General features: G+C 46.4%; 73 protein-coding genes and 1 other annotated feature (2 of these 74 only partly in view). Of the genes, 3 read left to right on the plus strand and 70 right to left on the minus strand.

The window, feature by feature from the left end; translation table 11 throughout:
• Positions 1-75, plus strand: the 3' portion of a protein-coding gene (pdaB, locus tag MNQ98_RS26490; protein WP_241930868.1) for a polysaccharide deacetylase family sporulation protein PdaB. 729 nt of this gene lie to the left of the window's left edge; the window shows 75 of its 804 coding nt (coding positions 730-804); its start codon lies beyond the left edge, outside the window; the stop codon is at positions 73-75.
• A gap of 146 nt (positions 76-221) precedes the next feature.
• Here the strand turns inward: pdaB and MNQ98_RS26495 are convergent, their stop codons facing one another.
• A complete protein-coding gene (locus MNQ98_RS26495; RefSeq protein ID WP_241930869.1) occupies positions 222-815 on the minus strand; it encodes a KinB-signaling pathway activation protein in 594 nt (197 codons plus the stop codon).
• Between the two features lie 126 nt (positions 816-941).
• Here MNQ98_RS26495 and gerD point away from each other — a divergent pair, with 126 nt between their 5' ends.
• Positions 942-1,652: a spore germination lipoprotein GerD gene (gene gerD, locus MNQ98_RS26500; protein WP_241930870.1), complete on the plus strand. Its 711-nt coding sequence runs from the start codon at positions 942-944 to the stop codon at positions 1,650-1,652.
• A 175-nt stretch (positions 1,653-1,827) separates the two neighbouring features.
• Here gerD and MNQ98_RS26505 read toward each other — a convergent pair whose 3' ends face one another.
• The 65 genes from MNQ98_RS26505 to MNQ98_RS26825 form a co-directional block, all read right to left on the minus strand.
• Positions 1,828-2,919: an Mrp/NBP35 family ATP-binding protein gene (locus MNQ98_RS26505; protein WP_241934048.1), complete on the minus strand. Its 1,092-nt coding sequence runs from the start codon at positions 2,917-2,919 to the stop codon at positions 1,828-1,830.
• A gap of 70 nt (positions 2,920-2,989) precedes the next feature.
• Entirely contained in the window at positions 2,990-3,763 is a 774-nt protein-coding gene (cwlD, locus tag MNQ98_RS26510) for an N-acetylmuramoyl-L-alanine amidase CwlD (RefSeq protein ID WP_241930871.1), read from the minus strand.
• 71 nt (positions 3,764-3,834) lie between these two features.
• On the minus strand, positions 3,835-5,004 hold the full coding sequence (sat, locus tag MNQ98_RS26515) for a sulfate adenylyltransferase (RefSeq protein ID WP_241930872.1): 1,170 nt from the start codon (positions 5,002-5,004) through the stop codon (positions 3,835-3,837).
• 46 nt (positions 5,005-5,050) lie between these two features.
• Positions 5,051-5,743, minus strand: coding sequence for a phosphoadenylyl-sulfate reductase (locus MNQ98_RS26520; RefSeq protein ID WP_241930873.1), 693 nt, complete (start codon positions 5,741-5,743; stop codon positions 5,051-5,053).
• A gap of 271 nt (positions 5,744-6,014) precedes the next feature.
• Positions 6,015-6,407 (minus strand): 30S ribosomal protein S9, encoded by a 393-nt coding sequence (rpsI, locus tag MNQ98_RS26525; RefSeq protein WP_241930874.1) that lies wholly within the window; start codon positions 6,405-6,407, stop codon positions 6,015-6,017.
• Between the two features lie 19 nt (positions 6,408-6,426).
• A complete protein-coding gene (rplM, locus tag MNQ98_RS26530; protein WP_208917629.1) occupies positions 6,427-6,864 on the minus strand; it encodes a 50S ribosomal protein L13 in 438 nt (145 codons plus the stop codon).
• A gap of 216 nt (positions 6,865-7,080) precedes the next feature.
• Positions 7,081-7,410 (minus strand): TFIIB-type zinc ribbon-containing protein, encoded by a 330-nt coding sequence (locus MNQ98_RS26535; RefSeq protein ID WP_241934049.1) that lies wholly within the window; start codon positions 7,408-7,410, stop codon positions 7,081-7,083.
• 61 nt (positions 7,411-7,471) lie between these two features.
• Positions 7,472-8,269: a tRNA pseudouridine(38-40) synthase TruA gene (gene truA, locus MNQ98_RS26540; protein ID WP_241930875.1), complete on the minus strand. Its 798-nt coding sequence runs from the start codon at positions 8,267-8,269 to the stop codon at positions 7,472-7,474.
• 415 nt (positions 8,270-8,684) lie between these two features.
• Positions 8,685-9,050, minus strand: a complete 366-nt coding sequence (rplQ, locus tag MNQ98_RS26545; RefSeq protein WP_208917627.1) for a 50S ribosomal protein L17 — start codon at positions 9,048-9,050, stop codon at positions 8,685-8,687.
• A gap of 33 nt (positions 9,051-9,083) precedes the next feature.
• Positions 9,084-10,028, minus strand: coding sequence for a DNA-directed RNA polymerase subunit alpha (locus MNQ98_RS26550; protein ID WP_208917626.1), 945 nt, complete (start codon positions 10,026-10,028; stop codon positions 9,084-9,086).
• A gap of 131 nt (positions 10,029-10,159) precedes the next feature.
• Positions 10,160-10,555: a 30S ribosomal protein S11 gene (gene rpsK / locus MNQ98_RS26555; protein ID WP_054956043.1), complete on the minus strand. Its 396-nt coding sequence runs from the start codon at positions 10,553-10,555 to the stop codon at positions 10,160-10,162.
• Between the two features lie 19 nt (positions 10,556-10,574).
• Complete coding sequence (gene rpsM, locus MNQ98_RS26560; RefSeq protein ID WP_241930876.1) at positions 10,575-10,943, minus strand: 30S ribosomal protein S13; 369 nt, start codon at positions 10,941-10,943, stop codon at positions 10,575-10,577.
• Positions 10,944-10,961: 18 nt separating this feature from the next.
• Positions 10,962-11,075 carry a 50S ribosomal protein L36 gene (rpmJ, locus tag MNQ98_RS26565; RefSeq protein WP_003333770.1) on the minus strand — a complete coding sequence of 38 codons (114 nt, stop codon included), beginning with the start codon at positions 11,073-11,075 and terminating at the stop codon, positions 10,962-10,964.
• A gap of 153 nt (positions 11,076-11,228) precedes the next feature.
• Positions 11,229-11,444 (minus strand): translation initiation factor IF-1, encoded by a 216-nt coding sequence (gene infA / locus MNQ98_RS26570; protein ID WP_208917624.1) that lies wholly within the window; start codon positions 11,442-11,444, stop codon positions 11,229-11,231.
• Between the two features lie 2 nt (positions 11,445-11,446).
• Positions 11,447-11,752 (minus strand): KOW domain-containing RNA-binding protein, encoded by a 306-nt coding sequence (locus tag MNQ98_RS26575; RefSeq protein WP_241930877.1) that lies wholly within the window; start codon positions 11,750-11,752, stop codon positions 11,447-11,449.
• A 9-nt stretch (positions 11,753-11,761) separates the two neighbouring features.
• A complete protein-coding gene (gene map, locus MNQ98_RS26580; protein WP_241930878.1) occupies positions 11,762-12,514 on the minus strand; it encodes a type I methionyl aminopeptidase in 753 nt (250 codons plus the stop codon).
• A 5-nt stretch (positions 12,515-12,519) separates the two neighbouring features.
• Positions 12,520-13,164, minus strand: a complete 645-nt coding sequence (locus tag MNQ98_RS26585; RefSeq protein ID WP_241930879.1) for an adenylate kinase — start codon at positions 13,162-13,164, stop codon at positions 12,520-12,522.
• 81 nt (positions 13,165-13,245) lie between these two features.
• Positions 13,246-14,544, minus strand: coding sequence for a preprotein translocase subunit SecY (secY, locus tag MNQ98_RS26590; protein WP_241930880.1), 1,299 nt, complete (start codon positions 14,542-14,544; stop codon positions 13,246-13,248).
• A complete protein-coding gene (gene rplO / locus MNQ98_RS26595) occupies positions 14,544-14,984 on the minus strand; it encodes a 50S ribosomal protein L15 (RefSeq protein ID WP_208917619.1) in 441 nt (146 codons plus the stop codon). Before rplO ends, secY begins: the two co-directional genes overlap by 1 nt.
• 42 nt (positions 14,985-15,026) lie before the next feature.
• The gene (gene rpmD / locus MNQ98_RS26600; RefSeq protein ID WP_241930881.1) at positions 15,027-15,212 is read right to left on the minus strand and encodes a 50S ribosomal protein L30; all 186 of its coding nucleotides are present in this window, start codon (positions 15,210-15,212) and stop codon (positions 15,027-15,029) included.
• Positions 15,213-15,224: 12 nt separating this feature from the next.
• Positions 15,225-15,722, minus strand: coding sequence for a 30S ribosomal protein S5 (rpsE, locus tag MNQ98_RS26605; protein ID WP_208917617.1), 498 nt, complete (start codon positions 15,720-15,722; stop codon positions 15,225-15,227).
• A 26-nt stretch (positions 15,723-15,748) separates the two neighbouring features.
• On the minus strand, positions 15,749-16,117 hold the full coding sequence (gene rplR, locus MNQ98_RS26610; protein WP_208917616.1) for a 50S ribosomal protein L18: 369 nt from the start codon (positions 16,115-16,117) through the stop codon (positions 15,749-15,751).
• Positions 16,118-16,229: 112 nt separating this feature from the next.
• Positions 16,230-16,772: a 50S ribosomal protein L6 gene (gene rplF, locus MNQ98_RS26615; protein ID WP_208917615.1), complete on the minus strand. Its 543-nt coding sequence runs from the start codon at positions 16,770-16,772 to the stop codon at positions 16,230-16,232.
• A 29-nt stretch (positions 16,773-16,801) separates the two neighbouring features.
• Positions 16,802-17,200 carry a 30S ribosomal protein S8 gene (rpsH, locus tag MNQ98_RS26620; RefSeq protein WP_007132557.1) on the minus strand — a complete coding sequence of 133 codons (399 nt, stop codon included), beginning with the start codon at positions 17,198-17,200 and terminating at the stop codon, positions 16,802-16,804.
• 33 nt (positions 17,201-17,233) lie between these two features.
• A complete protein-coding gene (locus MNQ98_RS26625; RefSeq protein ID WP_013312154.1) occupies positions 17,234-17,419 on the minus strand; it encodes a type Z 30S ribosomal protein S14 in 186 nt (61 codons plus the stop codon).
• A gap of 39 nt (positions 17,420-17,458) precedes the next feature.
• Positions 17,459-18,001: a 50S ribosomal protein L5 gene (gene rplE, locus MNQ98_RS26630; RefSeq protein WP_241930882.1), complete on the minus strand. Its 543-nt coding sequence runs from the start codon at positions 17,999-18,001 to the stop codon at positions 17,459-17,461.
• Positions 18,002-18,031: 30 nt separating this feature from the next.
• On the minus strand, positions 18,032-18,385 hold the full coding sequence (gene rplX / locus MNQ98_RS26635; protein WP_210190632.1) for a 50S ribosomal protein L24: 354 nt from the start codon (positions 18,383-18,385) through the stop codon (positions 18,032-18,034).
• Positions 18,386-18,445: 60 nt separating this feature from the next.
• On the minus strand, positions 18,446-18,814 hold the full coding sequence (gene rplN / locus MNQ98_RS26640) for a 50S ribosomal protein L14 (protein WP_241930883.1): 369 nt from the start codon (positions 18,812-18,814) through the stop codon (positions 18,446-18,448).
• Positions 18,815-18,849: 35 nt separating this feature from the next.
• Entirely contained in the window at positions 18,850-19,116 is a 267-nt protein-coding gene (rpsQ, locus tag MNQ98_RS26645) for a 30S ribosomal protein S17 (RefSeq protein WP_036589437.1), read from the minus strand.
• Between the two features lie 42 nt (positions 19,117-19,158).
• Complete coding sequence (rpmC, locus tag MNQ98_RS26650) at positions 19,159-19,356, minus strand: 50S ribosomal protein L29 (RefSeq protein WP_007132561.1); 198 nt, start codon at positions 19,354-19,356, stop codon at positions 19,159-19,161.
• Positions 19,346-19,780, minus strand: a complete 435-nt coding sequence (rplP, locus tag MNQ98_RS26655) for a 50S ribosomal protein L16 (protein WP_208917611.1) — start codon at positions 19,778-19,780, stop codon at positions 19,346-19,348. Before rplP ends, rpmC begins: the two co-directional genes overlap by 11 nt.
• A gap of 2 nt (positions 19,781-19,782) precedes the next feature.
• Entirely contained in the window at positions 19,783-20,448 is a 666-nt protein-coding gene (rpsC, locus tag MNQ98_RS26660) for a 30S ribosomal protein S3 (RefSeq protein WP_241930884.1), read from the minus strand.
• A 13-nt stretch (positions 20,449-20,461) separates the two neighbouring features.
• Positions 20,462-20,794, minus strand: coding sequence for a 50S ribosomal protein L22 (gene rplV, locus MNQ98_RS26665; RefSeq protein ID WP_208917609.1), 333 nt, complete (start codon positions 20,792-20,794; stop codon positions 20,462-20,464).
• 35 nt (positions 20,795-20,829) lie between these two features.
• Positions 20,830-21,105: a 30S ribosomal protein S19 gene (rpsS, locus tag MNQ98_RS26670; RefSeq protein WP_208917608.1), complete on the minus strand. Its 276-nt coding sequence runs from the start codon at positions 21,103-21,105 to the stop codon at positions 20,830-20,832.
• A 69-nt stretch (positions 21,106-21,174) separates the two neighbouring features.
• Positions 21,175-22,005: a 50S ribosomal protein L2 gene (rplB, locus tag MNQ98_RS26675; protein WP_208917607.1), complete on the minus strand. Its 831-nt coding sequence runs from the start codon at positions 22,003-22,005 to the stop codon at positions 21,175-21,177.
• A gap of 29 nt (positions 22,006-22,034) precedes the next feature.
• Positions 22,035-22,328 (minus strand): 50S ribosomal protein L23, encoded by a 294-nt coding sequence (gene rplW / locus MNQ98_RS26680; RefSeq protein ID WP_208917606.1) that lies wholly within the window; start codon positions 22,326-22,328, stop codon positions 22,035-22,037.
• Positions 22,328-22,951, minus strand: a complete 624-nt coding sequence (gene rplD / locus MNQ98_RS26685) for a 50S ribosomal protein L4 (RefSeq protein WP_208917605.1) — start codon at positions 22,949-22,951, stop codon at positions 22,328-22,330. Before rplD ends, rplW begins: the two co-directional genes overlap by 1 nt.
• A gap of 26 nt (positions 22,952-22,977) precedes the next feature.
• Positions 22,978-23,601: a 50S ribosomal protein L3 gene (gene rplC / locus MNQ98_RS26690; RefSeq protein WP_208917604.1), complete on the minus strand. Its 624-nt coding sequence runs from the start codon at positions 23,599-23,601 to the stop codon at positions 22,978-22,980.
• 40 nt (positions 23,602-23,641) lie between these two features.
• The gene (rpsJ, locus tag MNQ98_RS26695) at positions 23,642-23,950 is read right to left on the minus strand and encodes a 30S ribosomal protein S10 (protein ID WP_006037947.1); all 309 of its coding nucleotides are present in this window, start codon (positions 23,948-23,950) and stop codon (positions 23,642-23,644) included.
• Between the two features lie 341 nt (positions 23,951-24,291).
• Positions 24,292-25,632 carry a globin-coupled sensor protein gene (locus MNQ98_RS26700; RefSeq protein ID WP_241930885.1) on the minus strand — a complete coding sequence of 447 codons (1,341 nt, stop codon included), beginning with the start codon at positions 25,630-25,632 and terminating at the stop codon, positions 24,292-24,294.
• Positions 25,633-25,994: 362 nt separating this feature from the next.
• Entirely contained in the window at positions 25,995-27,185 is a 1,191-nt protein-coding gene (gene tuf / locus MNQ98_RS26705) for an elongation factor Tu (RefSeq protein ID WP_208917602.1), read from the minus strand.
• 95 nt (positions 27,186-27,280) lie between these two features.
• A complete protein-coding gene (fusA, locus tag MNQ98_RS26710) occupies positions 27,281-29,359 on the minus strand; it encodes an elongation factor G (protein ID WP_241930886.1) in 2,079 nt (692 codons plus the stop codon).
• 45 nt (positions 29,360-29,404) lie between these two features.
• Positions 29,405-29,875: a 30S ribosomal protein S7 gene (gene rpsG, locus MNQ98_RS26715; protein WP_208917600.1), complete on the minus strand. Its 471-nt coding sequence runs from the start codon at positions 29,873-29,875 to the stop codon at positions 29,405-29,407.
• A 47-nt stretch (positions 29,876-29,922) separates the two neighbouring features.
• Positions 29,923-30,342, minus strand: a complete 420-nt coding sequence (gene rpsL / locus MNQ98_RS26720; RefSeq protein WP_054956068.1) for a 30S ribosomal protein S12 — start codon at positions 30,340-30,342, stop codon at positions 29,923-29,925.
• A gap of 134 nt (positions 30,343-30,476) precedes the next feature.
• Positions 30,477-30,728, minus strand: coding sequence for a ribosomal L7Ae/L30e/S12e/Gadd45 family protein (locus MNQ98_RS26725; RefSeq protein WP_241930887.1), 252 nt, complete (start codon positions 30,726-30,728; stop codon positions 30,477-30,479).
• 172 nt (positions 30,729-30,900) lie between these two features.
• Positions 30,901-34,515: a DNA-directed RNA polymerase subunit beta' gene (gene rpoC / locus MNQ98_RS26730; RefSeq protein WP_241930888.1), complete on the minus strand. Its 3,615-nt coding sequence runs from the start codon at positions 34,513-34,515 to the stop codon at positions 30,901-30,903.
• A gap of 88 nt (positions 34,516-34,603) precedes the next feature.
• On the minus strand, positions 34,604-38,149 hold the full coding sequence (rpoB, locus tag MNQ98_RS26735) for a DNA-directed RNA polymerase subunit beta (RefSeq protein WP_241930889.1): 3,546 nt from the start codon (positions 38,147-38,149) through the stop codon (positions 34,604-34,606).
• 345 nt (positions 38,150-38,494) lie between these two features.
• A complete protein-coding gene (locus MNQ98_RS26740; protein ID WP_241930890.1) occupies positions 38,495-39,103 on the minus strand; it encodes a class I SAM-dependent methyltransferase in 609 nt (202 codons plus the stop codon).
• A gap of 164 nt (positions 39,104-39,267) precedes the next feature.
• On the minus strand, positions 39,268-39,633 hold the full coding sequence (rplL, locus tag MNQ98_RS26745; RefSeq protein ID WP_241930891.1) for a 50S ribosomal protein L7/L12: 366 nt from the start codon (positions 39,631-39,633) through the stop codon (positions 39,268-39,270).
• Between the two features lie 64 nt (positions 39,634-39,697).
• The gene (rplJ, locus tag MNQ98_RS26750; protein WP_241930892.1) at positions 39,698-40,201 is read right to left on the minus strand and encodes a 50S ribosomal protein L10; all 504 of its coding nucleotides are present in this window, start codon (positions 40,199-40,201) and stop codon (positions 39,698-39,700) included.
• A gap of 53 nt (positions 40,202-40,254) precedes the next feature.
• Positions 40,255-40,412, minus strand: a sequence feature (ribosomal protein L10 leader region).
• Positions 40,413-40,481: 69 nt separating this feature from the next.
• Positions 40,482-41,174, minus strand: a complete 693-nt coding sequence (gene rplA / locus MNQ98_RS26755; RefSeq protein ID WP_241930893.1) for a 50S ribosomal protein L1 — start codon at positions 41,172-41,174, stop codon at positions 40,482-40,484.
• Positions 41,175-41,253: 79 nt separating this feature from the next.
• Positions 41,254-41,679, minus strand: a complete 426-nt coding sequence (gene rplK, locus MNQ98_RS26760) for a 50S ribosomal protein L11 (protein WP_208917593.1) — start codon at positions 41,677-41,679, stop codon at positions 41,254-41,256.
• A gap of 69 nt (positions 41,680-41,748) precedes the next feature.
• Positions 41,749-42,282: a transcription termination/antitermination protein NusG gene (gene nusG, locus MNQ98_RS26765; protein ID WP_208917592.1), complete on the minus strand. Its 534-nt coding sequence runs from the start codon at positions 42,280-42,282 to the stop codon at positions 41,749-41,751.
• A 21-nt stretch (positions 42,283-42,303) separates the two neighbouring features.
• Positions 42,304-42,495 carry a preprotein translocase subunit SecE gene (gene secE / locus MNQ98_RS26770; protein WP_208917591.1) on the minus strand — a complete coding sequence of 64 codons (192 nt, stop codon included), beginning with the start codon at positions 42,493-42,495 and terminating at the stop codon, positions 42,304-42,306.
• Between the two features lie 21 nt (positions 42,496-42,516).
• Positions 42,517-42,666 carry a 50S ribosomal protein L33 gene (gene rpmG, locus MNQ98_RS26775; protein WP_006212941.1) on the minus strand — a complete coding sequence of 50 codons (150 nt, stop codon included), beginning with the start codon at positions 42,664-42,666 and terminating at the stop codon, positions 42,517-42,519.
• A gap of 338 nt (positions 42,667-43,004) precedes the next feature.
• Positions 43,005-43,649: an RNA polymerase sporulation sigma factor SigH gene (gene sigH / locus MNQ98_RS26780; RefSeq protein WP_208917590.1), complete on the minus strand. Its 645-nt coding sequence runs from the start codon at positions 43,647-43,649 to the stop codon at positions 43,005-43,007.
• 159 nt (positions 43,650-43,808) lie between these two features.
• Positions 43,809-44,330, minus strand: a complete 522-nt coding sequence (locus MNQ98_RS26785) for an NYN domain-containing protein (protein ID WP_241930894.1) — start codon at positions 44,328-44,330, stop codon at positions 43,809-43,811.
• Between the two features lie 5 nt (positions 44,331-44,335).
• Positions 44,336-45,085 (minus strand): 23S rRNA (guanosine(2251)-2'-O)-methyltransferase RlmB, encoded by a 750-nt coding sequence (gene rlmB, locus MNQ98_RS26790; protein WP_241930895.1) that lies wholly within the window; start codon positions 45,083-45,085, stop codon positions 44,336-44,338.
• An 82-nt stretch (positions 45,086-45,167) separates the two neighbouring features.
• Complete coding sequence (locus tag MNQ98_RS26795; protein ID WP_241930896.1) at positions 45,168-45,611, minus strand: Mini-ribonuclease 3; 444 nt, start codon at positions 45,609-45,611, stop codon at positions 45,168-45,170.
• Positions 45,608-47,014: a cysteine--tRNA ligase gene (gene cysS / locus MNQ98_RS26800; RefSeq protein ID WP_241930897.1), complete on the minus strand. Its 1,407-nt coding sequence runs from the start codon at positions 47,012-47,014 to the stop codon at positions 45,608-45,610. The genes MNQ98_RS26795 and cysS overlap by 4 nt, the downstream gene beginning before the upstream one ends.
• Before the next feature lie 23 nt (positions 47,015-47,037).
• Entirely contained in the window at positions 47,038-47,739 is a 702-nt protein-coding gene (gene cysE, locus MNQ98_RS26805) for a serine O-acetyltransferase (RefSeq protein ID WP_241930898.1), read from the minus strand.
• A 513-nt stretch (positions 47,740-48,252) separates the two neighbouring features.
• On the minus strand, positions 48,253-49,716 hold the full coding sequence (gene gltX / locus MNQ98_RS26810; protein WP_241930899.1) for a glutamate--tRNA ligase: 1,464 nt from the start codon (positions 49,714-49,716) through the stop codon (positions 48,253-48,255).
• A 36-nt stretch (positions 49,717-49,752) separates the two neighbouring features.
• A complete protein-coding gene (gene ispF / locus MNQ98_RS26815) occupies positions 49,753-50,241 on the minus strand; it encodes a 2-C-methyl-D-erythritol 2,4-cyclodiphosphate synthase (protein WP_208917583.1) in 489 nt (162 codons plus the stop codon).
• 99 nt (positions 50,242-50,340) lie between these two features.
• Positions 50,341-51,027 carry a 2-C-methyl-D-erythritol 4-phosphate cytidylyltransferase gene (gene ispD / locus MNQ98_RS26820; protein ID WP_241930900.1) on the minus strand — a complete coding sequence of 229 codons (687 nt, stop codon included), beginning with the start codon at positions 51,025-51,027 and terminating at the stop codon, positions 50,341-50,343.
• Positions 51,028-51,115: 88 nt separating this feature from the next.
• Positions 51,116-52,204, minus strand: coding sequence for a PIN/TRAM domain-containing protein (locus MNQ98_RS26825; protein WP_241930901.1), 1,089 nt, complete (start codon positions 52,202-52,204; stop codon positions 51,116-51,118).
• A 299-nt stretch (positions 52,205-52,503) separates the two neighbouring features.
• On the opposite strand from MNQ98_RS26825, the gene MNQ98_RS26830 reads away from it, so the two are divergent.
• On the plus strand, positions 52,504-52,899 hold the full coding sequence (locus MNQ98_RS26830) for a nucleoside triphosphate pyrophosphohydrolase family protein (RefSeq protein WP_241930902.1): 396 nt from the start codon (positions 52,504-52,506) through the stop codon (positions 52,897-52,899).
• A 180-nt stretch (positions 52,900-53,079) separates the two neighbouring features.
• Here MNQ98_RS26830 and pssA read toward each other — a convergent pair whose 3' ends face one another.
• From pssA to clpC, 4 genes are all read right to left on the minus strand, one after another.
• A complete protein-coding gene (gene pssA / locus MNQ98_RS26835; protein WP_241930903.1) occupies positions 53,080-53,808 on the minus strand; it encodes a CDP-diacylglycerol--serine O-phosphatidyltransferase in 729 nt (242 codons plus the stop codon).
• 52 nt (positions 53,809-53,860) lie between these two features.
• Positions 53,861-54,937 carry a DNA integrity scanning diadenylate cyclase DisA gene (gene disA / locus MNQ98_RS26840; protein WP_241930904.1) on the minus strand — a complete coding sequence of 359 codons (1,077 nt, stop codon included), beginning with the start codon at positions 54,935-54,937 and terminating at the stop codon, positions 53,861-53,863.
• A gap of 13 nt (positions 54,938-54,950) precedes the next feature.
• The gene (gene radA / locus MNQ98_RS26845; protein ID WP_241930905.1) at positions 54,951-56,318 is read right to left on the minus strand and encodes a DNA repair protein RadA; all 1,368 of its coding nucleotides are present in this window, start codon (positions 56,316-56,318) and stop codon (positions 54,951-54,953) included.
• 176 nt (positions 56,319-56,494) lie between these two features.
• Positions 56,495-56,821, minus strand: partial view of an ATP-dependent protease ATP-binding subunit ClpC gene (clpC, locus tag MNQ98_RS26850; protein WP_241930906.1) — the end only. It continues 2,127 nt past the right edge of the window; the window shows 327 of its 2,454 coding nt (coding positions 2,128-2,454); its start codon lies off the right edge, out of view — the gene reads right to left on this strand; the stop codon is at positions 56,495-56,497.

Raw genomic sequence — 56,821 nt, forward strand, 5'->3', positions numbered from 1 at the left:
AGCAGCGCCAAAGGTTCCGAGGTTCGTGATCAAGCGATGATTCAGAAGAACATTGAAGATGCCGCCGGTTTATAATGAATCCTATACACTTATAAACCCTTAACAAGAAGAAACGCCTTCGGCATCCTAACATAAGGATGAGGAGCGTTTCTGCAAGAAATATTAAATTATTTATACGTGAAACTTATAAATTCTAATACTTTAAAAAAGAGCTAATTTGATTAGCTCTTTTTTTCGTCTTGTGTTACCTTATGTAGCGTTAATATCTGGTAAGCATTACATGCCAGTAAAGGGATAATGATAAATACAGTTGCATTGTTGACTCCGATCTTCAGCACTCCGATAATCTCGAGGATGGTTATAGCCAGCATGAAGAACATTGTCGGAATAAGTGCAAGGATGTTTGTATACCTCACTTTTAAATATGTAACAATGATTGCAGTAATTAATATACCGATTCCCAAGGTGAGATCCCACGTAAGGTTCTGCTCCCCACCCACAAAAGTACGAAGAAACATCAGCTCCAGTAGAGCAAGTACAGACAGTACAATTTGTATGTACTCCCAAGTCTTTCTCTTAAATACCCCGACACCCATATAGTTCAAGGTAAGATATGCGAAAAATCCCAATTGGGAATAAACGCTGACAAGCGCGCCGTATCCGAGCAATATTAACGGATATATCAGCATGTCAACTGCACCCTTAAACTGGATCGTACCTGTGGCAAACTGTAATACTAACCCTGCGATAACGGCACCCACGGCTCCAACGAGCATGGTTTTCCAAAATAATCTTGCCCACTTTCGTAAGCTCAAATGCTTCCACCCCCATAAGTCATTATTTTACCAACGTTCACAATAAAAAACCATTCCCGCTTCGACATATTTCTTCAGTTCCATCACATACTATCTTTAGCATCCCATCAAAGGAGGACAACGGTAATGAAGTGGCCGTTATTTCGTTTATGTATTATCTTCTGCGGAGCTGCCGCACTGCTTACCGCTTGCGGTTCCGATCAAGGATATTCATCCCAGCAGCTTGGCTATAAAGAAACGAAATCCATGGTTGTTGATATCCTTAAAACCGACGAGGGGAAAAAAGCGGTGGAAGAAGCTCTTCGCGGTGGTTCAGGCGGTTCCTCCGGCGGAGGCAGCGGCGGCTCAATGGGTATGAAAATGTTGACAGCACAATCCGGTGAACAGATCCGTACAGCCGTAAAGGATACGCTCGTCTCTGAAGAATATAAAAAGGAACTGGAAAAGATCATGACAGATCCCCAATTCGCTGGGGATTTTGCAAAAGCCATCAGTTCAGAAAGTAAACAGCTTCATATGCAGCTCATCAAAGATCCGACTTATCAAAAGTCCATGCAAGACATTATGAAATCCCCCGAGGTCATGAAGGCATTTCTCGACTTGACAAAGACGCCTGACTACCGCAAGCAATCCATGACGGTCATGCAGGAAGCGATGCAAAACCCGCTATTCCGCATGGAGGTCTTACAGCTACTCAAAACCGTTGTACAAGAGGAATTGCAGCCAAAGGTTGAGAAGAAGCAAGGGCAGAAGGGCGGACAAGAAGGCGGTCAAGGTGGAGGCAAGGAACAAGGCGGCGGTGGAGAAAGTAGTACTGGCGGTGGTGGTGGTGGATAATCCATCGTATCATAAGAAAAACACCTGTCGACGTACCTCAACGAAGATAGGCCGCACTTAGAGTAGTATTTGTTGCGAGATAAGGATGCACTTTACTCCGATATTTATACTTTCTTATCACTCAACAAAAAAAGCTCCCTTCAGGGAGCTTTCCTATTTCCAGAGATCGTTTAAATCATTCCTTGGAAGCTGGACTTTCGAATTTGCTGGATATCTTAGCTGCAATCTCGTCATAAATCATAGCGCTTTCCGTGCCCGCTTTATATACGGAAGGTGAAAAATCAGGGTCTGCCGCAAGATTATCAGGCCCTCCTAACGGCAACTGCCCAAGCAGCTCCGTATGAAGTGTCTCTGCCAGCATGCCTCCTCCACCGCGTCCGAAGACATAATCCTTCTCCCCACAGTGGGAGCAGCTGTAATAGGCCATATTTTCAACGACACCCAAAATCTCATGTTCCGTCTGTATAGCCATGGCCCCCGCACGAGCGGCCACAAACGCTGCAGTAGCGTGAGGTGTCGTGACAATGATTTCTTTGCTCTGCGGTATCATCTGATGGACATCAAGCGCCACGTCACCGGTTCCCGGCGGAAGATCGAGCAGCATATAGTCCAGCTCTCCCCAACCCACATCTTCAAAAAATTGACGCAGCATTTTGCCGAGCATAGGTCCTCTCCATACAACTGGACTGTTCTCACGAATAAAAAAGCCCATCGACATAACCTTTACTCCAAAGCGTTCTACAGGAATAATGACTCCATCATCGGTTACGTTAGGTCCCTCTTCAATCCCCATCATATCCGGTACACTGAAGCCATAAATATCAGCATCGATCAAACCGACCTTTTTACCCTGCCGTGCCAAAGCTACAGCCAGGTTAACCGTAACGGTGGATTTACCAACGCCACCTTTTCCACTGGCTATCGCAACAAAATGAACTCCGGAATCCTCACTCAAAATCTCATTGTTTTGCATACCTGCAGCATGCCCTTTTGTGAGCTTCTCTCGGTCATTCGGATCTTCTTCAATAGAATTTTCCAAAGGACGCATTCGAATATGTATATCTTCGGCTCCAATTGCCTGCAGCAACTCCCGAATCTGTCCCTCAAGCTGTACTTTTTGCTCTTCATTACTGTACGTTACTGACAATCTTACGGTACTTTCTTTAACCACAATATCGCGAATTCGCTGCAGCGCAATCAGACTCTTTCCTGTCTCAGGATCCTGAATCGGCTGTAGAATCTCCTGTACCTGCTCTCTGCTTATCAGCATGACAATCAGCACCTCGGCTCTATGTAATGGCTATATCTGAATATTTCAATTCTTATCTATTATACCATTACTTCACCGTCTCTGACGACTGAATCGCTTGCTCCCCTGCCGTATAACGCAAAATACCTTTATATACGGCAGCTGCTACTTTTCTTTGATATTTCTCATCACGCAGCATCTCCGACTCTTGGGGATGTGATAGAAAGCCCACCTCTACAAGAGCAGACGGAATACGAAGCGCTTGAAGCAGAAACACTTTATCGTCACTTTTAGCAAGGCGCTGAGTATTCTCTAGATTGTGTTTGATCTCCGCCTGAATCAATTTAGCCAAGTTCTTACTGTCCGCATTATTCTTTGGATAAAATGTCTGGGCACCACTCCAGCGGTTGGATGGGATGCTGTTCAGATGGATACTGATAAACAAGTCAGCACGGTTATCTTCGATTAACCTGACTCTCTTCTTCAAATCCTCCGTTTTCCGCTTCGAGTAACCCTTCGTGTCAGCAGAAGCCAAATCGTAATCCCCTTCTCTTGTCATCACAACTAAAGCGCCTGCCTGTTGAAGATAATCACGCAAATAAAGTGTCACGGCAAGATTGATGTCTTTTTCAATTACCCCTTGCTTGCTAACGGCCCCCCCGTCAGGACCTCCGTGACCGGCATCCAATGCAATCACTTTACCTGCAAGCGGAAGACTCCAGTACTTTACGGTTTTAGCACTCGGAATCTCATAAGACACTACGGTGATCAATAAAGCGAGCAGACCTATGCCGAATATCGTTTGTTTGATCCGTCTCCATGATATCCATAGCGTTACCTTGTCAGATCCCGGCTTGGACATAAAAAATCCACCTCGTCCCATGAGTGTTGTACTTCATGCATATGGGACAAGGCGGACAAATATGCCTTTCTTTATACAGTTATACGTTCCTTCATACCTTCGATCAAAATCTGCGCAACTTCAGGACGGGTAAATTCCGGCGGTGGGCATTTCCCTTCACGAAGGAGCCCACGTACTTTAGTACCCGAAAGGGTCAAATGCTGATCTTTATCATGAGGGCAGGTTTTGCTCGAAGCCATATTACCGCATACGGTGCAGAAAAAGCTGTGTTCAAAAAAGAGCGGCGTGATTCCCAGCTCTTCCGGTGTAAAGTTGCTGAATATCTCCTGTGCCTCATATGTTCCGTAATAATCTCCAACTCCTGCATGATCTCGGCCGACAATAAAATGAGTGCATCCGTAATTTTTCCGTACGATCGCATGGAATACTGCTTCCCGCGGGCCAGCATATCTCATTGCGGCAGGAAATACACCTAGAAATGTCCTGTTAGCAGGATAATAATGTTCCAGCAGCGTTAAATAGCTTTTCATCCGCACGTCTGCAGGAACGTCATCTAACTTAGTTTCTCCAACTAACGGGTTCAGAAAGAGAGCATCGACGATTTCCATCGCACTCTTTTGAATATATTCATGTGCCCGATGAACCGGATTTCTCGTTTGGAATCCGACTACCGTTTTCCAACCCTGATCTTGAAAATGAGCTCTGGTTTGGGTCGGATCATAGTAGAACTGTCCGAATTTTTCTGGTTGCGGTCGATGAAGTACTTCAATGGGTCCACCAACGTAGATGGAAGACCTTTTGTATAATTTCTGTACGCCTGGATGTTCGGGATCATCTGTCTTGAATATTTTTATTGCCTCTTCCTGTAGATCTGCCTGATAGATGCTCTCCACGTTAATGACGCCATAGATCACACCGTCTCGATCGCCTACAAGTGCGGCCTGATCTCCAACCGAAAATTGATTAACTATCTTCTCTTCTACCGCGAGCGTAATCGGTATACTCCATACCGTCCCATTAGACAGCCGCATAGAGTTAAGGACCGATCGGTAGTCCTCTTCGTTCATAAATCCTTTCAGAGGCGAAAATGCTCCGACAGCGATTAAGTCAAGATCGGATATGGTCCAGGTATTAACAGGTATTTGAGGTAACTGATTGGCTTTATTCAATAAATCATTTCGTCTGTCTTCCTGAGCTAGTCTCTGAATCAATGTCCCTCCGTGCGGCAGTATCGATGTCATGAATGTACCTCCCAGTGTTTTAATATTGAATTCGTACTAAAGGCTGTTATTTATGGAGTCCGCATTCCGTCTTTTCATTGCCTGACCAGCGGCCTGCCCTCGCATCCTCTCCCGGAAGGACTTCACGTGTACAATAGTGACAGCCAATACTTGGATAGTTCCGGTCATGAAGAGGGTTATAAATGACCTCATGAGTACGGATATACTGCCAAACATCTTCACTGGTCCAATCCGCAAGTGGGTTGAATTTCACCAAACCAAACTTATTGTCATACTCAACTTTCTTGGAATTCGCACGGGTCGGTGCCTGATCTCGCCGTATTCCCGTAATCCACGCATCATATTGAGACAAAATGCGGGTTAGAGGCTCGACTTTTCTAATGCTGCAGCATTGATTAGCGTCTATACTCCATAGCGACTCTCCATACTGGGCAGCCTGTTCCTCAGGAGTTATTACAGGGGAAACTTGAACAAATTCCATGCCGTAGTGTTCTTTCAGACGGTCACGTGTATCATACGTTTCTTGAAAGTGAAAATTCGTATCGAGGTAAAATATGTCGGTAGATGGACTGATCTTCTGAATGATGTCTACGAGCACAACATCTTCGGCGCCAAAGCTGCAGGCAAACGTAAGGTTAGGGAATGTCTCTATCGCATTTGAAATAATTTCTTCAGCAGAAGCCAGTTCGAAACTAACGGCTTTGTCATTAATCCAATCCTCTTTTTCCAGCAAATTCAATGAAATCAGCCCCTTCTCTTTACAATCCCATTAATACCTACTTTAATAGTATGAATTAAATACAGTATAGTTCATTTCTAATTAATGTCAATATGAATACATTTAAAATAAATGCAAAAAAAGACCTTTCCGTAAGGGGAGAAGGTCTTCAGATTATTTCGGAACGTCTACCTAGCCAAAAAGGCCAGATAGTGATGATCATCTTTTTAAAAAATTACAGCCCTTGACCTGTGAAGGCCAAGGGCTGTAATTCCTTGATATACAAGAGATATTAACGTTTGGAGAACTGAGGAGCGCGACGAGCCGCTTTAAGACCGTATTTCTTACGTTCTTTCATACGTGGGTCACGAGTCAGGAATCCTGCTTTTTTCAAAGATCCACGGAATTCAGGGTCAGCTTTCAGCAATGCACGGGAGATCCCGTGACGGATTGCACCAGCTTGGCCGGAAATACCGCCGCCATGAGCAATAACGAGAACGTCATATTTGCCCAGTGTTTCAGTCAGATTCAAAGGTTGCTTAACGATCAGTTTGAGAGTTTCCAAACCGAAGTATTCATTGATGTCACGTTTATTGATGACAATTCGTCCTTCACCCGGTATAAGGCGAACACGTGCTACCGAGTGCTTACGACGACCTGTCCCATAGTATTGTACTTGTGCCATGAAACTGTCCTCCTTTTAATTAACCGCGAAGTTCGTAAACTTCTGGTTTTTGAGCTTCGTGTGGATGTGCTGTGCCTGCATAAGCTTTGAGTCTCAGCTTCATTTTGTCGCCCATACGGGTTTTAGGAAGCATACCGTGAACCGCGCTTTCGATCACGCGCTCAGGGAATTTTTTAATCAGGTCTTCAGCTACAGTCACCTTCAAACCACCTGGATGCATGGAGTGACGATAGTATTTCTTGTTAGTCATTTTCTTGCCTGTCAGGACAATTTTCTCAGCGTTGATTACAACAACGAAATCCCCTGTATCCACATGTGGAGTAAATTGTGGCTTATGTTTGCCGCGAATCAGAGCAGCAACTTCACTTGCCAAACGGCCAAGCGTTTTGCCTTCGGCATCAACGATGTACCAAGAACGCTCAACTTCATTTGGCTTCGCCATATAAGTGGTACGCATGTATAGTTCCTCCTTGTTTTCATCCGAAAATTTTCATCAAATTTTCTTCATCTATCTTCGATCGTATGTCATACATTTTTTTAAGTGATGGATAGTTCTTGGCGTTTTCTTAACCGGGGCTGTGGGAGAGCCGTCAAGAAAACACAACTTATATATTACAGTAACAGCCTTGAAATCGCAAGCGATTTTTTAGGTTATTATCACGATTTTTACAGCTTAATCGAATAGGTCACCAAAAACATCGAGTACCGATTTTTTCTTCTTTTTATGATAGCCTTGTCCATGCTGCGGGTATCGCTTGTCATTATCTGATTCTCTACCCGAAGGGCGGTAATTATCGTCATCGCGGTAATGTTTACGGTCATCGTCATCATGCTTGTCGTACCATTCATTAAATGCAGGTCGCACTTCACGAACTTCAGTTAACAGCTTCTCGAGTTCACCACGATCGAGCCATACTCCTTTACATTCAGGACAGACATCGATCATAACATCGTCTTTTTGCACTTCACGCATACGAACATCATTACACACCGGACATTTCATCATAAAACCTCCTCATATTTTGAGAAATACGTGCTATAACCATTTTTCAGGGGAATACGTATTAGGCAAAATCAGGTTTCACAAAAGAAGTTATATCGTATTCAACATCCCAAAGCATTAACCCTGTACTCATCGCTGTAGGACCAGCTGCAGCCCTGTTTTTAGCTTCTAGTATCACAGAGATGCTCTCAGGCGTCCGTTTTCCTTCTCCCACTTCCATGAGCGTACCCATAATAATTCTTACCATATGCTGCAAAAATCCGCTGCCCGTCACATACGTATGGATAATACCTTGATCTCTTGTACCTGGACGACACATACTCGTGTCCGTCTCGATCCAAGCATCGTAGATCGTCCGTACATGTGATGGCTTTGTGGATTTCCTTGAAGCAAAGGTTGTGAAATCATGTGTACCGATTAAATGGCTCAGCCCTTCTTCCATCGCAGTTATATCAAGCCGACCATGATGATGGAACTGATACCTGCGGTTGAACAGATCGGGAAATTGATTGGCGTTAATCGTATATCGATACGTTTTTTGTTTCGCCTCCCGACGAGAGTGAAACTCAAGCGGTACTTCCACCGCATCCGTAACGACGATGTCTTCAGACAGCCTTGAATTCAGCGCGATACACCAACGCTCTATCGGGATTTTGGACGCTGTATAGAAATTGAACACCTGCCCGCGTGCGTGCACACCGGCATCCGTACGTCCAGAAGCCGTAATCTTCAGCTTCTCACCCGAAAGTAATTCAATAGCGTCCTCCAATAAATCCTGAACCGTGTTTCCTCCAGGCTGGGTCTGAAAGCCATTATAATTGGTTCCGTCGTAACTGACCTTCATCAGAAGATTGCGCATGGTTCCCCTCCTGGTTCACTTCCTTAAGCTGCCTCCAAGTAGAAACAACTTGGCCGTCCTTGAGAGGACGGCTTCGTTACGGCATGTAATATAAGAAAAGATTCTTATATTTAAAAAAGAGCCCCCAAGGAGCTCCTTTTCATCATGCCAGCCGATCCCTTGTGTTCAGCCGCATGACTAGAAGGTCCTTGTTTACGATGCCCCAGGGGTAGCCGAGATGAGCCGGAAACCGACTATGTTCCATCTCGAACCACGACCCGAGTGGTTAGGCTGAACTTATCATCCTTGACGGATAAACAAGCATGGAGCCGGGCATACATAACTACAGTCACTTCAGAATGCACTGTTCACTCTTGAATGCAACAGATGCGTTAGCATCCTGATATCAAAGAGTGATCTAACGGGATCGAGTTAACTACGCGCGATCTACCAGTTCCAAGTAAACCATTGGAGCTGCGTCACCACGACGAGGACCCAGTTTCAGGATACGAGTGTATCCGCCTGGACGCTCATTGTAACGAGGCGCGATTTCGGAGAACAATTTTTGGATAGCATCTTGTTCACCATCAACCGTTTCGCGGCGTACGAATGCAGCCACTTGACGACGAGCATGCAAATCATTACGCTTTGCCTTCGTAATCAGTTTCTCAGCGATCGAGCGAACTTCTTTAGCTTTGGCTTCAGTTGTTTGAATGCGCTCATATAAGAACAGGTCGGTTACCAGGTCACGGAACAACGCTTTACGCGCACTGGAGTCGCGGCCCAACTTTTGGTATGCCATGTGTTTTCCCTCCTTTGCTAGAACAATCTCGAACTATTCTTCCGTACGAAGTCCCAAACCGAGCTCTTCGAGCTTCTCTTGAACTTCTTCCAAGGATTTGCGGCCCAAGTTACGAACCTTCATCATATCCTCTTCCGTTTTCGTAGTCAGCTCTTGTACCGTATTAATACCGGCACGCTTGAGGCAGTTGTAGGAACGAACGGAAAGATCCAGCTCTTCGATCGTCATTTCGAGCACTTTTTCTTTCTTGTCTTCTTCTTTTTCGACCATGATTTCTGCATCCTTAGCTTCATCGGTCAGACCGACGAACAGGAACAGATGCTCAGTCAAAATTTTGGCGCCGAGGCTGACAGCCTCTTCCGGCCGAATGCTTCCATCCGTCCAGATTTCGAGTGTCAACTTATCGTAGTTGGTTACTTGACCAACACGCGTGTTTTCAACGCCGTAGTTTACACGGCTAATCGGCGTGTAGATCGAATCGACGGGAATGACGCCGATAGGCTGGTCATCGCGTTTGTTCCGATCCGCCTGGACATAGCCACGACCGCGACTCGCAAAAATACGCATGTGAAGTCTCGCACCAGGGCCGAGCGTTGCGATATGAAGATCCGGATTAAGAATCTCCACATCACTATCTGCACGAATGTCACCAGCGGTAACTACCCCTTCGCCTTCCGCATCAATCTCGAACACTTTCTCTTCATCGGAATGAATCTTCAGCGACAAAGCTTTCAGGTTCAAAATGATTTCAGTCACGTCTTCCATGACACCAGGAATAGTGGAGAATTCATGCAGAACACCGTCGATCTGAACAGATGTAACGGCTGCGCCAGGCAGCGAGGACAACAGAATGCGGCGAAGTGAATTCCCCAGCGTTGTACCGTATCCACGCTCAAGCGGTTCTACTACGAATTTCCCATAGGTTCCTTCTTCATTGACATCAACGGTCTCAATTTTCGGCTTTTCGATTTCAATCACGCAAGTACCCCTCCTTCAAACGTCGCTCCTATATGAAACTGTCATCTTATCCAGTAATCCATGTAGTATGCCTAAACAACCATTCTTAGCAGATTGCACCGGATTTATACCACATTAACAGGATGACTTCATTATACGCGACGACGTTTTGGTGGGCGGCATCCGTTATGCGGAATTGGTGTTACGTCCTTAATGAGGTTAACTTCCAGACCTGCTGCTTGCAGAGAACGAATCGCTGCTTCACGGCCGGCACCTGGTCCTTTAACCATAACTTCCACTGCCTTCATACCATGTTCCATTGCTGCTTTAGCAGCTGTTTCAGCAGCCATTTGCGCAGCAAATGGAGTTGATTTACGGGAACCTTTGAAACCCATGCCGCCGGAGCTCGCCCAAGAAATAGCATTTCCGTGGGGATCCGTAATCGTTACGATCGTATTGTTAAACGTGGAACGGATATGTGCCACGCCAGATTCAATATTTTTGCGGTCACGACGTTTAGTACGTACGACTTTTTTTGGTTTAGCCATTGTCTGTTATCCCCCTTTCTTATTTCTTCTTGTTCGCTACCGTACGACGAGGACCTTTCCGTGTACGAGCATTTGTTTTAGTACGTTGTCCACGAACTGGCAATCCACGACGGTGACGAACACCGCGATAGCAGCCAATTTCAGTTAAACGTTTAATATTCAAGGAAATTTCACGACGCAGGTCGCCTTCTACTTTAACACCACCGTCGATCGTTTCACGCAATTTACCAACTTCATCTTCCGTAAGATCACGGACACGAGTGTCCGGATTGATGCCTGCTTCTTTGATAATTTTCTGAGAAGTCGTTTTACCGATTCCGAAAATGTAAGTCAAGGCGATCTCAACGCGTTTGTCACGTGGCAAATCCACACCAGCTATACGAGCCATTACGCTACACCCCCTTCTTTAACCTTGTTTTTGTTTGTGTTTCGGGTTTTCACAGATAACCATTACATTCCCTTTGCGGCGAATGACTTTGCATTTTTCGCAAATAGGCTTCACAGAAGGTCTTACCTTCATGTTAATTACCTCCTCCAAGTTTTACGTTTGTAAAACCAGCTTCGAAAACTAGACTGTCGTTTTGCAGTCGCAAAACTGTTCGTAACCGCTGCTGAGTTTTACTTCAGTAAAACCGCTTCGCAGCTTTCCTTTGTTCCCCAGGGGAACGTCATTCTATTTACGGTAAGTGATACGACCTTTGGACAAATCGTATGGTGATAATTGTATGACCACTTTGTCACCTGTAAGGATGCGGATAAAGTGCATCCGCAGCTTCCCGGAAACGTGAGCGAGAATTTGATGACCATTCTCCAGCTCGACTCTAAAAGTTGCATTCGGCAACGGTTCTATAACCGTACCTTCGACTTCAATGACATCTTCCTTGGCCACAGTTATTCTCCTTTCTGATCAGCATTGGATTTGTCGGATAAAAACTGGCTGACGGCGAACCGCAGCTTTCCATTCGTTACCCGACCGCTTTCTTGCAAACTGTTTACAACCTCACTACTTATGAAAGGCTGGGGTTCCAGATGAACAAGATTTTTCTTCTTCGCCTGGTCAAACTTGCGTTTGTTCCCATCCGCAATATTAACAAACTTGCTGTCTTCTATCGAAACGATGACGGCATATTGATCAGCATCTCTGCCTCTCAAAATTTTGACAACTTGACCGATCTGCAGAGTGATTTCTTTATTCAAATCGATCACCTAATCAGCCAACTTCGTCAGAATTTCCATGCCGTCCTGGGTCACTGCCACTGTATGTTCAAAATGCGCACACAGTGAGCCGTCGACCGTAACGACCGTCCAATTGTCTTCCAGCGTCTTAACATTGCGCTTTCCGGCGTTTACCATCGGCTCAATCGCGAGTACCATACCCGGTTTGAGTCTCGGTCCCCGGTCCGGAATGCCGTAGTTTGGAATTTGCGGATCTTCATGCAGTTCGGTGCCCACACCATGACCTACGTACTCGCGAACGACGGAGAATCCGGCATCCTCGATATGACGCTGTATGGCATGAGAGATTGTAAACAAGCGGACATCGGGTTTGATTAGCGCAAGTCCGGCATAGAGAGAACCTTCCGTCACATCCAGCAGACGCTGGGCTTCTTCGGTAATCTTTCCTACTGGGTAGGTCCATGCTGAGTCACCGTGGTAACCCTGATACTGTGCACCGATATCAAACGTAACGATATCGCCTTCGATTAATTTGCGTTTGCTTGGAAATCCATGCACCAATTCTTCATTAACTGATGCGCAAATGCTGGAAGGAAATCCGTTGTAGCCTTTAAAAGACGGCAAGGCGTCTTGGCTGCGAATGAACCGGTCGGCCATTTGATCCAGTTCCCCGGTAGTAATGCCAGGTTCGATATGGGCAGAAAGGAGTTTATGGCATTCAGCCACAATCCGTCCTGCTTCTCTCATCAGACCCAGTTCCTTTTCGGATTTACAAATGATCATTACACTTAACCTCGCAGTACGGACGCAATTTCAGTGGAAACCGCGCCGATTTCCTGTTCACCATCAATTTGACGCAAAAGACCTTTTTGTTCATAAAACGTGAGGAGTGGTGCTGTTTTGTTGATATATTCGTCCAAGCGAATGCCCACGCTCTCTTCGTTATCGTCGGAGCGTTGATACAGTTCACCGCCGCATTTATCACAAACGCCTTCCTGTTTAGGCGGATTAAAGATCACATGATAAGTTGCGCCGCAGTTCTTGCAGATGCGTCGTCCGGTAAGACGAGCCATCAGCTTCTCACGATCAACTTTCAGGTTGATGACATGGTCGAGTCCAGTATTCAAGCGGGAGAGAATGTCATTCAGCGCTTCCGCTTGCGAAAGGGTTCTTGGAAAACCGTCCAATAAAAAACCTTTTTCGCAATCGGACTGCTGCAGACGTTCTTCCACAATACCGATCGTCACATCATCAGGTACCAGCAGGCCTTGGTCCATGTATTCTTTCGCTTTAATCCCAATAGGAGTTCCTTGTTTAATCGCCAGACGAAACGCGTCGCCTGTAGATATGTGAGGAATGCCGAATTCATTTACAATGGTTTCTGCTTGCGTTCCTTTTCCTGCCCCAGGAGGACCCATGAATAAGATGTTCACATTAGTCCCTCCTCTTGCCTATAGTTAGAACAGCACAATAGGTGCCGGAAGCAAAATTGACCACTAACCGGAACCTATCGACTATTTATTAATAAATCCTTTGTAATGACGCTTGATCAACTGGCCTTCAATCTGCTTCATCGTATCCAGTGCAACACCGACGACGATCAGTATGGATGTACCGCCGATTTGAACCGTACGTGGAAGTCCTGCTAGTGCTCCAAGGAACACTGGTAGTACTGAGATACCGGCCAGGAACAGCGCTCCTGTCATGGTTAGACGGGTCATAACCCGCGTCAGATACTTCTCGGTAGCTTTACCAGGACGAATACCTGGAACATAGCCGCCGTTCTTCTTCATGTTGTCAGCCATCTGGTTCGGGTTCATCTGCACGAATGTGTAGAAGAATGTGAAACCGATGATCATCAATACATAAAGAACCATACCAAGCGGTCTATCATATGCCAAGTTTATGGTCACCCACTTAGCCCAAGCATGTGTAGCAAAGAAGCTTGCAAGAATAATAGGGAATTGAAGCAACGACGATGCAAAGATAACCGGAATGACGCCAGCGCCATTGATTTTCAATGGAATGTGCGTATTCTGTCCACCGTACATCTTGTTCCCTACAACACGTTTGGCGTACTGCACTGGGATTTTGCGAATACCTTGCTGGATAAACACAACTCCGACCACGATGAAGATAAACACCAGAAGGACGATAATAGCCTTCAGGGAATTCATGAAAAGCTGGTTCTCTTGAATAAATTTCGACTCCATCGTTGTACGGATATGCATTGGAATACCCGCAGCGATACCTGCAAAGATAATAATGGAAATACCGTTGCCGATTCCACGTTCCGTGATCTGCTCGCCGAGCCACATTAAGAATGAGGTACCGGCCGTCAGCACGATCGCGATGACGAGGTAATCAACGAAGGTTGCATTCGGAATCATTTCGGTTCCGTAAAGACGGTTGAAACCCATCGACATACCGAAGGCTTGAATCAAACCCAAGATCACCGTACCATAACGGGTGACTTGAGCCAACTGCTTTTTACCGTGTTCCCCTTGTTTGGCCCATTCCGCAAACTTCGGAATGACGTCCATCGACAGCAACTGCACGATAATGGACGATGTAATATATGGGAAAATCGAAAGGGCGAAAATTGAGAATTGCTGAAGTGCGCCCCCCGAGAACGTGTTGAGGAAACCAAACAATTCATTCCCGGCCTGATTTGACTGAGTAAACACATCTTTGTTCACACCGGGAACCGGCACGAACGATCCGATACGGAATATAATCAGTACAAACAGGGTGAATAAAATCCGCTTGCGAAGATCATCCACACGCCATATATTTTTCAAGGTCTTAAACATTAGATCACCTCGGTTTTACCGCCGGCAGCCTCGATCTTCTCTACCGCAGATTGAGAGAACTTATTAGCTTTTACAGTCAATTGTACGGTAACTTCACCGTTGCCAAGAATTTTGATGCCGCTCTTCGTATTGTTTACGATTCCGCTCTCGACCAAAACTTCTGGAGTAACTTCAGTACCTGCTGCAAAGCTGTTCAGTTCTTCGATGTTCACAACTGCGTACTCTTTTCGAGTTGGATTCACAAAACCGCGTTTAGGCAGACGACGATACAGCGGGTTTTGTCCGCCCTCGAAGCCTGGACGTACACCACCGCCTGAACGGGAGTTTTGTCCTTTGTGACCTCGACCTGATGTTTTACCCGTACCGCTACTTGGTCCGCGTCCAACGCGCTTGCGCTCTTTGCGGGAACCAGGAGCTGGGCTCAGCTCATGTAACTTCATCGTTCGTTGCACCTCCTTAATATATCCGGGACGACCCCGGGACTAACCTTCGATTTCTTGAACTGAAATCAGGTGATTTACTTTCTTGATCATTCCGCGAATAGCTGGACTGTCATTTTGAACCACAGAATGGTTGATTTTACGCAATCCAAGAGTTTTCACGGTCACACGCTGATCTTCCGGACGGCCGATCACGCTGCGCACGAGGGTGATTTCAAGTTTAGCCATGAGATTCCCTCCTTAACCCAACAGCTCTTCGACGGATTTGCCGCGAAGCTTGGCAACTTCTTCAATACGCTTCAGACGGGACAAGCCTTCCAAAGTCGCATTGACCATATTCATGGAGTTCGAAGAACCTAGAGATTTTGTCAAAATGTCGCCTACGCCTGCCAGTTCGAGTACTGCACGAACCGGTCCGCCAGCGATAACTCCGGTACCTTCTGATGCTGGCTTCAAAAGAACGCGGCCTGCACCGAAGTGACCCGTTACGAGGTGAGGAATTGTTGTTCCTACCAATGGAATGTGGATCAGGTTTTTCTTGGCATCTTCAATGGCTTTGCGGATTGCATCCGGTACTTCGCCAGCTTTACCAATACCTGCTCCAACCCAACCTTTGCCATCACCGACAACTACCAATGCGCTAAAGCTGAAACGGCGTCCGCCTTTTACAACCTTAGCAACGCGGTTAATATTTACTACTCTTTCAGTCAGTTCTAAAGTGTTAGGATCTACACGCAAGTCGTTTACCTCCTTTTGAAAATGTCTTAGAATTCAAGGCCTGCTTCGCGAGCTGCTTCAGCCAATGCTTGAATACGTCCGTGATACAAATATCCACCACGATCAAATACGATCGATTTGTAACCTTTGTCTGCTGCACGTTTTGCAACGAGTTCGCCGACTTTACGAGCAGACTCAACGCTGCCGCCGTTATTGATGCCGCTGCTCAATTCTTTATCCAATGTAGAAGCCGATGCCAAAGTCACGCCGGCCACGTCATCGATCAGTTGAGCATAAATGTGTTTCGAAGAACGGAACACATTCAGACGAGGACGCTCTGCAGTGCCCTGAATTTTCTTACGCACACGCAGATGTCTTTTCAAACGTGCTTTATTCTTGTCTTGTTTCGTGATCATGCTTCCCTTTCACTCCCTTCAGTTTTGCCTTAACAGCTTCACTTTAAGACTCATGGGGTAAGTAAGGACAAACAGGCTAGCAAGCCACCGGGTAATCCCGAAGCTTACTACCTTATTTCTTCTTACCGGCCTTACCTTCCTTACGGATAATGCGTTCACCTTCATATTTAATCCCTTTACCTTTATAAGGCTCGGGCTCACGTACAGAACGGATTTTAGCTGCGTATGCACCTACGCGCTCTTTATCGATCCCTTTGACGATGATCTTCGTGTTGGAAGGTAATTCAAACTCGATTCCTGCTTCCGGTGTAATTTCAACCGGATGGGAGTAACCCACGTTCAGAACGATTTTATCTCCGGATTTGCTTGCGCGGTATCCGACACCAACCAATTCAAGGTTTTTCGCGAATCCTTCAGTCACGCCGCTGACCATGTTCGAGACAACGCTGCGGGTCGTGCCGTGAAGAGAGCGATGAGTTTTGTTGTCGGAAGGCCGAACAACAGAGATTTCGTTGTTTTCTACTGTAATCTGCATGTCTTTGTGCAGTTCACGAGTCAGGGTACCTTTCGGTCCTTTAACAGTGATTACAGAGTTATCCAGTGTGACTTCCACACCGCTTGGGATAGCAATTGGTTTACGACCAATACGGGACATTCATTGCACCTCCTATCTTGTGACGTTTATTACCATACGTAGCAGAGAACTTCTCCGCCGGCTTTGGCTTGACGAGCTTCTTTGTCGGTCATAACTCCCTTAGACGTGGAGATGATCGCGATACCCAGTCCGCCGAGAACACGAGGCACTTCATTGCTTTTCGTGTACACGCGAAGACCTGGTTTACTGATTCTTTTCAGACCTGTGATGACGCGTTCGTTGTTGGAACCATACTTCAAGAAAACACGGATGATCCCTTGTTTGTTATCTTCCACAAATTCCGCATCACGGATGAAACCTTCACGCTTCAAGATATCAGCGATTTGTTTCTTAATCGTTGAGGCAGGCATTTCTACTGTCTCGTGACGCACAGTGTTAGCGTTACGAATACGAGTAAGCATATCTGCAATTGGATCGGACATAGTCATGTGTGATAAACCTCCTTCCCGGTTATAAACTTCTTACCAGCTTGCTTTTTTCACGCCAGGAATCTGGCCTTTATAAGCTAATTCACGGAAACAAATTCTGCATATTTTAAACTTCTGCAGTACCGAATGTGGACGACCACAACGCTCACAACGGGTATAAGCCCGTACTTTGAACTTAGGTGTGCGTTGTTGTTTAACTTTCATCGAAGTTTTTGCCACTTAGCCTGACACCTCCTAAATAGTTTCGGAGAAACCGTCTTATTTCGCGAAAGGCATGCCCAATTGAGCAAGCAGTTCACGGGACTCTTCGTCAGTTTTAGCCGTTGTAACGATTACGATATCCATACCACGAACTTTATCTACTTTATCATACTCGATCTCAGGGAAGATGAGTTGTTCTTTCAAACCGAGTGTGTAGTTACCACGTCCGTCGAAAGCTTTAGTAGATACGCCATGGAAGTCGCGTACGCGTGGAAGCGTAACGTTGAACAACTTATCGAGGAAGTAATACATACGCTCGCCGCGCAGTGTTACTTTAACGCCGATTGGCATATTTTCACGCAATTTGAATCCGGCGATGGATTTCTTCGCGCGTGTGATAACTGGTTTTTGACCAGCGATCATTTGCATGTCGCTCACAGCGGAATCAAGCACTTTAGAGTTAGCTACAGCGTCACCTACACCCATGTTGATGACAACTTTCTCAATTTTAGGCACTTGCATTACCGATTTATAGCTGAACTTCTGCATCAAGGCAGGAGTGACTTCGTTCAGAAAACGTTCTTTCATTCTTGTTGCCATGATTCAAGGACCTCCTTTCCTTACATCTTATTAATCAATTACTTCTCCGGATTTCTTAGCAACGCGAACTTTTTTGCCGTTGTCCAGCACTTTGTAACCGATACGGGTTACTTTTCCGCTCTTAGGATCAACGTGCATCACGTTCGAGACATGAATCGGAGCTTCCTGCTCGATGATACCGCCTTGCGGGTTTTGTTGGTTAGGCTTCTGATGTTTTTTCATCATGTTCACGCCTTCCACCAAAACGCGGTTCTCACGAGGGTACGCTGCGATGACACGGCCTTTTTTGCCTTTGTCCTTACCGCTAATGACGATAACTGTATCGTCCTTCTTCACGTGCAATTTATTGTTATGGGATTCCAAAACTTTTTTTACTCTAGGCATTCGTTACACCTCCTGGGGCCTGCCTGCTCACGCAAGCATTACTTATCTAAAACGTACCGATTAGATTACTTCCGGAGCCAAGGAAACGATTTTCATGAAGTCTCTTTCGCGCAGTTCGCGAGCAACTGGTCCGAAAATACGAGTTCCACGTGGGCTTCTGTCTTCTTTAACAACAACCGCTGCATTTTCATCAAATGCAATGTAGGAACCGTCTTTACGACGAACGGAACGTTTCGTACGAACGATAACCGCTCTAACTACATCACCTTTTTTGACAACGCCGCCAGGTGTTGCTTGTTTGACGGAGCATACGATCAAATCGCCTATCTGAGCTGTACGGCGACCTGTACCACCCAATACGCGGATACACATCAGTTCCTTCGCACCGGAGTTGTCGGCAACAGCCAAACGTGTAAATGGTTGAATCATTTAAATTTCCTCCTTTCGGAAAAACTGATTACATCTTAGATGATGACCGCTTTCTCTACAACTTCAACCAGTCTCCAGCGCTTATCTTTGGAGAGCGGACGAGTTTCCATGATTTTAACGGTATCTCCGATTTGAGCAGTATTGTTCTCATCATGCGCTTTAAATTTTTTCGTGTATTTAATGCGCTTGTGATACAAGTTATGCTTCTTATAAGTTTCAACAGCTACTACGATGGTTTTATCCATTTTATCGCTGACGACTTTACCAATTTGCACTTTACGAGCATTGCGTTCTTCGCTCATTGTTGGCCTCCTTCCTGAATACAGACGACAACGTCCGTTTCATTAACTAATACCAAGTTCTCTTTCACGGATAACGGTTTTAGCACGAGCTATTTCTTTGCGCACGTCACGGATCCGGGTCGGATTATCAAGCTGGCCTGTAGCCAATTGAAAACGGAGATTAAAGAGTTCTTCTTTAAATCCGGCGATTTTTTGCTCGATTTCTGCAGTGGTTAAGTTGCGCAGTTCATTAGCTTTCATTTGCTTCACCACCCACTTCTTCACGTTTCACAAACTTCGTTTTAACAGGCAGCTTGTGAGCGGCGAGACGCATCGCTTCGCGTGCGATTTCCTCAGACACGCCTCCAAGTTCAAACATAATCTTGCCTGGTTTTACAACTGCAACCCATTTCTCAACATTACCTTTACCGCTACCCATCCGCACCTCGAGAGGCTTTTGAGTGATTGGCTTATCTGGGAAAATCTTGATCCAAACTTGACCACCACGACGGATATAACGAGTCATCGCAATACGCGCTGCTTCGATCTGGCGGTTCGTGATCCAGCCTGGTTCCATAGCTTGTAGGCCGAATTCACCGAATTTCACTTCAGTACCGCCTTTTGCCCGGCCTTTCATATGGCCGCGCTGTTGCTTACGGTGTTTTACACGTTTTGGTACCAACATGATTAGTTGCCTCCTTCCTTAGCAGCTTGTTTCTTAGCCGTAGGAAGTACCTCTCCACGATAGATCCATACTTTCACGCCGATACGGCCGTAAGTCGTATGCGCTTCTGCTGTACCATAGTCGATGTCTGCACGAAGCGTATGAAGTGGAACAGTTCCTTCACTGTAGCCTTCAGTACGAGCGATCTCGGCACCGCCAAGACGTCCGCTGACCGATGTTTTAATCCCTTTTGCTCCAGAACGCATAGTTCTTTGGATCGCTTGTTTCAATGCACGGCGGAAAGAAACACGACGCTCCAATTGTTGTGCAATGCTTTCAGCTACAAGAATTGCATCCAGCTCAGGGTTTTTGATTTCAGAAATATTGATGTGAACTTTCTTGCCGCCTGCGATTTTAGTTACTTGACCACGCAGTACTTCAACTTCCGAACCACCTTTACCGATAACCATACCTGGTTTCGCAGTGTGGATCGTCACGTTCACACGATTAGCCGCTCTCTCGATTTCAATACGGGATACAGCGGAGTCTTTCAATTTATTTTTCAGGTATTCACGGATTTTAACGTCTTCCAGCAAAAGATCACCGAAGTCTTTGCCTGCATACCATTTGGATTCCCAATCACGGATAATACCGATACGGAGTCCTACTGGATTTACCTTTTGGCCCACACGTTTTCCCTCCTTATTTTTCAGCTACCACCAAAGTAATGTGGCTGGTGCGTTTGTTAATCCGGCTTGCACGTCCCATCGCGCGTGGGCGAAAACGTTTCATCGTCGGACCTTGGTTAACGTAAACTTGAGTTACGACCAACTTGTTTACGTCCAAAGAATAGTTATGCTCAGCGTTAGCGATAGCTGAGTTAAGCAACTTCTCCACAACAGGAGATGCAGCTTTCGGAGTGTGACGAAGAATCGCGATCGCTTCACCAACTTGCTTACCGCGGATCAAGTCAACAACCAGTTGAGCTTTACGAGGAGCAATCCGAATCGATCTTGCATGTGCTTTTGCTTCCATTGTTTAACCTCCTCTCAAACAAAGAGCTTCATTAATTATCTTCTCGTTTTCTTATCGTCTTCGTGACCTTTGTAAGTACGCGTTGGCGCGAACTCGCCCAACTTGTGACCCACCATGTCTTCCGTTACGTATACAGGCACGTGTTTACGGCCATCGTATACGCCGAACGTGTGACCGATAAATTGCGGGAAAATCGTGGAGCGGCGGGACCATGTTTTAATCACAGCTTTTTTACTGGATTCGTTCATATCCTCCACTTTTTTGAGCAGATATCCGTCAATAAAAGGTCCTTTTTTCAAACTACGGCTCATATTGTAATCCTCCCTTCACCAAATTGTCTCGTAACTCACTGCCTTACACGAAGTTATGCACAGTGTGTATTACTTCGTGCGGCGGCGAACGATATATTTGTCAGAAGCTTTTCCTTTTTTACGAGTCTTGAATCCAAGGGTTGGTTTACCCCATGGAGACATTGGAGATTTACGTCCGATAGGAGCACGACCTTCACCACCACCGTGAGGGTGATCGTTAGGGTTCATTACCACACCACGTACTTCAGGACGTTTTCCGAGCCAACGGTTACGACCAGCTTTACCGATCTTGATCAACTCGTGGTCTCCGTTACCCACAGAACCGATTGTAGCACGGCAGGTTTTCAGGATGTGACGAACTTCACCGGAAGACAAACGTACAGTTACGTATTTTTCTTCTTTACCGAGAAGTTGTGCTTCTGTACCAGCAGCACGAACTAATTGTCCGCCTTTACCTGGTTGTAATTCAATGTTGTGGATAACTGTACCCACAGGAATGTTCTCCAATGGAAGAGCATTACCGATTTTGATGTCAGAACCAACGCCGGAAACAACTTGATCTCCAACTTTCAGTCCTTTTGGAGCGATAATGTAACGCTTCTCTCCGTCCGCATAGTGGATCAGAGCAATGTTCGAAGTACGGTTCGGGTCATACTCGATTGTAGCAACGCGACCTGGAATGCCGTCTTTCGTACGTTTAAAGTCGATGATACGGTATTTACGTTTGTGTCCGCCGCCATGGTGACGAACCGTAATTTTACCTTGGTTGTTACGACCAGCTGTTTTGCTCAGCGGCGCCAACAACGATTTCTCCGGCTGGTTCGTGGTCACTTCTTCGAAAGTCGACACGGACATGTTGCGTCGAGCCGGGGTTGTCGGTTTATACTTTTTAATAGGCACTGAATTTTCCCTCCTTACTCAGAAATTTCTTATTCAACCGATTCAAAGAACTCAAGTGGTTTGCTGTCAGCTGTCAAAGTTACGATAGCTTTCTTCCATTCTGTAGTGTAGCCAGAGTGGCGGCCGTAACGCTTCGGCTTCGCAGGAACACGCATTGTATTCACGTTCGATACTTTTACTTTGAAAATGGATTCAACGGCTTGTTTAATCTCGGTTTTGTTCGCACGAATGTCTACTTCGAAAGCATATTTCAGCTCCGCCATGTAGTCAGCCGTACGTTCCGTGATCACCGGGCGCTTGATTATATCGCGAGGATCCTTCATTACGCGAGCACCTCCTCTACCTTCTGAACTGCTTCCTTCGTAATGATCAGTTGATCGTACGTCAGTACGTCAAGAACATTAATGCCATCAGCCGCTACGAACTTCACTCCAGGAATGTTACGAGCGGAAAGGGCCACATTGTCATCATAGCTAGGAGCAACGATCAGAGCTTTGCGTCCAACCTTAAGGTTACTCAAGATGTTAGCGAACTCTTTCGTTTTTGGCGCATTAAGCGTCAATTGATCCAGTACGATAATTGCATTGTCAATCACTTTAGAAGACAAAGCGGATTTGATCGCCAAACGACGAACTTTTTTTGGAAGCTTGATGGAGTAGCTACGTGGAGTTGGTCCAAATACTACGCCGCCGCCCTTCCATTGTGGTGAACGGATCGAACCTTGACGGGCACGACCTGTACCTTTTTGTTTCCAAGGCTTACGTCCGCCGCCACGTACTTCAGAACGTCCTTTGACTTTGTGAGTACCACGACGCAGAGAAGCGCGTTGCAACAATACTGCATCATGCAGAACGTGCACATTTGGCTCGATGCCAAATACCGCATCGTTCAACTCAACTTCACCAACTTGGCTGCCGTCGATATTAAAAAGTGCTACTTTAGGCATTGATTGTTCCTCCTTTCTTCAGGCGATTATTTCTTCACCGTTTCTTTGATTTGCACAAGACCTTTTTTAGGTCCTGGAATGGAGCCTTTTACGAGCAGCACGTTGCGCTCAACGTCTACTTTAATGATTTCAAGCTTTTGAATTGTAACCGTGTCATGGCCCATGTGACCTGGCAGACGCTTTCCTTTAGGAACGCGGTTAGCTTGGATCGAACCCATGGAACCAGGGCGGCGATGGTAGCGGGAACCGTGAGACATTGGTCCGCGGCTTTGTCCCCAACGTTTGATAACACCTTGGAAACCTTTACCCTTGGAAATTCCAGTTACGTCAACAAATTCGCCTTCTGCAAAGACATCAGCCTTCACTTCTTGTCCAACCTCGACACTCGCGAGGTCAACACCGCGAATTTCGCGAACGTAGCGCTTAGGTGCAGTGTTTGCTTTTTTCGCATGTCCTGCTTCGGGTTTGTTAGATCTGTTTTCTTTCTTATCAGAGAAACCGATTTGAATAGCTTCGTAGCCATCGTTCTCTAGGTCTTTCTTTTGCAAAACAACACAAGGACCTGCTTCGATAACCGTTACAGGAATTACGTTACCTTCAGCGGTAAACACTTGAGTCATTCCGAGCTTTCTCCCTAAGATACCTTTCATGTTGACACCTCTTTTCCTTCACTATTTCGTTATTCTAGTCTTACAATTTAATTTCGATATCTACACCGGACGGCAGGTCCAAGCGCATCAAGGCATCCACAGTTTGTGGAGTCGGGTTCACGATGTCGATCAAGCGTTTGTGTGTACGCATTTCGAACTGTTCCCGAGAATCCTTATACTTGTGCACCGCACGGAGAACTGTAATGATTTGCTTTTCAGTTGGCAGCGGGATCGGACCAGATACACCAGCACCCGAACGTTTTGCTGTTTCAACAATTTTCTCAGCGGATTGATCAAGAATTCTGTGGTCGTATGCTTTCAAGCGAATACGAATTTTTTGCTTTGCCATTTCATTCCCTCCTTCTATCGCCCAATTTGGTATCGGACATACTCCGTGAAAATTTTCTGGACACCTGCCTCATGGCAAAGGGGCCGGGTGTGTCAGTAACCTCTCACATCATCGCAACGTCGCAGAACAACATTCATTATTATATAGAAAAGATAGGCGCAATGCAAGCATTTAATTATAAAACATATTTTCTCATTAATATTGCTCCTATATTTAGTAGGCATCGCCCATTTTCCTTACCATTGAGCCATTTATCGTATCTCTTCATTATTTTCTCTTCATATAATAATAACAAATTTAAAGAGCATACTCCCGGTGAATATGCTCTACGGACAAACCTATTACATTTTTTCTGTTTCAGACTTGAATTTGTCGGCCGAGCTTGCTGCCTCTGCTGTAGCTTGGCCAATGCCACCTATCGTCATCGTGAGAATTCGCATTTCTTTTTCCGCTGCGATCATCTCATCTGAGCTAGCTTGTACAGATTTAAGTATATCTGAAAACAATGAGCTAGTCTCCGCTGATTGCTCCCGACCTTGATGTGTAAGAGATTGTACATGCTTAATGGACTTTACAACCCTATAGGTGAGTTCTCTTGAACGATTAACGAAATCAGCTATATGAATGACAGTGCTTCGTGTATCCTCCGATAATCTGCTAACTTCGGTAGCAACAACGGCAAAGCCTCTTCCGTGTTCACCGGCACGCGCTGCTTCTATCGTTGCATTCAATGATAGAAGCTTAATCTGTGATGCAATTTCCTGTACACTGTCAACAATCATGCTGATTTGTCTTGAAGAATCATTTAGTTCTTGAACTGCCAATTGCATTTCTTGAGTGCTTTCATCGATCTGATTGATCCGTACTGCCAATCCCGATATCCTTTCTTCGCCAGCCTTGGCAAAGCTGATTGATCCTAGAGCCGTTTCGGTTGTCCGTTGGAACGTATCACTAACCTCTCCGCCGCTCGTTATAAGCTTTTCTACAGCTTCGTTAACATCCTGATTCAGATCGGCGAGTTCCTCAACAAACATAGCGATATTACGTTTCAGTCTATTTTTAACCAATTCAGATTGTTGCTGCTTTTCTTTCATATTTTCCTTTTCATACGCATCCAATACGAGCTGTTGCTCCAAGCTAAGCAGCTTTGTTACCGTCTGCACTACATTCAAACGCTCTTCTTCATGCTCGGTTTCATGGTAAATAACTCTTATTAACTCATTCTGGAGATTCTGAAATGCCGACAAGTACCACTTGGGCTCCAATCCCACCGATTTATGTATCTGTGCGATCCGAAGTCTTTTTGATATATATGCTTCGTCCACTTCACCTTTAAAAATTTCGAGCAAATGGTCACGAAGTGTACGTTCCAAACGATCAATCGTACTATGCTGTACGATTATTTCTCTAAGCTTATCAATATCTAGTACGGATTGATAGAAGGCATCTGTAATGGCGTCCATATGTTGTTCCATTACTGGACGGATTTTTCGAAGCAGGGCCAAGTCTGCTTCTGTCAGTCCGATCATTCTCATTTGATCATTTAACTCTCCTACATTTTCAAGATATATAAATCTATCCTCAATATCTGAATCATTCATAGGTTCAACAGTTGAAGCCGAGTCTAATGTTTTAACTGTTACTTCACCTGATTTCTTCAAGAACGAAAACGGGCTTTTCATATAATTATTTGTCTCTCCTCAAGCGGCAACACTTCGCCGTTCCATATTACACAAACATTCCACAACGATTGTATTAACTGTACACAAGAAAGTAAAGCGATAATCCTATACTAGCCTACATAATCTGTGTACGAATTGTGGATAATATGAAAACCGTCTATTATCGTACCTCAAAGAAAACAGACCACATCTTTAACAGTAATTTATCTTGGGAGACAAGGGTGCTGTTTACTCCGAAGTTATATTTTCTTCTCACTAAAAAAATAGAGCCCGATCCATTAGGATCAGGCTCTATTTATTGTTACATCACACTGTTGCTCGTTACAGTACATTGTTGCTATATTTGAGGCTTAAAGCCTTAATTACTTAAGGATGGAAGCAACGGAACCTGCACCAACGGTACGGCCGCCTTCACGAATGGAGAATTTAGTACCATCTTCAATCGCGATTGGAGAGATCAGACTAACAGTAACCGTAATGTTGTCACCAGGCATAACCATTTCAGAACCTTCTGGAAGGCTGATTACACCAGTTACATCTGTAGTACGGAAGTAGAACTGTGGACGGTATCCAGTGAAGAAAGGCTTGTGACGTCCACCCTCTTCTTTGCTGAGTACGTAAATTTGAGCAGTAAATTCTGTATGAGGCTTAACAGAACCTGGCTTAGCCAATACTTGTCCACGCTCGATTTGAGTACGGTCTACACCACGAAGCAATGCTCCGATGTTGTCACCAGCTTGAGCGGAATCCAGCAATTTACGGAACATTTCAACGCCCGTAACAACGGATTTCTTAGTTTCTTCAGCGATACCAACGATTTCGATTTCTTCACCAACTTTGATCGTACCACGCTCTACACGACCTGTAGCAACGGTACCACGACCAGTGATGGAGAATACGTCCTCAACAGGCATCAAGAAAGGCTTGTCAGTGTCGCGCTCTGGCAATGGGATGTACTCGTCGATAGTTTTGAACATTTCAACGATTTTTTGAGCCCATTCGCCAGTTGGGTTTTGCAGAGCTTCACGAGCGGAACCACGAGTGATCGGAGTGTCATCGCCTGGGAAGTCATACTCGCTCAGAAGGTCACGAACTTCCATTTCAACCAATTCCAGAAGCTCTTCGTCTTCAACCATGTCGCATTTGTTCAAGAATACAACGATGTAAGGAACGCCTACTTGACGGGACAACAGGATGTGTTCGCGAGTTTGCGGCATAGGACCGTCAGCTGCGGATACAACCAAGATAGCGCCGTCCATTTGAGCTGCACCAGTGATCATGTTTTTAACATAGTCAGCGTGACCTGGGCAGTCAACGTGTGCATAGTGACGGCTTTCAGTTTCATACTCTACGTGGGAAGTAGAGATTGTGATACCGCGTTCGCGCTCTTCTGGAGCTTTGTCGATTTGATCGAAGGACATTGCTGCACCACCGTAAGTTGTGGACAATACACTTGTAATTGCAGCAGTCAAAGTTGTTTTACCATGGTCAACGTGACCGATAGTACCGATGTTAACATGGGGTTTCGTACGTTCGTATTTAGCCTTTGCCATTTGAACAATTCCTCCTTAAGGGGATATATATGTTTAGGCCGGATAAAGGTTAACGGGACTCTCATCCCGCCCTTCGTCCAGCAGGAAAAACTTTATTACTCTCCGCCTTTAATTTTGGACACGATTTCTTCGGAGATATTCTTAGGAACTTCTTCATAGTGGGAGAGTTCCATGGAGAACACACCGCGTCCTTGTGTACCGGAGCGAAGTGTAGTAGAGTAACCGAACATTTCGGAAAGAGGTACTTTCGCACGGATAATTTGAGTACCACCACGGGAATCCATACCTTCGATCCGTCCACGGCGGGAGTTCAGCATACCCATTACGTCGCCCATGTATTCCTCAGGCACAGTAACTTCTACTTTCATGATTGGCTCAAGCAGGACAGGCTTACACTTTTCCTTAGCTGCTTTCAGAGCCATCGAACCGGCGATTTTAAACGCCATTTCGTTGGAATCGACATCATGGTATGAACCGTCAACGATTGTTGCTTTAACGTCAACAAGCGGAAAGCCGGCAATTACGCCGTTCTTCATTTGCTCTTCAATACCTTGTTGTGCAGGTCCAATGTATTCTCTAGGTACGGAACCACCGACAACCTTGCTCTCGAATTGGTTACCGCTACCTGCTTCCAGAGGTTCGAACTCAACCCATACGTGACCGTATTGACCACGACCACCGGACTGACGAACGAATTTACCTTCAACACGTGCTGGTGCACGGAAGGTTTCACGGTAAGCTACCTGTGGTTTACCCACGTTGGTTTCTACCTTGAACTCACGACGCATGCGGTCGATGATAACGTCCAAGTGAAGCTCACCCATACCTGCCAGGATCGTTTGGCCAGTTTCCTCGTCCGTATGAGCACGAAGAGTTGGATCCTCTTCAGTCAACTTACCGAGAGCAACGCCCAATTTATCTTGGTCGGCTTTTGTTTTTGGTTCAACTGCGATTTCGATAACCGGATCAGGGAAGTTCATGGACTCGAGAATAACTGGATTCTTCTCATCACACAGTGTATCACCTGTACCCGTATCTTTCAAACCTACAGCTGCTGCGATATCACCAGCGTAAACTACAGTGATTTCTTGACGGCTGTTCGCGTGCATTTGCAGGATACGTCCGATACGTTCGCGTTTGTTTTTCGTTGCATTCAGTACGTAAGAGCCGGATTGCAAAACACCGGAGTACACACGGAAGAACGTCAGCTTACCAACGTAAGGGTCTGTCATAATTTTAAATGCCAATGCAGCGAACGGTTCCTCGTCTGAGGAGTGGCGTTCTACTTCTGTACCATCTTCCAAGTGACCTTGGATGCTTGCTACATCGGTTGGAGCCGGCAAGAAATCGATAACAGCGTCCAGCATAAGCTGAACCCCTTTGTTACGATAAGAAGAACCACAGATTACTGGGAAGATCTTAACTTCTATAACACCTTTACGAAGAGCTGCTTTGATCTCATCAACAGAGATTTCTTCACCTTCAAGGTATTTCATAGTCAAATCTTCGTCAAGTTCTGCAACCTTCTCAATCAGTTCACTGCGCAGTTCTTCAACTTGATCCTTGTATTCCGCTGGAATTTCGGTTTCTTCGATATTTTGTCCAAGGTCATCCTTATACATATAAGCCTTTTCCGTGATAATATCGATGATGCCGAGAAAGTCAGCCTCTGCACCGATCGGAAGCTGAATAGCTACCGCATTGGCTTGAAGACGCTCCTTCATGTCTTTAACAACATTGAGGTAATCGGCGCCGATAATGTCCATTTTGTTTACATATGCGATCCGCGGTACACCGTAACGGTCTGCTTGTCTCCATACGGTTTCCGACTGAGGTTCTACGCCCTCTTTCGCACTGAATACACCTACTGCCCCATCCAATACACGAAGGGAACGTTCAACTTCTACTGTGAAGTCAACGTGCCCCGGGGTGTCGATAATATTAACGCGGTGACCCTTCCAAGAAGCGGTAGTCGCAGCGGAAGTGATCGTGATTCCGCGCTCCTGTTCTTGCTCCATCCAGTCCATAGTAGCGGAACCCTCGTGGGTTTCACCAATTTTATGAGTACGGCCTGTGTAGAACAAGATACGTTCCGTCGTAGTAGTTTTACCAGCGTCAATATGCGCCATGATCCCGATGTTCCGTGTATTTTTCAAGGAGAACTCTCTTGCCATGCGAATAGTCTCCCTTCAAAATTAAAGTTTGTTAATGACTTTATCCTACCAACGGTAGTGAGCAAACGCTTTGTTCGCTTCAGCCATTTTGTGCGTGTCTTCACGTTTCTTAACAGAAGCACCAGTGTTGTTGGAAGCATCGATAATCTCAGCCGCCAAACGCTCTTCCATAGTCTTCTCGCCGCGGTTGCGGGAGTAGTTTACGAGCCAACGTAATCCTAGGGATGTACGTCTTTCTGGTTTAACTTCGATAGGTACCTGGTAGTTCGCACCGCCGACACGGCGAGCTTTAACTTCCAGAACCGGCATGATGTTCTTGATGGCTGCTTCAAACACTTCCATTGGGTCATTACCCGTACGTTCTTGGATTAGTTTGAATGAATTGTAGAGAATGCTTTGAGCAACACCTCTCTTACCATCCAGCATGATGCGGTTGATCAGACGAGTAACGAGCTTGCTGTTATACACCGGATCCGGCAGCACGTCTCTTTTAGTAACTGGACCTTTGCGTGGCATGGATATCCCCCTTTCTTCAATCATGTCATTTCAACATGTAACTTAATTTAGCTCTTTGCTTTAGGACGTTTCGCGCCATATTTGGAACGAGCTTGCATACGGTTGTTAACACCAGCGGTATCAAGTGCACCACGAACGATGTGATAACGTACCCCTGCAAGGTCTTTTACTTTACCGCCACGGATCAGAACAACACTGTGCTCTTGCAAGTTATGTCCGATACCTGGAATGTAAGCAGTCACCTCGATGCGGTTCGTTAAACGAACACGAGCATATTTACGAAGTGCAGAGTTCGGTTTACGTGGAGTCATAGTACCCACACGAGTACACACACCGCGTTTTTGCGGAGCACTCAAATTGGTATCCTCACGTTTCAAAGCGTTGAATCCTTTTTGCAGTGCCGGTGACTTCGATTTGTAAACTTTAGCTTGACGGCCCTTACGGACCAGTTGGTTGATTGTTGGCATGCTGCCACCCCCTTCCTATATTTCTCATCCTATTACAAACCTTTTTAAGTCCACAGACCCAGGCGGTTCATAAAAGAACAAATGAAAAGTTTTTGCCGAGAGAAGAACCCTTCTCCAACAAAAACAGATCGTACTCACTGTTTTAAGACTGCTACCATTGCTGCACCGACTTCGATGCCGCAGGCCTCTCCGAGTGCTCTCATTGTAGGCACATACGTAATATCTACACCGTGCTTAACGCACAGGGTCACGATTTTGGAAGTCAAACGCTGGTCGCAATCTTCAGCCACATAAACTTCTGCAGCCTGACCGGTTTCAACGGCCCTCATTGTTTGTTTGGTGCCAATCTTAACATGAGCATCCTGTAATCCTTTATCATTAGACATTGGAAATTCCTCCAAAAGAACAGGGATAAAGCTACTACTCACGCACCTTTGCTATATTAGCATCTGCATTAAATGATGTCAAGCATAATATCAAGGTAAAAAAGAAATTCAGGGAGAGAAATTTGCCCAGTTGTTAATCCAGGCAAACTCCCCGCCTCCCTATCATTCTTCTTTATTCTACGTTAGCGGTCTCCAGTTCCTGATTCTCACCGTTCACATCTTCCTGACCCTCAAACTTAACGCTGCGGTAACGGTTCATACCCGTACCAGCAGGGATCAGTTTACCGATGATAACATTCTCTTTCAGTCCGAGCAGCTGATCGACTTTACCTTTAATAGCTGCATCAGTCAACACGCGCGTTGTCTCCTGGAAGGAGGCTGCGGAAAGGAATGAATCCGTCTCAAGGGAAGCTTTCGTAATACCGAGCAGAACCGGTTTAGCCACTGCTGGCTCTTTGCCTGACAGAATTGCTTCTTTGTTGGCAGATTCATACTCGTGAATGTCCACGAAGGAGCCTGGCAGCAGATTGGTATCTCCTGCATCAACTATGCGGATCTTACGCAGCATCTGACGAATCATAACTTCGACGTGTTTATCGTTGATTTCTACACCCTGGTTCCGGTATACGCGCTGAACTTCCTGAAGAATATAGTTCTGCACGCCGCGGATACCCTTGATGCGGAGCATTTCTTTAGGGTCGATCGAACCATCCGTCAATTCATCCCCGGCTTCGATGTGCTTGCCTTCGCTTACGCGCAGACGGGAGCCATACGTAACGGAATATGTTTTCGTTTCCGCTTCACCTTGGATTTCAATTTCACGGCGGTCTTTCGTTTCACGGATCTCTTTAACGACACCGTCAATCTCACTGATCGTTGCTTGACCTTTAGGATTACGGGCCTCAAAGAGCTCTTGGATACGCGGCAAACCTTGGGTGATGTCATCACCCGCAACGCCCCCGGTATGGAACGTACGCATAGTGAGCTGTGTTCCTGGTTCACCGATCGATTGAGCAGCGATAATACCAACCGCTTCACCAATTTCGACAAACTTACCTGTCGCCAGGTTACGTCCGTAACATTTCTTGCAGACACCATAACGCGCACGGCAGCTGAGAATGGAACGGATTTGTAGTTTCTCGACACCAGCTTTAACGATTTCGTCAGCTTTGTCAGAGTCGATCAATTCATTACGGTTGACGATAACCTCTTTGGTTTCCGGATGACGGACAGTCTCAAAAGCATAGCGTCCTTCAATACGGTCGTAGAGATCCTCGATAACTTCCTTACCGTCTTGAATCCGGCTAACTGTGAAGCCTTTATCCGTACTACACTCATCTTCACGTACGATGACATCCTGTGCCACGTCAACGAGACGACGGGTCAAGTAACCGGAGTCAGCGGTACGAAGAGCCGTATCGGCAAGACCTTTACGGGCACCGTGAGTTGACAGGAAGTACTCGAGTACGGTCAGACCTTCACGGAAGTTCGATTTGATTGGCATCTCGATAATCCGTCCGGACGGGTTGGCCATCAGACCACGCATACCGCCGAGCTGAGTAATCTGAGATTTGTTACCCCGTGCTTTAGAATCAACCATGAGCATGATGGAGTTGAAGCGATCCATCGATTTCATGAGCACCTCAGTAAGATCGTCCTTCGCTTTGGACCAAATATCGATAACACGGTCATAGCGCTCTTCGTTCGTAATCAATCCACGGCGATACTGGTTCATTACGACACTAACCTTACCATCGGACTCTTTGAGAATTTCGGTCTTCTCAGGCGGAACGATAACGTCGGACACCGCAACGGTAACACCAGAACGTGTGGAGTATGTGAATCCAAGCTGCTTGATTTTATCGAGAATAATAGAAGTCTCAGTTGTGTGATAAGTCTCAAAGCAGCGTGCAATGATTTGACCCAGGTATTCTTTTCCGACAGCACCGCTGATCGGAAGACTTTGAATAACTTCCTGGATATTCGCACCTTTTTCATAAACAAAGTATTTCTCAGGTGTACCTTGGAACAGGTTCACACGAGTTGCTTCGTTAATGTAAGGGAAGCTGGCCGGGAAGATTTCATTAAAGATAATCCGTCCAACCGTGGTAACAAGCATCGCTTTTTGCTGAGCTTCCGTAAAGACGGTTTTACCCAGAGCTTTAACCGGAATAGCTACACGTGCGTGCAATCCTGCTGCTCCACGCTGATATGCGGACACAGCCTCGTTCACACTGCCCAGGATCATGCCTGTTCCTTTTTCTTCCTTGTTGTCCATAGTCAGATAGAAGGAACCAAGGACCATATCCTGTGAAGGTGTAACGACAGGCTTACCGTCTTTAGGGTTCAAAATGTTTCCGGATGCAAGCATCAGGAGACGTGCTTCCGCTTGTGCTTCCGCAGACAACGGAACGTGAACAGCCATTTGGTCACCGTCAAAGTCAGCGTTGTAAGCTGTACATACGAGCGGGTGAAGACGGATCGCGTGACCTTCTACCAGAATCGGTTCAAACGCCTGAATACCGAGTCTGTGAAGGGTAGGGGCACGGTTCAGAAGTACTGGATGTTCTTTGATTACTTCTTCGAGCACATCCCAAACTTCTGGACTTACGCGTTCCACTTTACGTTTCGCACTCTTAATATTATGAGCCAGGCCTTTATTGACCAACTCTTTCATAACAAAAGGCTTAAACAGTTCCAGCGCCATTTTCTTAGGCAATCCGCACTGGTACATCTTCAGATAAGGTCCTACAACGATAACGGAACGACCGGAATAGTCAACACGTTTACCGAGCAAGTTCTGACGGAAACGTCCTTGTTTACCTTTCAGCATGTGGCTGAGGGATTTCAGAGGACGGTTACCCGGTCCTGTAACTGGACGACCACGACGACCGTTATCAATCAGTGCGTCAACGGCTTCTTGAAGCATCCGTTTTTCGTTCTGAACGATAATATCAGGTGCACCAAGATCAAGCAGTCTTTTCAGACGGTTATTCCGGTTGATTACACGACGGTACAGATCATTCAAGTCGGAAGTTGCAAAGCGTCCGCCGTCCAACTGAACCATCGGGCGCAGTTCTGGAGGAATGACCGGCAATACGTCCAACACCATCCACCCCGGTTTGTTGCCGGAGTTTCGGAACGCCTCAATAACTTCAAGACGCTTGATCGCACGGTTACGACGTTGACCCTGTGCAGTACGCAGTTCTTCTTTCAGGAATTCGAGTTCTTTCTCTACATCCAGATCTTGAAGAAGTTTCTTTACAGCTTCTGCACCCATGCCAGCTTGGAATCCGTAACCGTATTTCTCACGATAGCTACGGTATTCCTTCTCGGATAACAGCTGTTTCTTCTCAAGCGGCGTATCTCCTGGATCCGTCACGACATAAGATGCAAAATAGATGATCTCTTCCAGAGATCTTGGAGACATATCCAAAGCCAGACCCATACGGCTTGGAATACCTTTGAAATACCAGATGTGGGATACAGGAGCAGCCAGTTCAATGTGGCCCATACGTTCACGACGGACTTTAGCGCGGGTAACTTCAACGCCGCAACGGTCGCAGACTACGCCTTTATAACGGACGCGTTTGTACTTGCCGCAATGGCACTCCCAGTCTTTTTGCGGACCAAAAATACGTTCGCAGAAAAGACCTTCCTTCTCAGGCTTCAATGTACGGTAGTTAATTGTTTCCGGCTTCTTTACTTCTCCGCGAGACCAAGAACGAATCTTTTCCGGGGAAGCGAGACCGATTTTCATATACTCAAAATTGTTAACGTCCAACAAGGAGCAACCCTCCTCAACTTAGTCCTAATTATGTGCTCCGATCATAACACCACCGCCGGCTGTTAACCGGCGGGGTGACGACTGACCGTTATTCCACTCCGACTTCAGTGCCTTCCAAGTTAAGGCTCAGTTTATCGCCTGCCGCATCTTCTTCATCATCGAGTTCTCTCATCTCGATTTCTTCCTCGTTCTCGCTAAGGATTTTGACGTCCATACCGAGAGACTGAAGTTCCTTAATCAATACCTTGAACGATTCTGGAACACCTGGTTCCGGAACGTTCTCACCCTTGACGATCGATTCGTAGGTTTTCACCCGGCCGACCACGTCATCGGACTTAACGGTAAGAATTTCTTGCAGTGTATATGCGGCGCCATATGCTTCAAGCGCCCATACTTCCATCTCACCGAAACGCTGTCCACCGAACTGTGCTTTACCACCGAGCGGCTGTTGCGTAACGAGAGAGTATGGTCCCGTAGAACGGGCGTGAATTTTATCATCAACCATGTGCGCCAGCTTGATCATGTGCATGACACCAACAGTAACTTCGCGCTCGAAGCGCTCGCCAGTACGGCCATCATACAAAACGGTCTTACCATTACGCTGCATGCCTGCTTCTTCCATTGTATCAAACACGTCATACTCGCTTGCTCCATCAAATACTGGCGTAGCCACGTGAATACCGAGCTGCAAAGCAGCCATACCCAAGTGAACTTCCAATACCTGACCGATGTTCATACGTGAAGGTACACCAAGCGGGTTAAGAACAACCTGTACAGGTGTGCCATCAGGCAGGAACGGCATGTCTTCCTCAGGCAAAATACGGGCAACGACACCTTTGTTACCGTGACGTCCGGCCATTTTGTCACCTTCGGAGATTTTACGTTTCTGAGCGATGTACACGCGAACCAGTTGGTTTACGCCCGGCGGCAATTCGTCACCGTTCTCACGAGTAAACACCTTCACATCAACGATGATACCATCACTACCGTGAGGAACACGCAGCGAGGTGTCACGCACTTCACGAGCCTTCTCACCAAAGATTGCATGGAGGAGACGCTCTTCAGCTGTCAGTTCTGTCACACCCTTAGGCGTTACTTTACCGACCAGGATGTCACCTGCGCTGATCTCAGCACCGATACGGATAATACCGCGCTCGTCAAGATTCTTCAGCGCTTCTTCACCGACATTCGGAATATCACGTGTGATTTCTTCAGGTCCGAGCTTCGTATCACGAGCTTCAGACTCATACTCCTCGATATGAATCGAAGTGTACACGTCCTCTTTCACGAGCTTCTCAGAAAGAAGAATCGCATCCTCGTAGTTGTAACCTTCCCAGGTCATGAAAGCTACGACAACGTTGCGTCCAAGTGCCAATTCACCCATCTCAGTCGAAGGACCATCCGCAAGGATATCCCCCTTCTTGATTACATCGCCACGTTGGACGATTGGACGCTGGTTAATACAGGTACCTTGGTTTGAACGCATAAATTTGTGTAATTTATGCTTAATAATATCGCCTTTGACTTCTTGTCCGTCCACAGTTTCAACGCGGCGGAGCCAGATTTCATTAGCAGTAGAGCGCTCAATAATTCCGTCATATTTGGATACAATACATACACCGGAATCTTTCGCAGATTTATGTTCCATTCCTGTTCCGACAAGCGGAGCTTTCGGAATAAGAAGCGGAACAGCTTGACGTTGCATGTTAGATCCCATGAGGGCACGGTTCGAGTCATCGTTCTCAAGGAACGGAATCAGCGCCGTAGCGACGGATACTACCTGTTTAGGTGATACATCCATGTAATCTACGCGATCGTTAGGCATTGGCAAAATGTTATCAGACTGTTTGTTATAACGAACAATAACCATGTCGTCTGCAAACTTGCTGTCCTCTGTCAATTCCGCGTTCGCCTGAGCTACAACGTAGTTATCTTCCTCATCAGCAGTCAAATAATCGATCTGCTCGGTTACCTGACCGGTCTTCGGATCAACCCAGCGATAAGGCGCCTCGATAAAGCCATATTCATTAATACGGGCAAATGTCGACAGGGAGTTGATCAAACCGATGTTCGGTCCTTCCGGGGTCTCGATCGGACACATACGGCCATAGTGACTGTGGTGAACGTCTCGAACTTCAAAGCCCGCACGTTCCCGTGTCAAACCACCAGGTCCGAGTGCGGAAAGACGACGTTTATGCGTCAGTTCAGCAAGCGGGTTCGTCTGGTCCATAAACTGGGACAACTGTGAACTACCGAAGAACTCTTTAATCGATGCAATAACTGGGCGAATGTTGATCAGAGCCTGCGGTGTAATAACACTCGCATCCTGAATCGACATTCTTTCACGAACAACACGCTCCATACGGGACAGACCGATACGGAACTGGTTCTGCAGAAGTTCACCCACGGAACGCAGACGACGGTTACCAAGGTGGTCAATGTCATCCGTGTTGCCGATACCGTGCAGCAAATCCATAAAATAGCTGATGGACGAAATAATGTCCGCCTGCGTAATATGTTTCACCGATTTATCGATGTTACCATTGGCGATAATCTTAACGACTTTACCGTCCTCGATCGGGGAGAACACATCGATCGTCTGAAGTGTAATATCCTCACTATCCTGAACGCCGCCCGCAACATGATATGTTTTGTAGCCGACACTCTTCTCTAGGTGAGGCATAATCTCGTCCAAAAGACGGCGGTCTACGGTTTGACCAGCTTCAGCAATGATCTCACCCGTTTCCACGTCAATCAGACTCTCAGCCAATCGCTGATTGAAGAGACGGTTCTTAATATGAAGCTTCTTGTTGATCTTATAACGACCAACGTTCGCCAGATCATAGCGCTTCGGATCAAAGAAACGCGCTACCAAGAGGCTCTTTGCATTGTCCAACGTCGGAGGCTCGCCTGGACGAAGGCGTTCGTAAATCTCAATAAGCGCCTTTTCCGTCGAATCCGTGTTGTCTTTATCCAGGGTATTACGAATGTACTCGTCATCACCCAGCAGTTCTAAAATCTCTGCGTCTGTACCGAAACCGAGCGCACGAAGCAGTACGGTTACCGGTATTTTGCGGGTACGGTCGATCCGTACATATACAATATCCTTAGCGTCCGTCTCCAGCTCCAGCCATGCGCCGCGATTCGGAATAACGGTCGCAGTGTATGTTTTCTTACCGTTTTTATCAACTTTAGTGCTGAAATAGACGCTGGGAGAGCGAACCAACTGGCTGACAATGACCCGTTCGGCACCATTAATGATAAATGTTCCGGTTTCCGTCATTAACGGAAAGTCTCCCATGAACACTTCTTGCTCCTTGACCTCTCCAGTCTCTTTGTTGATGAGCCGGACTTTAACACGGAGCGGCGCCGCATAAGTTACGTCGCGTTCTTTCGCGTCATCGACGGTGTATTTCGGTTCTCCAAGGCTGTAGTCGATAAACTCCAGCACCAAGTTTCCTGTAAAATCCTGAATCGGCGAGATGTCTTGGAACATTTCGCGCAACCCTTCCTCCAAAAACCATTCATAAGATTTTTGTTGGATTTCAATCAGGTTCGGAACTTCGAGTACCTCAGTAATACGTGCATAACTTCGCCGAGTGCGTCGACCATATTGAACAAGATGTCCTGCCAACTTAAACTCACCCCTCATGTCTACTCACTTTTAAAAATTCATTGCGAACCTCTGTTTGTAACACTATAATGGAACGTACAGAGGAAACTCCCATAAATAGAGAAAAGCCCTTATCGAATATCTTTCGAAAAAAGAGCAGCTTATCCATGGTTATGATAATCCTCTCATATCCAGTAGATTTGCCCAAAATGTACATATTATACGTCAATATGACTGACTTTATGCAATGATACCCACATCAAGTCTTGACATTTCAGCAAACTAAAGACAAGGAGACCATCCTAATACTGACATTTTATAATAATACCACAGCCAGAAATCCGAGTCAATAGCCTATTTGCCAATTCAGGATGTAGTCTTTACCGCTTTGAATATCCGGTAGCCCTTGTCCTTCGTTACTTCCTCCACTTGAGAAAACAGACTTTCCAGTTTGGCTTTGGCCGATGGGGAGCCTTGTTTTTTTTGAATGACCACCCACAACTGCCCCTGATCCTTTAGATGTTCAAAGGCTTGCTCGAAAATTTTGTGTACCGTTTCCTTGCCTGCTCGTATAGGCGGGTTAGTTAGAACGATATCAAATTCCTTGCCCTCTACTGCTGTGAACAGATCACTCTCCATTATAGTGACATTACCAATTCCATTGAGCCTCGCATTTTCCTTGGCCAATTCTATGGCGCGGCTGTTGATATCTATCATGGTGACATGGCCTTCCTTTGCAATCTTCGCTGCAGAAAGCCCGATTGGCCCATAGCCGCATCCGACATCAAGCACATGGGACCCACTTGGAATATCCAGTGCTTCAATCAGCACCTTACTCCCATAGTCCACTCCGCTCTTAGAAAAAACACCCGCATCACTAATAAACTTGAATTTGCTGCCACGCAGTACCGTTTCCAGTTCCCGCCTGTTATGCTCGGTTACTGGCTGGTTCGTATAATAATGCTGATTCGGCATGCCAACCTCCGTATCACAAAATCGTTTGCCGTGAATACGGCACCAAACCTTAAAAACTCTCTTACTCTAGTATAGCCTTTTTCTTAAAAAAACAGTCTATTACAATAACAAACCCCTTGAACTAATATTCAAGGGGTTTGACTCATGCTGCAGTATAGAAGGAATTACTTCACTTCTACGGATGCGCCTGCTTCTTCCAATTTAGCTTTAACAGCTTCTGCATCTTCTTTGCTTACTTTTTCTTTAATTGGTTTTGGTGCGTTGTCAACGAGTTCTTTTGCTTCTTTCAAGCCGAGGCCTGTGATTTCGCGAACAACTTTGATAACGTTGATTTTGGACGCGCCTGCACCAGTCAGGATTACGTCGAATTCAGATTGCTCAGCTTCAGCAGCTGCGCCAGCGCCTGCACCTGCAACAGCTACTGGAGCTGCAGCAGTTACGCCGAATTCTTCTTCGATTGCTTTAACGAGATCGTTCAGTTCCAGAACGGACATGCCTTTGATTGCTTCCAAGATTTGCTCTTTACTCATTTGGGTTGAACCTCCATTTTATATTTAGGATTTAATTGTTTATACAGCTTGTTGAATAAGGTGCTTACGCGCCTTGTTCTTCTTTGTCAGCCACGGCTTTAACCGCAAGCGCGAAGTTGCGCATTGGGGCTTGAAGCACGCTGAGGAGCATGGACAAGAGACCTTCGCGGGACGGAAGTTCCGCCAGCGCTTTGATTTCGTCCACTCCGATGACACGTCCTTCTACTACCGCGCCTTTCAGTTCCAAAGCGTCGTTTTTCTTAGCGAAATCGTTCAAGATTCTCGCTGGAGCCACAACATCCTCAGTACCGAAAGCAACAGCCGTCGGACCTGTCAACGCTTCATCCAGCTCACTCAGCTCTGCAGCTGCTGTCGCACGGCGAAGCAGGGAGTTTTTCAATACTTGAAATTCGATACCAGCTTCACGAAGCTGCTTACGCAGTTCTGTTACTTGGGTAACGTTCAATCCACGATAGTCAACTACAACTGTTGTCACACTTTCGCGCAACTTAGCAGTTACTACGTCAACCGCGTCTTGTTTAGCTTGAATCACTTTTGCGTTTGCCAATGTCTACACCTCCTGATTGTATGGTTAGCTGGGACCATGACGGCCACCATCCTACGGGCACTAAAAAAGCCTCCGTAGAATCACGAAGGCCTGATGAAGCATCATTATGCCGGTCTCCCGAACAAACTGCTGACGTTCTATCATAACACCTCGGCAGGAAATTAAGCCAGCTAACGGCACCTACTGTCTACGGTAAGCATATTCAACTTTAATGGTCAGTCACAAGGACTCACAACTGTTATATAATATCAAACCAAGACAAGTAAGTCAATGGTAAATATTATTTAAAAGAAGCTGTGTTCACGCGAGCGCTAGGTCCCATAGTCGAAGATACAGCGATGTTCTTCAGGTATACACCTTTAGCAGCAGCTGGCTTCGCGCGGTTCAATGCATCCACAAGAGACTTGAGGTTTTCATTGAGTTTATCCGCATCAAAGGATACTTTGCCGATTGGAGCGTGAATTTGACCTGCTTTGTCCAGACGGTACTCGATTTTACCGGCTTTAATTTCTTGAACAGCCTTAGCAACATCGAATGTAACCGTGCCGGCTTTAGGGTTAGGCATCAGGCCTTTACCACCGAGCAGACGGCCCAATTTACCGACTTCACTCATCATATCAGGTGTAGCTACGCAGACGTCGAATTCGAACCAGCCCTGTTGAATTTTGTTAATCATATCTTGATCGCCAACAAAATCCGCGCCAGCCGCTTCGGCTTCCTTCGCTTTTTCACCTTTTGCAAATACCAGAACGCGTTGCGTTTTACCCGTACCGTGAGGCAGGACTACAACGCCACGAACAGCCTGGTCTTGTTTACGAGGGTCTACACCCAAACGCACAGCCACTTCAACAGTTTCGTCGAATTTGGCAGTTGCTGCCTTCTTCACCAGTTCAACGGCTTCCGAAGGCTCATAAGTTGCTTCGCTGTCAATCAGCTTAGCAGCTTCAAGGTATTTCTTACCGTGTTTAGCCATGATTGTTTTCCTCCTTTGTGGTGTTAGCGGAATTTCCTCCCACATATTCCGGATCTACTCCGGTAGCATCGAAAGAGTATTAGTCTTCGATTGTGATACCCATACTACGGGCAGTACCTTCAACCATCAACATTGCAGCTTCAACAGTTGCAGCGTTCAGGTCAGGCATTTTTTGTTCTGCGATTTGACGAACCGCATCACGTTTAACCGTTGCAACTTTCTTCTTGTTTGGTTCGCCGGATCCTTTTTCGATCTTGGCAGCCACACGAAGTAGAACAGCAGCCGGTGGAGTTTTGGTGATAAATGTAAAGGAACGATCCTCAAACACCGAAATTTCAACCGGAATGATCAAGCCAGCTTGATCAGCAGTACGAGCGTTGAATTCTTTACAGAATGCCATGATGTTGACACCTGCTTGACCCAATGCTGGACCTACTGGAGGAGCCGGGTTCGCTTTACCTGCAGGAATTTGCAGTTTTACCATCTTGATAATTTTCTTCGCCATGTAAGACACCTCCTTGCATCAATAGTGGTATCGGACGCTTTACGCCCTCCCACAAGAAACCTGAAGTATTTATAACTTCTCCACTTGAGTATAATCCAACTCCAGCGGGGTTTCCCGTCCAAACATGTTGACGTGAACCTTAAGCTTACTCTTTTCAGCCAAAATCTCTTCCACGGAGCCCACGAAATTCGCAAAAGGACCAACCTTGATACGAACAGATTCCTTGATGTCGAATTCAATCTTCGGTTTCGGTTCTTCCATGCCCATATGCTTCAGAATCTGTTCAACTTCTTCTGGAAGCAAAGGCGTCGGTTTAGAACCGGAGCCTGTCGAACCGACAAAGCCCGTAACCCCCGGTGTATTGCGGACAACATACCAAGAATCATCGGTTTGAATCATTTCGACCAAGACATATCCCGGGTAAACTTTACGCATGACGGTCTTTTTCTTACCGTCCTTGTTTACGATTTCTTCTTCCATAGGAACAAGAACGCGGAATATTTTGTCCTCCATGCCCATGGACTCGACACGTTTTTCCAAATTGGCTTTGACTTTATTCTCATACCCGGAATAGGTATGAACTACATACCATCTTTTTTCCATATCAAGCCACCTGGGACCCTTCTAAATTATCGCTTCGATCACAGCGGAAATACCGATGTCTAAAACCCAAAAATAAATTGTGACAAACACAACGGTGCCGATAACAATGAGTGAATAGTTCGTCAGTTCTTTACGATTGGGCCAGCGAACTTTTTTAAGTTCCGCCCAGCTTTCAGAGAAAAAGGAAAACAGAGACTTGAAACTACGTTTCACGCCGACTACACCTCCAAAAAACTATCTGGTTTCGCGATGAGGAGTTTGCTCGTTACAGAACTTGCAAAATTTCTTCATCTCCATGCGGTCGGGGTGATTTCGCTTGTTCTTTGTGGTTGTGTAGTTTCTTTGTTTGCAGCTTGTACAAGCCAAAGTGATAATTACCCGCATGATTTGCACCTCCCGAAGACGTCCTTCTTCATCAGAAGAACCGATATTAATCCTAGTAGAAAGATCGGTTTGTCCTGTAACAGACAATCGAAATTCCTGCGAGATGAACAAAACCGTTGTTCCAATGCTGTAACAACGTTCCATTCATAAAACACGCGAATTTAGGCCTACCTAAAACACTTTATCACATGGTTGACGCCTTTTCAAGCCTTTTTCTCTCTGAATGCGGGCTGCATTTACTTACCATTATGGTCATACTTCCAACAACTGAAACACCGGGATTTCGAAATGAAGTAAAAAAAGGCTCAAATTGAGCCTTTCACACATCGTTCATTCTTCTAATTATCCCGAACCTCCAGATAGCGTTCAAGCTTACGCTTTACCCGCTGGAGGGCATTATCAATAGATTTAACATGACGTCTCAAATCTACAGCGATCTCTTGATAGGAACGGCCGTCTAAATAAAGCATCAGCACTTTCCGCTCCAGATCACTCAGTATTTCAGACATTTTATCTTCCAAGCCAACAAATTCTTCCTGGTTAATCACTAGTTCTTCTGGATCGGATACCGCCGTACCGCATATAACATCCAGCAGTGTACGGTCTGAATCCTCATCATAAATCGGCTTATCCAGAGAAACATAGGAATTCAGTGGAATGTGCTTCTGTCTCGTTGCAGTCTTGATTGCCGTAATGATCTGCCGTGTGATGCACAGCTCAGCGAAAGCCTTGAACGAAGATAGCTTGTCCCCTTTAAAATCACGAATTGCCTTATAAAGGCCGATCATGCCTTCCTGGACAATATCCTCGCGATCCGCGCCAATTAGAAAATAAGAACGAGCTTTGGCACGTACAAAGTTCCGGTACTTATTGATCAAATATTCAAGCGCCCCGCTGTCACCTTCACGGACCGCCTCGACAATGTCTTCATCACTTATCAAATCATACCCTGACATCATGACTTCCTTGAGGTTGACACTCAATAGAATCCCTCCGGCCCGGAACGCACGGTACCCCGTCACTCGCTTGAAATATATGACAAGTATATATGATGTCCATAAGACCGTCAACCACGTCATCCCTAAATTAGAACGATAATAACATAAATGTAAAGACTTTCATGATTTGCTCCACCAGTTCAATTATTCACGGCGCCATCGCTCAAACATTTTACGGACATCCTCAGACAGTTGGCCATCTAGCGTGTTTCTCGTTGATTTAGCCTGGTCATCTTTAATCTTGAGTTTCACTTCCCGTTCACTTTGCTCCACTTGATTGAGCAGTTCACGGGCTGAAATCCGTAGAGCACCGAGTGCAAAAATAATGTGCTGCTCCATCAGGTCACTTGTAGCGACATAAATTTTACGCCGACGGTGACTGAAATCCACAACAAGACGTTCAATGCATTCATCGGCAGTTTCTTTTTCCTTGGTGAAGTATACTTGCACCTTACCCTGAGTAAAAGATTTGCCCAGCCCCGGTACACGATAAGCGTCAAAAACAGCAATGACACGAAGGCCCGAGAAAGCCTGGTAATCCGCCAGCTTCTCCAGAAGAGCATCCCGAGCCTCCTGCATACCGATATTTGCGAGTTGTGCAAGGAAAGGCCATCCGCCGATCATGTTATAACCATCGACCAGCAGCACATCCCGCCAATCGGCCATCCGCTCTAACCTTGAAGACGGCGACGGCGTAGTACTTCATACATTACGACACCGGCAGCCACCGATGCATTCAGCGAGTTGATCTGGCCTGCCATTGGCAGCTTGACAAGGACGTCACACTTCTCACGGATGAGCCTGCCCATTCCTTTACTCTCATTGCCGATTACGATCGCAACCGGACCATTAAACACCTCAGTATCATAAATCTCTTCAACCGCATCTACGACCGTTCCGACAACCCATACTCCCATTTCTTTCAGCTGCTCTATCGTTTGAGCGAGATTCGTAACTCTTGCCACCGGGACATACTCAACAGCGCCAGCTGAAGTCTTGGAGACGGTAGCCGTAATCTGCGCAGAACGCCGCTTTGGTAGGATAACACCGTGAGCGCCTGTACAATCAGCCGTTCTTAGAATGGACCCAAGGTTATGCGGATCCTCAATTTCATCGAGAATCAACAGGAATGGGGCCTGTCCCTTATCTTCGGCAATTTTCAAAAGATCATCTACTTCCACATACGCATAAGGAGCGGCCTGAGCAACAACGCCTTGGTGTTGTACACCCGGCACCATCTGATCCAGTTTGCGTTTATCGACATTTTGAATAACAATACCCAGCTTTCTGGCTTCGGCGATAATTGGCATCGTCAAATGCTTCTGCGCGTTTTCGGCTATCCAGATCTTGTTGATCGTGCGCCCTGAACGAAGCGCCTCGGTGACGGAGTGCTTACCCGCAATAATTTCTTCTTCCTGCATAACTATCTTCCTCCTGCATACCTGTCCGGACTTTAATACTTAAAGCCGGCGGTTAAATTTATTCTGTTTATGCTTTTTTCTGCTATTCAGCGGGATTAACCATATACTCGATGGCTTGCCCGATTAATTCCCGAAGACGGTCATGGTGTTCTACATAATAAAGATAACCTACCAGGCATTCGAAAGCCGTGGCATGCCGATACTCCAGAACGTCGGCATTTTTCGGAAGACTGCCTGACTTGGCATTCCTCCCCTGCCGTACAATATCCCGTTCCTCTTCCGTCAACATTGGGTCAAGAAAAGACAAAATTCGACTCTGTGCTTTTGCTGACACAAGGTTTGTAGCTGTACGATGTAAATGATGCGGCCGGAGATTCGGCAAGGAGATCAAATACTGGCGAACCGCAACTTCATAAATTGCATCTCCAATGTAGGCGAGCACGATAGGTGGAATGAGGCGGACGGGCCTGGAAGGAGGGAAGGTAAACCATCCCCCCTCCAGTCCCTTGTTGTCAACGCCGCTCATTTGCGCCGCCAGCGCATGCCCTGCGCCGTATCCTCAAGCACAATGCCTTCCGCAGCCAATATGTCACGGATTTCATCAGCTCGTGCCCAGTCTTTGTTACTGCGGGCAGCGGATCTTTCCTCGATCAACCGCTCAATATCTTCATCAAGCAGTTCATCTGCAGATGAGTCCACAATGCGTAATACTCCGTTCATTTCTTCAAAAGCATCCAGAACCGTCTGAAGATCCTCTGCCGGTACGGAAGCCTGCTGCAGAAGATGGTTCGTCTCAGTTACCCATTGGAACATGGCTGTGATGGCATCCGGGGTATTGAAATCATCCTGCATCTTGTTATGGAACTCAGTAAGAACCTCTGTCATTTTTCGAGCAACTTCGACTCCTGTTTTTCCTTCTGTCGAACCGACTGCATTCTTTAGACGATGTCTTACGTTTCCAACCGCGTTCGCAATCCGGTCTATGCCGTTCTGCGCTTGGTCCATGACTTCATCGCTATAGTTCAATGGATTACGGTAATGCGTCGAGAGCATGAAATACCGGATAGCTTCTTTAGTATATTGCTCACGTAAATCCTTTACTAATACCCCGTTTCCAAGGGATTTTGACATTTTTTCATTGTTAATCCGAATATAACCGTTGTGCATCCAGTAATTCGCAAGCGGCTTCCCTGTCAACACCTCCGACTGAGCCACCTCGCACTCATGGTGAGGGAACTGCAAATCCTGACCTCCGCCGTGAATATCCAGCGTATCACCCAGATAACGACGTGCCATTGCCGAGCATTCAATATGCCAGCCTGGACGCCCGTCTCCCCATGGGCTTTCCCAGAAGATCTCTCCAGGTTTAGCCGCTTTCCAAAGGACAAAATCCTCAGGGCTTTCCTTCCGCTCATCCACTTCAATCCGGATACCAAACTGAAGCTCATCGATTTTTTGCTGGGACAGCTTGCCGTAATCGTCAAACTTGCGCGTTCGGTAGAAGACATCTCCACCGTTCTCGTAAGCGAAATCTCTTTCGATCAATTCACGAATAAAATCAATAATGCTATCCATATTGTCGGTTACACGTGGATTAAGCGACGCCCGGGGAATGCCGAGTCCGTCCAAATCCTCAAAGTAGGCAGAGATGAAAGTGTCCGCAACCTCCGACACAGTTGTTCCGGTCTGCTCCGCTTTACGGATCATTTTGTCATCCACATCAGTAAAATTGACTACATAGTTGACCTGACTACCCTGCTGCTCTAAATACGCGCGCACCACATCAAAAAAAATCATTGGACGTGCATTTCCGATATGGATGTAGCCGTATACGGTTGGCCCGCACACGTACATGCTTACCTTACCCGGCTCTTGGGCCTTAAACGTCTCCTTCATACGGGTTAACGTATTATAAATTTGAAGTACCATTCGATGGTCACGATCCTTTCGTCTTATCGCTTTTGTAAATCTTTATGCAAAAAGGCTTCTAAATGATCCGCCTCTGGTGTCTGTCGCTTCTCATCTCTCAATGTTGCCAGCTCTTTACGCATATCGTCTATTTCTTTTTGCATGTCGCGCAGCATATCAACAATCGGGTCCGGAAGTTTGGTATGATCAAGTCGGTCGCGGATCCGCTCACCGTTGCGCTTCACAATTTTACCCGGGTTGCCGACTACCGTGCTGTTCGGAGGAACTTCACGTAGTACAACCGCATTGGAGCCGATGTTGCAGTTCTCACCAATAGTGAAAGATCCAAGAACTTTAGCACCCGACCCAATCACCACGTTGCTCCCAATCGTCGGGTGACGCTTCCCCTTCTCTTTCCCTGTACCACCGAGTGTCACACCCTGATAAATGACAACGTCATCACCAATTTCACACGTTTCCCCGATTACCACGCCCATCCCGTGGTCGATGAACAGCCTCTTTCCGATTCGGGCTCCTGGGTGAATTTCGATGCCGGTCATGAACCGACTGAATTGTGAAATGATACGAGCCAGAGAGTACCAGCGCCGTTTGAACAGAGCATGGGCAATTCGGTGTAACCACAAAGCGTGGAGACCCGAATAAGTAAACACCACTTCAAAAAGCCCCCTGGCAGCCGGATCATTCTCGAACACGGTCCTTATATCCGATTTTATCTGCTTGAACATGAGCGATCCTCCTCCCCCAGTTATACCCACAAAAAGATCAATTCAAATGGAAATAAAGACAGCGGACGTTTCTGCGAGAAACTTAAGAAAGTGTACGGTCCAAACTTAAACTTTCTTATATGCTAACAAAAAACGCCTCTGCAGCTTTCGCTGCAGAGGCGTCAGACACGCGGTTCCACTCTGCTTGAACCGGCAATATTCCTCCCATATCCTGAGACGGAAAGCCCGGTTCCACTTCAAGTCATTAACGGTGACAGCCGGTATGATCTAACGATACGATACGATTCGCTTCAACCATACAGCTCACAGGCGCATTTCCGCTTAACGACAACCGGATAACTTTCAGCCTGGAAGAATCAAGTTGCCCTGTCTTCTTCCGGTTATCCTCTCTGGATGATGTCGATCTTTACGCGTACTTCTCCTGATCTAAGCTTTTCGATTTGCACTTTCTTATATATTACCCAAAAGACCGTGCGCTGACAAGAAGATATACATCCATGTTCAGGAAATGTTTTAGACTCCCTTGATCTGAGAACGCAAACGGTCAAGCACCTTGTCTTTGCCAAGCAACCATATCGTCTGATTCAGATCACGGCCGTGCATCTGACCTGTCAGAGCCACACGGATCGGCATAAAGAGCGCTTTGCCTTTAAAGCCGGTTTCCTTTTGCACTTCTTTGATTAGGGCTGCAATTTTAGCTGCTGTGAATTCCTCAGACTGTTCCAGCTTCGCTAGGAAGGCTGAAAGCACAGTTGGAACTTGTTCTTCAGCAAGAATCAAGATACCTTCCTGATCCAGCTCCAGATGAGTACGGAAAAACATTTCAGACAGATCAACAATTTCAGAAGCAGAGGTCATTTGTTCCTGATAGAGAGCAACGAGCGCTCTAGCCCAGTCTTCCTGCTCCGGCGTTAATTCAGCAGGCAGGCGTGAAGCGCGCTGCAGATTCGGAATGGCCAGGTCTGCAATCTGGTTTGGATCGGCCTTCTTAATATATGAGTTGTTCAAGTAAGCCAGTTTGTTCGTATCGAACACCGCAGGGCTCTTCGAAAGACGGTTCGCATCAAAGATATCAATCAGCTGCTCTTTCGAGAAAATTTCTTCCTCTCCTTCCGGAGACCAACCGAGCAGAGCGATGAAATTAAACATAGCTTCTGGCAGATAACCGAGCTGATCATACTGCTCAATGAACTGGATAATCGATTCATCACGCTTGCTCAGCTTCTTGTGATTCTCGCCTACGATCAATGTCATATGGCCGAATCTAGGCGGCTCCATACCGAGCGCTTCATAAATCATGAGCTGGCGAGGCGTATTGGAGATGTGATCCTCCCCCCGTAACACATGGGTAATCTTCATCAGATTATCGTCGATCGCAACCGCAAAGTTGTATGTCGGGATACCGTCTTTTTTCACAATGACAAAGTCACCAGTTTCTTTGGTGTTGAAAGAAATCGTGCCTTTGACCATATCATCAAATGTATATACTTTATCTTCCGGAACACGGAAGCGAATACTCGCAACCCGTCCTTCCGCTTCAAACGCGTGGCACTGCTCGTCCGTCAAATCACGGTGTTTGCCTGAATAACGAGGGGTTTCCCCGCGTGCGGTCTGTTCCTCCCGCTCCTTCTCCAGCTCTTCCTCGGTGCAGTAGCACCGGTAAGCAAGCCCACGATCCAACAGATCCTGCCAAAACTTGCGGTAAATGTCCAGTCGTTCCGTCTGACGATAAGGACCGTACTCGCCCCCCACATCGATGCTTTCATCCCAATCCATACCCAGCCACTTCAAATATTTAAGCTGGCTTTCCTCTCCGCCAGCCACGTTACGCTTCACGTCCGTATCTTCAATACGGATTATAAATTTACCATTGTGCTTGCGTGCGTATAAATAATTAAATAATGCCGTTCTGGCATTGCCAATATGTAAATGTCCCGTTGGACTCGGTGCGTAGCGCACACGGACTTCTTCGGTCATTTCTAACCCCTCCGTTCGCTTCTTTCAAAGATTCTTTCAAGATGATAGCATACCTTGAACAAGGCACACAATAGATTGTGCGGCGATCCCTTCGCCCCGTCCTGTAAAGCCAAGCTGCTCTGTCGTTGTTGCCTTAACGTTAACCTGCGCTTCATCCGCTTCAAGCGCCTTGGCGATAACTTTTGTCATCTCCGGTATATATGGCGCCATCTTCGGCTTTTGCGCAATAATCGTGCTATCCACATTCCCGAGCCGATAGCCTTTTTCTTTCGCCATTTCCCATACTTGTTCCAATAGCTTCAGACTGTCAGCGTCTTTGAAAGCCGGGTCATTATCCGGAAAGTGACGCCCAATATCACCAAGACCTAAAGCACCCAGAACAGCATCTGTGATTGCATGCAGCAGTACGTCAGCATCAGAATGCCCTACCAAACCTTTTTCATACGGAATGGTCACGCCACCGATAATGCACGGTCTTCCTTCCACGAGCTGATGCACATCAAATCCCTGACCTACTCGAATCAACTACATCTCCCCCTTGTTTTTCTCAAAGTAGAAACAGCTTTGCCGTCCTTAAAGACGGCGGCCGTTTCTGTGAGAAATATAAAAAAGTAAAGTCAACACTTATACTTTCTTATATTTTAAAAAAGTAGCGTACTCCAAATCTTCCGGCGTTGTAATCTTGATGTTCGTATATTTCCCTTCCGCCACAGCAACCGGCAAGCCTGCTCTCTCCAGCAGCATCGCATCATCTGTTCCGGAAAAACCGTTCTGCTGAGCTGACTCATGTGCAGCTAGCAGGTCAGAAAGACGAAAAGCCTGTGGGGTCTGAACAGCCCACAGACTATGACGTTCAGGCGTTGCTGTAATCAGCCCCTGTACGTTCACTTGTTTAATCGTATCCTTCACAGGTACACCAAGAACAGCAGCACCTTCGCGAAGAGCCGTTTCGCGGCAAGAATGAATCTCATCGTGGGTAACAAACGGTCTGACACCATCATGTATCATTACCCATTCTGTATTCATTTGCTTGATCCCTTGGTAAACCGATTCCTGCCGTTCACTGCCACCTGAGATTACAGCCGACACCTTGTCCAGCCCGTATTCCTTCACCCACGCCTCACAGCGGGCAACATCATCCCGGCCCGTAACAAGCACGATCTCCTGCAACCACGGCAGTTGGTTGAATATGTCCATTGTATGCACCACAATCGGTCTGCCGCCAATTTGCAAAAACTGCTTGCTCTCACGGGTTCCCATTCGCGAACCTTTACCCGCTGCCACGATGACAGCACCGAAGCTCGTATTCATGCCAAAACCCCTGTCTTTACCCGGCTCCTGGTGACATTCCCCCATGCCGGGAACGGATATGTACAGTACACACTCCATCATACCCCGTTTACTGGGCTTTTTCCAACAGTTTCGGTTTCGCAAAGATCATCCGTCCAGCGGATGTCTGCAGCACGCTAGTCACCAGTACTTCCATCATCGAACCGATATATTCGCGTCCGCCTTCTACAACGATCATCGTTCCATCATCCAGATAAGCTACGCCCTGGCCATGTTCCTTGCCGTCCTTAATGATCTGTACCAAAATTTCCTCTCCAGGCAACACGACAGGCTTAACCGCATTGGCCAGATCATTGATGTTAAGAACCGATACACCTTGTAGTTCGCACACTTTGTTCAGATTGAAATCATTCGTAACCACTTTACCCTGAAGCACTTTAGCCAATTTAACCAGCTTGCTGTCCACCTCGGATATTTCATCGAAATCTCCTTCATAGATGAGAACCTTCACATCCAGCTCTTTCTGGATTTTATTTAAAATATCCAGGCCCCTCCGGCCGCGGTTACGTTTTAGCAAGTCCGAAGAATCCGCAATGTGTTGTAGTTCCTCAAGTACGAACTCCGGTATGACGATCGTTCCCTCAATAAATCCTGTTTTGCAAATATCAGCGATTCGGCCGTCAATGATCACACTGGTGTCCAAAATCTTATGTTCCTCTATTCGCCGTTCTTCAGGCTCAGCAGCTTGACTCCATCTTCCTGACATCCAAAGTGAAGCAAGCTCCTCCTTTTTCTCCAGACCAATCCGCAGGCCGACATATCCCCCGAGCATAGTAATGCCCACCTGTAGCAGACGTCCCCCTTGACCAAGCCAGGTAAGACTTGGAGATAACAACAGCGACAATAGTAAACCACCGAGCAGACCCGCGGTACCAGCAGCAAGATCCTTCATTGGTATCCGAGAAAAGGATGCAATCATCGACTGAATTCTGCCATCGAACCGGTCTGCAACAAGTACTCCAATCATCCCGAATAGCAGTCCTCCGAGCAGTGCAAATACACCACTTCCTCCGGCGAACAGTCCTTGACTGAAGACCAAGGAAAATTCAGGGAACGACCGTTCCACCATATGATATAACGTATACCCGCACCATGCTCCGCACAGTACCGTAAATGCTAAGATAGCTTTTTTTAACATGAGTTCGGCGCACCTCCTTTTTCATGATTCATTGTATATTTTCCAGTATGGTCCAATTTTCCGAGCTATAATCGTACTTAAAGTGTTTTTTCTTAAATTATAGCCAATGAGAATAAATTTCTAAGGTTTAGAAATAAAGGGAACCTTTCCGGCAGAGGCTGTGTTAAGCTGTAAACACAAGGGAAATAGAACCATTCCTTCCTTTCCTGTGTGTTGAAATCGGTTGAAATTCCCTGAACGGCTGGAATATAATGAACACAATTCAATTCATAATATCGATATCGAGGTGGATGATTATAATGAGTGCTCCTAGTTTACAGGCTTTTCAGGACCAAGTTTCGGAATTGTTGCTCCGTCACCGCAGTCTTTTGGATGTACTGTCCAAGAATGGTCAAAGCAATGCGTCAGTCAATCGGGCTGTTACCAAAGCTATTACTGAATGCGGTTGCATCGAACTTCACGCCACGAAGCAAACCTTCGATATGGGTGCTAATCTCGAACAGGCCAAAGAACTCGCGGGTACTCACGTTGACGGCCATCTGTGCGAAAATTGCCGGGAAGCTATTAGTTCCGAACTCGGCCGTAACCTGTTCTATATGTCTGCTATGGCCAATTTATTGAACATTCAGTTGGATGAAGTCGTTGTTAAGGAATCCCAAAAATGCTCAACACTCGGTTTGTTTAACCTGTCGTAGGATTCACGTTTGGCTCCGCCCTATAAAAATAAAAAAGCATTTATATCGCTGCCACAGGACAGTGAAATAAATGCTTTTTATTATGCAATCTTATAAAAGAGCGGCCTATTCCGGGCCGCTCTTATTTCGAACTGAAACGGCTCAGCACTGAAGAGTGCAGCTGTTTCACAGGGTTGTCTATTAACGGTCCGAGGAATGATAAGCCTCATCTGAATTTCGGTCTTCTTGACGTTTCTTACGGCTCAGCTTGCGAAAATTCTGTTTTAAACCGTATCCCGCATAAAGCAACAGCGGCACGAAGATCAGCTTGGAGGTTTGTTCTGGAAAAAATACGGCTACCATTACTGCAGCGATGATCACTAAAGGAGTGAACTTAATCGCTTTCTTCGGCAAGCCAATTTTTTTAAAGTTCGGATACTTGACACTGCTGATCATGAGATAAGAAAGCAATAGCATGGCAATGATCATATAAGGTGCTGTAATCTCTTCATGAAACAGTGCAAGAGTAGCCAGTACTCCGCCCGCTGCCGGAATCGGCAAACCGATGAAATGTCCCGGGATACCGGGACGAACGTTAAAGCGAGCCAGGCGAAGTGCACCGCACATCGGGAAAATAGCTGTAACCGTCCACGCAAAAGCATCGTTGATACCTGTAAGAGCAACGGTGTACATAATGAGCGCAGGTGCCACGCCGAATGAGATTACATCGGACAAAGAGTCCAGTTCCTTACCGAATTCACTCTGCGCATTCAGCGCGCGTGCAACGCGGCCATCCAATCCGTCGAGAAGCATGGCAATGATTATCATAATAGCGGCCATACTTGTATTTCCTGTAGTCGCCAAGATAATGCCAATCATTCCGAGAAACAGGTTACCTAAAGTAAACATGTTCGGAATTGACTTCGTCATTTGTATATTCACCTCGTTAAATTTTACATCACATTCATCGATTGTATGAGTTTTACATTTGTCTGTCAATAAATACTTGTTCTTGCAGTCTTTTTAAGCCGTCCTTAATTGTACGCGCACGCACTTCGCCGATCCCGTCCACTTCATCCAGTTCATCAATGGTAGCAGACATAATGCTCGGTAAATCTTCAAACCGATCCACCAGATTGCGGATAATTACATTAGGCAGACGAGGGATCTTGTTCAGAATGCGGTAACCGCGCGGCAGAATTTCCTCCTCAGAGGACGCTGCAGCGGATGGATATCCAAGAATTCGAACGATGTGATGCATATCAAGAAGCTCATCATCCGTTAAACGTTTCAGCGACATGATAATTTCCCGGATTTTATCCTCGCTGTATTCACGGGCATAATCGGCGTACAGCAGCCAGGCCTCTTCCTCAATATTGCTGACCAGCTCATCCATTTGCATACTGATTAAACGTCCTTCATTGCCCAGTTCATTGATGTAACGCTTGATTTCCTTCTTGATACGGAGTACCATTTCAACCCTCTGGATAACATTCACAACCTCAGGGATGGTAACCAGTTCCTCGAATTCCGAAGCCGAAAGATTCGTTAAGGACTGGTTCAACACCACTCTGTATCTTTCCAACGTTTGAATGGCCTGATTAGCCTTTGTCAAAATGACGCCGATTTCCTTCAGCGCGTAACGTATCGACCCTTGATACAACGTGATAATGTTTCTGCGCTGGGAAATGGAAACCACCAACTTACCGGTCTGTTTTGCTACCCGCTCCGCCGTTCGGTGACGAATCCCCGTTTCTGTTGAGGATATTGAGGAGTCCGGAATAAGCTGAGTATTCGCATATAAGATCCGTTTAAGGTCCTCACTCAAAATAATGGCCCCATCCATCTTCGCCAGTTCATACAAATAGTTAGGCGAGAAATCACAATTGATGGAAAAACCGCCATCGACGACCTCCATTACCTCCGGACTATAGCCGACGACAAGCAACGCACCGGTCTTTGCCCTTAGCACATTCTCAAGCCCGTCGCGAAACGCTGTTCCTGGCGCCACCAGTTTCAGCAGATCATTCATTTTGTCCAGTTGGCTCGTTTCTTTCACCTTAGTATGCCCCCTAATCTAACGCAACCGCTAGTGCATCTGCCACGGTATTGACTCCAATAATTTGTATGCCTTTCGGATGCTTCCAGCCCTTCAAGCTCTTCTCAGGCATAAGTACTCTTTTGAATCCAAGCTTTTCTGCCTCTTTTACCCGCTGCTCCGCTCGGGAAACGGCACGGACTTCACCGGTCAGCCCTACCTCGCCGAATATGACATCATATGGCTTCGTTGGCATATCCCGAAAGCTCGATGCGATGCTGACTGCAATAGCCAAATCTACCGCTGGTTCATCCAGCTTAACCCCACCGGCGACATTCAGATAGGCGTCCTGATTTTGCAGGAACATGCCCATACGTTTCTCAAGTACAGCAATAATCAAATTCATCCGGTGATGATCCACCCCTGTACCCATTCTTCGCGGTGAAGGAAAATGGGTTGACGAGATGAGCGCCTGAAGTTCCACCAGTACCGGACGAGTGCCCTCCATACTCGCAACAACGGTTGATCCGGCAACACCGAGCGGCCGTTCTGACAAAAATAGTTCGGATGGATTGCCCACCTCACGCAATCCTTCTTCACCCATCTCAAAAATTCCGATCTCGTTCGTGGAACCAAAGCGGTTCTTTACCGCGCGAAGAAGACGATACGTGTGATGCCGTTCTCCTTCAAAATACAATACACAATCCACCATATGCTCAAGCAATCGTGGACCCGCGATCGCACCTTCCTTGGTCACATGACCAACGAGAACAGTAGCAATTCCTTTTACCTTAGCCAGACGCATGAACCTTGCTGTGCATTCCCGAACTTGAGCAACGCTACCGGGTGCACTTGACACTTCCGGCTGGTACACGGTCTGAATGGAGTCGATGACAACGAATTGAGGCTGCACGTTCTCAATCGCTTCCTCAATGGTATCCAGATTCGTCTCGCACAGAACAAAAAGTTCCGGTGACAGCGCTCCAAGACGGTCAGCTCGAAGTTTCGTCTGGCGCACCGATTCCTCTCCGGAAATGTACAACACCCGAAGTCCGTTTCGCGCCAGCTGATTGGATGTTTGGAGCAGCAGAGTAGATTTCCCGATTCCCGGATCGCCGCCTACAAGCACAAGTGAACCCGGGACGAGACCGCCGCCGAGTACACGGTTCAGCTCTACAATCCCGGTCTCGATCCGGGGTTCCTTACCGCTTTCTATATTTATGATCGATACGGGCTTTTCTTTACTATGAAAAAGGGGAGAATTCATCCCCTGTGTCTTGATGACTGTCTCTGTTTCTTCCACCATCGAATTCCAGGCCTGACAACCCGGGCATTTACCGTACCATTTCGGCGATTCATAGCCGCAGTCGGTGCAGTAAAATTTTGTTTTTGTTTTTGCCATAGCCTCTCCTTTATGATATGCATCATCTGCCTATATTCGTCAAAACTTTGCAAAATCAGGCATTACTCAAAGTTTACCATTTATTATAATTCATCGTAAAGAACATTCAGAAAGTTTACTATAAAAAAGAGATCCCGCCGGCAGCATACCAGCGGGGCCTCCTATAGACTACCCTGTTATTCAAATTTCGTTATAGCGGATTGTGTGCTCGTCTTCGTGACGCTTAGCTCACCATTCTCTTCATCAATAACCAGTTCGTCACCCTTCGCGACATTTCCTTTCAGAAGCTCCTCAGACAAACGGTCTTCGATATGCTTCTGAATAGCTCTGCGCAGCGGCCTTGCACCAAATGCAGGGTCATACCCTTCCTTCGCCAGGAAAGCTTTCGCTTTATCTGTCAATTCGAATTCCACTTCGAATTCACGCAGACGCTTGCGAAGCTCATCGGACATCAGCGTCACAATTTCAGCGATGTGCTTCTCTTCGAGCGAATGGAATACGAT

The sequence above is a fragment of the Paenibacillus sp. N3/727 genome, assembly GCF_022637315.1.
GTDB lineage: Bacteria > Bacillota > Bacilli > Paenibacillales > Paenibacillaceae > Paenibacillus_AQ > Paenibacillus_AQ uliginis.

Coding starts and splice junctions, on each gene's coding strand:
- rpsK (WP_054956043.1), bottom strand. CDS start 10,555: ATGGCTAAACCAAAAAAAGTCGTACGTACTAAACGTCGTGACCGCAAA.
- rplW (WP_208917606.1), bottom strand. CDS start 22,328: ATGAAGGATCCTCGCGATATAATCAAGCGCCCGGTGATCACGGAACGT.
- MNQ98_RS26830 (WP_241930902.1), top strand. CDS start 52,504: ATGAGTGCTCCTAGTTTACAGGCTTTTCAGGACCAAGTTTCGGAATTG.
- rplX (WP_210190632.1), bottom strand. CDS start 18,385: ATGCCTAGAGTAAAAAAAGTTTTGGAATCCCATAACAATAAATTGCAC.
- rpsL (WP_054956068.1), bottom strand. CDS start 30,342: ATGCCAACAATCAACCAACTGGTCCGTAAGGGCCGTCAAGCTAAAGTT.
- rplO (WP_208917619.1), bottom strand. CDS start 14,984: ATGAAGTTACATGAGCTGAGCCCAGCTCCTGGTTCCCGCAAAGAGCGC.
- gerD (WP_241930870.1), top strand. CDS start 942: ATGAAGTGGCCGTTATTTCGTTTATGTATTATCTTCTGCGGAGCTGCC.
- cwlD (WP_241930871.1), bottom strand. CDS start 3,763: ATGTCCAAGCCGGGATCTGACAAGGTAACGCTATGGATATCATGGAGA.
- secY (WP_241930880.1), bottom strand. CDS start 14,544: ATGTTTAAGACCTTGAAAAATATATGGCGTGTGGATGATCTTCGCAAG.
- map (WP_241930878.1), bottom strand. CDS start 12,514: ATGATCATTTGTAAATCCGAAAAGGAACTGGGTCTGATGAGAGAAGCA.
- MNQ98_RS26535 (WP_241934049.1), bottom strand. CDS start 7,410: ATGAAATGTCCGGTGTGTAATGATGTTCGTATGCGTGAAGTGCAAAAA.
- rplF (WP_208917615.1), bottom strand. CDS start 16,772: ATGTCCCGTATTGGTCGTAAACCAATTGCTATCCCAAGCGGTGTGGAA.
- MNQ98_RS26795 (WP_241930896.1), bottom strand. CDS start 45,611: ATGAGCGGCGTTGACAACAAGGGACTGGAGGGGGGATGGTTTACCTTC.
- fusA (WP_241930886.1), bottom strand. CDS start 29,359: ATGGCAAGAGAGTTCTCCTTGAAAAATACACGGAACATCGGGATCATG.
- rpsJ (WP_006037947.1), bottom strand. CDS start 23,950: ATGGCAAAGCAAAAAATTCGTATTCGCTTGAAAGCATACGACCACAGA.
- rplC (WP_208917604.1), bottom strand. CDS start 23,601: ATGAAAGGTATCTTAGGGAGAAAGCTCGGAATGACTCAAGTGTTTACC.
- tuf (WP_208917602.1), bottom strand. CDS start 27,185: ATGGCAAAGGCTAAATACGAACGTACGAAACCCCATGTTAACATCGGT.
- radA (WP_241930905.1), bottom strand. CDS start 56,318: ATGGCAAAAACAAAAACAAAATTTTACTGCACCGACTGCGGCTATGAA.
- MNQ98_RS26785 (WP_241930894.1), bottom strand. CDS start 44,330: ATGGCCGATTGGCGGGATGTGCTGCTGGTCGATGGTTATAACATGATC.
- cysE (WP_241930898.1), bottom strand. CDS start 47,739: ATGTTCAAGCAGATAAAATCGGATATAAGGACCGTGTTCGAGAATGAT.
- MNQ98_RS26825 (WP_241930901.1), bottom strand. CDS start 52,204: ATGTTAAAAAAAGCTATCTTAGCATTTACGGTACTGTGCGGAGCATGG.
- rplR (WP_208917616.1), bottom strand. CDS start 16,117: ATGATCACGAAACAAGACAAGAATAAAGCACGTTTGAAAAGACATCTG.
- ispD (WP_241930900.1), bottom strand. CDS start 51,027: ATGAATACGAGCTTCGGTGCTGTCATCGTGGCAGCGGGTAAAGGTTCG.
- rpmC (WP_007132561.1), bottom strand. CDS start 19,356: ATGAAAGCTAATGAACTGCGCAACTTAACCACTGCAGAAATCGAGCAA.
- nusG (WP_208917592.1), bottom strand. CDS start 42,282: ATGGAAAAAAGATGGTATGTAGTTCATACCTATTCCGGGTATGAGAAT.
- rlmB (WP_241930895.1), bottom strand. CDS start 45,085: ATGCAGGAAGAAGAAATTATTGCGGGTAAGCACTCCGTCACCGAGGCG.
- MNQ98_RS26700 (WP_241930885.1), bottom strand. CDS start 25,632: ATGAAAAGCCCGTTTTCGTTCTTGAAGAAATCAGGTGAAGTAACAGTT.
- pssA (WP_241930903.1), bottom strand. CDS start 53,808: ATGACGAAGTCAATTCCGAACATGTTTACTTTAGGTAACCTGTTTCTC.
- MNQ98_RS26740 (WP_241930890.1), bottom strand. CDS start 39,103: ATGCCGAATCAGCATTATTATACGAACCAGCCAGTAACCGAGCATAAC.
- rplD (WP_208917605.1), bottom strand. CDS start 22,951: ATGCCTAAAGTAGCACTTTTTAATATCGACGGCAGCCAAGTTGGTGAA.
- rplV (WP_208917609.1), bottom strand. CDS start 20,794: ATGGAAGCAAAAGCACATGCAAGATCGATTCGGATTGCTCCTCGTAAA.
- rplA (WP_241930893.1), bottom strand. CDS start 41,174: ATGGCTAAACACGGTAAGAAATACCTTGAAGCTGCTAAGCTGATTGAC.
- rplK (WP_208917593.1), bottom strand. CDS start 41,679: ATGGCGAAGAAAATTATCAAGATGGTAAAACTGCAAATTCCTGCAGGT.
- sat (WP_241930872.1), bottom strand. CDS start 5,004: ATGACATCGATACTGCCGCACGGAGGGACATTGATTCAGAGACTAGCT.
- gltX (WP_241930899.1), bottom strand. CDS start 49,716: ATGACCGAAGAAGTCCGTGTGCGCTACGCACCGAGTCCAACGGGACAT.
- rpsQ (WP_036589437.1), bottom strand. CDS start 19,116: ATGAGCGAAGAACGCAATGCTCGTAAAGTGCAAATTGGTAAAGTCGTC.
- rpsH (WP_007132557.1), bottom strand. CDS start 17,200: ATGACTATGTCCGATCCAATTGCAGATATGCTTACTCGTATTCGTAAC.
- rpmD (WP_241930881.1), bottom strand. CDS start 15,212: ATGGCTAAACTTGAAATCACCCTCGTGCGCAGCGTGATCGGCCGTCCG.
- truA (WP_241930875.1), bottom strand. CDS start 8,269: ATGCGCAATCTTCTGATGAAGGTCAGTTACGACGGAACCAATTATAAT.
- rplQ (WP_208917627.1), bottom strand. CDS start 9,050: ATGGCATACCAAAAGTTGGGCCGCGACTCCAGTGCGCGTAAAGCGTTG.
- rplM (WP_208917629.1), bottom strand. CDS start 6,864: ATGCGTACCACTTATATGGCGAAGCCAAATGAAGTTGAGCGTTCTTGG.
- rplL (WP_241930891.1), bottom strand. CDS start 39,633: ATGAGTAAAGAGCAAATCTTGGAAGCAATCAAAGGCATGTCCGTTCTG.
- cysS (WP_241930897.1), bottom strand. CDS start 47,014: ATGGTACTTCAAATTTATAATACGTTAACCCGTATGAAGGAGACGTTT.
- rplE (WP_241930882.1), bottom strand. CDS start 18,001: ATGGCAACAAGAATGAAAGAACGTTTTCTGAACGAAGTCACTCCTGCC.
- rpsM (WP_241930876.1), bottom strand. CDS start 10,943: ATGGCTCGTATAGCTGGTGTGGATTTGCCACGTGACAAACGCGTTGAG.
- rpmG (WP_006212941.1), bottom strand. CDS start 42,666: ATGCGGGTAATTATCACTTTGGCTTGTACAAGCTGCAAACAAAGAAAC.
- rpsS (WP_208917608.1), bottom strand. CDS start 21,105: ATGAGCCGTAGTTTGAAAAAAGGACCTTTTATTGACGGATATCTGCTC.
- rplN (WP_241930883.1), bottom strand. CDS start 18,814: ATGATTCAACCATTTACACGTTTGGCTGTTGCCGACAACTCCGGTGCG.
- rplP (WP_208917611.1), bottom strand. CDS start 19,780: ATGTTGGTACCAAAACGTGTAAAACACCGTAAGCAACAGCGCGGCCAT.
- rpsG (WP_208917600.1), bottom strand. CDS start 29,875: ATGCCACGCAAAGGTCCAGTTACTAAAAGAGACGTGCTGCCGGATCCG.
- rpsI (WP_241930874.1), bottom strand. CDS start 6,407: ATGGCACAAGTACAATACTATGGGACAGGTCGTCGTAAGCACTCGGTA.
- rpmJ (WP_003333770.1), bottom strand. CDS start 11,075: ATGAAGGTAAGACCTTCTGTGAAGCCTATTTGCGAAAAATGCAAAGTC.
- MNQ98_RS26725 (WP_241930887.1), bottom strand. CDS start 30,728: ATGTCTAATGATAAAGGATTACAGGATGCTCATGTTAAGATTGGCACC.